Genomic DNA, 57,671 nt, shown 5'->3' on the forward strand with positions numbered 1-57,671 from the left:
GCTAGTAACAAGCATTTGAGCTAACGATATCCGAATGGGGAAACCCACTCACATAAGTGAGTATCACATACTGAATACATAGGTATGTGAGGCAAACCCGGGGAACTGAAACATCTAAGTACCCGGAGGAAAAGAAATCAACCGAGATTCCCCTAGTAGCGGCGAGCGAACGGGGATTAGCCCTTAAGTCTATAGGGTGTTAGTGGAATGAGTTGGAAAGCTCAGCGGCACAGGGTGATAGCCCCGTACATGAAAACTAACTATAGATGAAAACGAGTAGGACGGGACACGTGACATCTTGTCTGAACATGGGGGGACCATCCTCCAAGGCTAAATACTCCTGACTGACCGATAGTGAACCAGTACCGTGAGGGAAAGGCGAAAAGAACCCCTGTGAGGGGAGTGAAATAGAACCTGAAACCGTATACGTACAAGCAGTGGGAGCGGTCCTTGAGACCGTGACTGCGTACCTTTTGTATAATGGGTCAGCGACTTACATTTTGTAGCAAGGTTAAGCGAATAGCGGAGCCGTAGGGAAACCGAGTGTTAACTGCGCGTTTAGTTGCAAGGTGTAGACCCGAAACCGAGTGATCTAGCCATGGGCAGGTTGAAGGTTGAGTAACATCAACTGGAGGACCGAACACACGTATGTTGAAAAATGCGGTGATGACTTGTGGCTGGGGGTGAAAGGCCAATCAAACTCGGAGATATCTGGTTCTCCTCGAAAGCTATTTAGGTAGCGCCTCGTACGAATACCATTGGGGGTAGAGCACTGTTAAGGCTAGGGGGTCATCCCGACTTACCAACCCTTTGCAAACTCCGAATACCAATGAGTACTATACGGGAGACACACGGCGGGTGCTAACGTCCGTCGTGAAAAGGGAAACAACCCAGACCATCAGCTAAGGTCCCAAAGTTATTGCTAAGTGGGAAACGATGTGGGAAGGCTTAGACAGCTAGGATGTTGGCTTAGAAGCAGCCATCATTTAAAGAAAGCGTAATAGCTCACTAGTCGAGTCGGCCTGCGCGGAAGATTTAACGGGGCTAAGCAATACACCGAAGCTATGGGTTTGCTAGTTTACTAGCAAGCGGTAGAGGAGCGTTCTGTAAGCCGTTGAAGGCGAAGGGGTAACCCACGCTGGAGGTATCAGAAGTGCGAATGCTGACATGAGTAACGATAAAGGGAGTGAAAAACTCCCTCGCCGAAAGACCAAGGTTTCCTGTCCAATGTTAATCAGGGCAGGGTAAGTCGACCCCTAAGGTGAGGCCGAAAGGCGTAATCGATGGGAAACGGGTTAATATTCCCGTACTTCTACTAACTGCGATGGAGAGACGGAGAAGGCTAGGCTAGCGCGGCGTTGGTTGTCCGCGTTTAAGGCTGTAGGCTGTTCACTTAGGCAAATCCGGGTGAACGCATTAAATTGCAAAGCTGAGAGTTGATGACGAGTCCCCAAGGGGATGAAGTAGTTGATGCCATGCTTCCAGGAAAATCTTCTAAGCTTCAGGTTAGTAGGAATCGTACCCCAAACCGACACAGGTGGTTGGGTAGAGAATACCAAGGCGCTTGAGAGAACTCGGCTGAAGGAACTAGGCAAAATGGTACCGTAACTTCGGGAGAAGGTACGCTGCCGGCGGTGATGGGACTTGCTCCTTAAGCTGCTGGCAGTCGCAGATACCAGGTGGCTGCAACTGTTTATCAAAAACACAGTACTGTGCAAACTCGCAAGAGGAAGTATACGGTATGACGCCTGCCCGGTGCCGGAAGGTTAATTGATTGGGTTATCTTCGGAGAAGCTCATGATCGAAGCCCCGGTAAACGGCGGCCGTAACTATAACGGTCCTAAGGTAGCGAAATTCCTTGTCGGGTAAGTTCCGACCTGCACGAATGGCGTAATGACGGCCACGCTGTCTCCAGCCGAGACTCAGTGAAGTTGAAATTGCGGTGAAGATGCCGTATACCCGCGGCTAGACGGAAAGACCCCGTGCACCTTTACTATAGCTTGGCACTGAACATTGAACCTACATGTGTAGGATAGGTGGGAGACTTTGAAGCAGAGACGCTAGTTTTTGTGGAGTCAACCTTGAAATACCACCCTTGTAGTTTTGATGTTCTAACTCTGGCCCCTGAATCGGGGTTGAGGACAGTGCCTGGTGGGTAGTTTGACTGGGGCGGTCTCCTCCCAAAGAGTAACGGAGGAGCACGAAGGTTGGCTAAGTACGGTCGGACATCGTACGGTTAGTGCAATGGCATAAGCCAGCTTAACTGCGAGACATACACGTCGAGCAGGTACGAAAGTAGGTCATAGTGATCCGGTGGTTCTGAATGGAAGGGCCATCGCTCAACGGATAAAAGGTACGCCGGGGATAACAGGCTGATACCGCCCAAGAGTTCATATCGACGGCGGTGTTTGGCACCTCGATGTCGGCTCATCACATCCTGGGGCTGAAGTCGGTCCCAAGGGTATGGCTGTTCGCCATTTAAAGTGGTACGCGAGCTGGGTTCAGAACGTCGTGAGACAGTTCGGTCCCTATCTGCCGTGGGCGTTGGATGATTGAAGGAAGCTGCTCCTAGTACGAGAGGACCGGAGTGGACGAACCGCTGGTGTTCGGGTTGTTATGCCAATAGCATTGCCCGGTAGCTACGTTCGGAATCGATAACCGCTGAAAGCATCTAAGCGGGAAGCGAGTCCTAAGATGAGTCATCCCTAGGAATTTAATTCCTCTAAAGAGCCGTTCGAGACTAGGACGTTGATAGGCAGGGTGTGTAAGCGTTGTGAGGCGTTGAGCTAACCTGTACTAATGACTCGTGAGGCTTAACCATACAACCCAGATGGGTTTGTGTAGTTAATGTGTGTGTTACTTCATAAGCACAAAAGAATACGTATTTGATTTAAGTTAGACCAATTATTTTGCAATTTAGACGCGTTAATGCATCTGAATAGCCAGCTTTCGAAATTTTACCAAATTAGTCTGGAAACCATAGCATTGTGGCCCCACCTGATCCCATCCCGAACTCAGAAGTGAAACGCAATTGCGCCGATGGTAGTGTGGGGTCTCCCCATGTGAGAGTAGGTCATTTCCAGGCGCCTAATTAAGTAGAGAAGCCACCTGAATAAGGTGGCTTTTTTGCGTCTGGGTATTTTTAAATATAGATCCAATTTCCCATATCCAATGTCAATGTAGGCAGGTGGCTTATTCACTTAAGCACGTGCGTGCAATGCCTACTTCACATGCAGTCCAAAGCTGCTAACGCAGTGTGGCCCCCTCAGTTCGACGACTATGTCGCCTCTCGCTACAAAGTAGCTAAATGCTTCGCATCCAAAGCACGACTTCTCCGCCCCCATGTGTTCGGCCTTCGGCAAGTATCATGTCCATTCAAAGCTATGTCATTGGAAGGCGCCTTGGTTGCAGGCTACAAAACAAATTTATCCAACTTCACTGTAGGCAGGTGGCTTATCCACTTAAGCACGTACGTGTAATACCAATCTAAGGAAAATGTGATCTAATTGAATATCCTTACTAGGCGTATTTGAGCCAATGAATGATCTTAAAGATATTAATTTCAAGTATCTTGCTAGAAAACAGAAAACAGAAAACAATTCAAATGAAGGTTCCGTACTGGTAGGCCTGCATTTATTAATATTTACTTAGCCTATAGAGGCTTGTAAGTTGTTCTGCCAGATACGTGATATTTAGTTATCATTGCTAGCATACGGCATTGTCTGTAACATTTTTATCCATCAATACTGTATCTTTACTAGTACGTTGCTTGTTAACATCGGCATAGTTTAGGTATAAATGCCGCTATACATTTTATCAATTGGCATTTCTGTTTATTTCCGTCTATTTCAGTCATCATTTTTTTGGTTTACTCATTATTTAGGTGTTGTTAGATTTGTTGAATAAGTATCGACCATCTTTGGTTTTTATAGTGCCCTTAATCACTTTAGCTCTATATCTGTGTTTAATGTCCGCAGAGTACTTCTATGAGCGCAGTGAAAGTCAGCAAGAAGCTTTAACCAATAAAGAGTCTAATATTGAACAGCATCTACTCAGAATGCAGCATATCGTTGAATCAGCTCTTGAAATACAAGATGTTAGAAGGATAGAGCAAGAGATCTCACTTGCTGCAACTGATCTAGATATCATGGTTTACACTGTGTTGAATAAGAAAAGCCAGATTAGATTTGCTAATCACTTAGTATGGCGTGGAAGCCAGGCCAATTTGGTTATTGATGGATATGAGCGAAAAGTACATCATGCTATTTCAGAGAGTAATAAACCATTGATTAAGTTCAACTCTGAACGTCTTTCTATTCAGGCCTACTATCCACTTAATGCATCAGAAAGCGCAGATATTACCAAGGATGGCAGTATTATTTACTTAGAATACGATGTTTCCCCTCTATTATTAGAGGTTAGAAATGGTGTATTTCAAAGTGCTATGCGATCTTGGTTTGTCAGCCTTATTGGCTTATTCATTTTTCTTGTTTTTCTGCATATTTACTTAATTCGTCCACTGAGACTCATGGCAATAGCTGCCACCGAGGCGATAACACTTTCTGGTGCAGGCAATTCTAAATGGCAAATGAGCCCCGTAAAAGTAGTATTTAGTGAACTAGAAGCGATAAATAGTCAGCTTATCAACTTCACAGAAAAGTTAGAGCGCAGTGAAAAGCGCCTCAGTGATAGCCAGCAAAGGTGGTTATTCGCAATTGAAGTATCTAGAAATGGTATTTGGGATTGGAACTTCGTAACAGGTGAGGTATTCCTCTCAGATCGATGGAAAGAGATGCTTGGTTACAGCAATGCTGAGCTAGAAAATAGTTTATCTACTTGGAAAGCCCTCTTACACCCTGAAGATAAATCTGATGCACTAGAAACATTAAACCAATACCTAAATAATGAAGTGGATGAATTTGAAAGTGTTCATCGGCTCAAACATAAGCAAGGCCATTATATTTGGGTGTTAGATCGTGGAATGATTGTCGAGTGGGATGATACAGGTAAGGCGACTCGCATGATTGGTACTCATGCTGATGTTTCTAGTGAGATGCGAAATAAGCAAGTCATTCAGCATCAGGCTAAGCATGATTTACTGACAGATTTACCAAATCGTAGGAGCTTACTCGAGTCTCTGTATTCATTGAAAGAAAGCTCTCAAGAGACGGCTGCAGCGCTATTTCTTATCGATCTCGATAACTTTAAAATGATTAATGATGCGTTAGGGCATCATCATGGTGATCGCTTGTTAATTCAGGTTGCTGCACGCCTTACTAGCTATTTCTCTTCTAACTCATTGATCGCTAGGCTTGGTACCGATGAGTTTGTCGTTTTAATAAAGCAGCTTCCTGTAGAGCATCAGGCAGCAAAACGCCGTGTTCATGCATTAGCGAGCCAAGTTCGCCAAATTATTGGTCGCAGCTTCCATATAAATAACCAAACTATCAGTATTTCAGCCAGTGTTGGTGCGTGTTTTATTGAAGATCAAGTAGCCATTGAGCCTGAAAAAATTCTTAATCAGGCTGATTTAGCTATGCAACGTGTAAAAGAAAAAGGCAGAGATGGTTACCTTCTTTATAGTGAGGGAATGGAAGAATCTGCTCATCATAGTTTGCACATTAAAAGTGAACTTAGCGAAGCGATAGCATTGAATCAATTATCTCTTGTATATCAACCTATAGTGGATCGTAATGGCAAGGTGGTATGCGCTGAGGCACTTTTACGTTGGCAGCACCATGAAATGGGCAACATTCCTCCCTCTAAATTTATTCCGCTTGCTGAGGGGAGTAGTTTAATTGAAGAGCTTGGGGACTGGGTCTTACATGAGTCATGTAATTTCATTAATCAACTTAAGGCTAAACATGTTTCATTAGATGCAGTTGCCATCAATGTCAGTGCTAGACAGTTCAACCAAGGGGAATTTGCTAGTAGCTTATTGAAGGTTATTAGTGATCTAGGGATAAAGGCAAGTTCAATAGAGTTAGAGCTTACTGAATATGCTCTCCTTAGCAATCTTGATGTAGCTAAACAAGCGATGGAACAATTAAAAAGGGCGGGTATTTCTATTGCGGTTGATGACTTTGGTACGGGTTATAGTTCGCTCAGTTATCTACAAAGTATTCCGCTTTCAAGATTAAAGCTTGATGCAACATTCGTGAGCAAGATTGGTGAAAACAACTCATCAAATGCAATTGTAAAAGCGATCATTGATATGGCACATGGCTTGAATTTACAGATTGTTGCGGAGGGGGTGGAGACTCAAGAACAGTATGATTTCCTGCTAAAAAATCAATGTGATACATTTCAAGGGTATTTGTTTTCACGACCACTTAAAGAGGCTGACTTTATTGAATATATTGAACATTCTCAAATTGGCAGCCTAAAGTCTGTGAGTTAAAAGAAGAAGAAAAAAACCATCAAGATGAACGAGAAAAGTGCACCAGCAATCACAGGATAAAGAAGATAACTATCTCCAGAACGTCTTGCCCGTCGTAAGCACAAATTCACTAAGATGAGATTAAACACTGCCAGCATAAGGGAGGCTAATGCACCATGTCGAAAGGTCATATGTTTTATCTCAGTTGAGATATATAACAAGATAAACCAGTCTAGCAGTATGAGGTACAGAAAGAGCTTTTGTAGACCATCAGGGCCTTTTCTCCGATAGGTGTATGCCATGGAAACCTCTAAAAAGTCGCAGTTCAATCTTGGGTTGATTGAGTTAGATACCAGCTGGGGCGTTTACATTTTCTTGGTGATAAGGTTGATCATATTGATGATGTCATTTTCATCTTGAGTAACCCATTTTGCGCCAGCGAAGTGAAGTCTATTGTTAACAGGCCAGCTTCTCGCTACTTCAAGTTTGAGGCGATGGCCTTGAAACACTATGACTATCAATTGACCTATCTCTAGCTGTGTTGCGGATAATAGCCCGACTCCTCCGAGTCCTATATTTTTGATATTAGCGACCCCCAGCTTCTGCTTTCGCCACCAATTACCTACAAACAGCTCAACAGTCACACCATCGCAGGCAAGTGTTAGACACTCATCACTGCTCTCTCTTAGATTAATGCGTAAATATTGTCGATACTCATGGTTCGACTCAGGCTTTTCTTGTTTTTTCTCGGCTGGAATATACTCTTCAAATTGATTCATTCGTCTGTCCATAGCTCTGGGTAGCGAGTTCGTGGCTGGTTATCAGTAGCAGCCTCTTGTGCCTGGGTTAGCCTGGAGTCAACCTTTGCTGGCTTACTTGGTAGCCCAGCCATCTCTCTTATTTGAGTTTCAGCTGTGCTGGTTAGTACCAACATCTCAATACGTCTATTCGCTGCCGCAGCATGGTCATCTGTAATGTAGGGGACTTGATCCGCCATCCCTGTAACTTGAATGACTTGGTTACGTTTGACACCGCCATATTCCAAGACCCGTCTTGCAAGTAGTGCTCGTTGGCTAGACAGCTCCCAGTTGGTGAATGTCTTTCCTGCGTAAGGTGTTGAATCAGTGTGACCCGATATACTGATCTTATTCTCAACTTTTCCCAGAAGAGGACCTAAAGCTAGAAGGAGATCTTCGAAGTATGGCTTCATATCAGCGCTGCCTCGGGTAAACATGAACTGGTGAATATTATCGTGTACCAGAATTCTGATCCCTTGGGGCACTACTCTTATCTCAACATTGGCACTGAGGTTTACCTGGTCGATAACTTTATTAACTTCTCTGGCTAGAAACTCTAGTTGAGATTGAGTTTCAAACTGTCCTGGTACTAATGAGTTAAGTTCAGGCCCTTTGCCCGCCTTAGCGTTATCTTCTCCTGCTGGAATATGGTTATGCATTGCAGGCCCTGCTCTATCGACCCCGGTTCCAGTCGCTGGGATAATGGCTTGTTGCAACGCAACTGAGCCTTGAAAATCTATCATCGATGGCGATTGAGAAAGATCGAATGGATTAATTGAGCCTGAAGCAAACATATCGCCATTGAGATACTGAACAATCATGGTTCGCTCCTGTTGATCGGCAATTTGCAGGATCCATAGCACCATAAAGAGTGCCATCATGGCTAAAGTGAAGTCGGCAAAAGCAACCTTCCATGCGCCACCGTGGCTACCTTTTGACTTGTTCCGCCTGCGTCTCTTTATAACTATTGGCTCATTATTAATTGCCATTAGCTTTTCTGCTCCACCATCCAACGTTCAAGTTCGACAAAGCTAGGTCTGTTCTCACTCTGTATCTGCTTTCTTCCTGCATCTATGGCTAGCATAGGAGGTTTACCTTTCGCGAAGGATGTTAAAATTGCGGCAACACAGCGTAATTGGGCTGACTTTCTCTCGACCAAGTGCTCAAGCGCCTTAGAGATTGGCTCGAACAAGCAATAACAGGCGAAGATACCTATAAAAGTACCCACTAGAGCAGCAGCCACCTTTACGCCAATCATAGTGATGGGACCATCAATACTGGACATGGTGATAATAATCCCCATTACCGCAGCAAGAATACCAAATCCAGGCATAGCCTCTGCTACTCTTGCTAGTGCATGAGAGGGTCTCATACGGTCCTCTTCGATACGGTAGATCTCCTCTTCCAAGATATGTTCAAGGTCATGAGGAGATATTTTTCCAATAGATTGTAAACGCAGGTTATCGATTAAAAACTGCAGTACATTTGGGTGATCAAGCACGGTGGGGTACATCAAAAAGAGTGAACTTTCTCTAGGCTTCTCGACATGCTCATCGAGTACCTTTAGTCCTTGTGATTGGATCTGACTCATCAACATTCCCATTAAACCAAAAAGTTGTGGGTAGAGCTCAGGATCCTCTTTCTCGATAGAAATAAGTTCTTTTAGTTGGCTGGCCATCTCTTCAAGAACAGGCTTAGGGTTAGCGATGATTAAGGCGCCGGTACCTGCGCCAAAGATGATGAGGAACTCAGCAGGTTGCCATAGAGAGCTAAGGTTGCCACCTGCCCATACATAGCCTCCAAATACTGACAGTAGAATGATAACTAGCCCTAAAATCTTACTCATGTTTCCTTACCTATATTACCTTTCCCACTGTTGGTAGATCTCCTGAAGGTGTTTTACTGCCAGTTTATGTAGTTGGCAGATCCGCGTTTCAGTTAATCCTAGGGTTCCGGCAATCTCTTTTAAATTGAGTTCATGTTGATAATAAAGCGACAGGATCACCTGTTCTCTTTTGTTTAATTTTGATATTGCCTTCATTAATGTCTGTTTGGATGAAAATTGTTCAATAGCATTAACGTTATCGGAAAAGTGACTACCTGCACTGAGCATATCGTCCAGGCTTTTCATCGATTCAGATTGAGAGGCATAGAGGCGGTCTCTATATTGCTCTCTGTTAATCCCCATTGAGTCTGCTACTTCTATATCTGTTGGGTCCCGCCCCAGTTTACGGGTTAGCTTGCGTACCGAGTCATTAAGCTCATGGGCTTGTTGTCTAACGGGTCTAGGGCGCCAATCTTGTCGTCTTAACTCATCAAGAATAGCGCCTCGGATCCTCTGACCCGCAAATGAGATAAAGCCATTATCAAACTCGCCAGGATAGCGTCTTGATGACTCCAGCAGTGCCATCATGCCAATCTGTTCCATGTCTTCAATGGCCAATGCTGCTCCGCAATGACTACGTAGCTGAGATACTGAGCGCTTTACTAATGGAAGGTACTGCCTCATTAATTGACTCTCGCTGAGTCTGTTAGTTGCTTTCTCTTCGAATGATTCTTGATATGCGAGCTGGCCAGAGTTCATGTCGTTACTTCCTACTGTATAACCATGCGGGTAAATAGAACTTCATCGAGTTCTATTTCATACTTGTTCTCTTTGAGTACGTCAGAAAGTAGTGCTAACGCCTCCAGTTGTAGTCCTTCTAGTTGATTTGAATCATTCAGTTGATCAAAGTGTTTACGAGAAAACATCTTCATCAGTGAGTTCCTAACTAGGGGATCCGCCTCACTAAGGGTGCTGGTGACATTAGCTGAACGGCTCTTTAGCGCTAGCTCAAGTAATAAGTAGTGGGGGAATTTGTCACCAGGTACTGAGATAACAAAGCGATCTAACGGATAAAATTTCGCACTATTGTCCTGCTTTTCTTGCGCTATAAACGGACCGCCAATAATGCTTGGTGATTGCCAACCAATCCAAAATATTGAGACAGTCCAAAGGATAATCAATAGGGAAATTGTCATTTTTTTGCTGGTACTGGTGTTACCAAAAGCCATGTGAATACTCCTAGTTAGGCTAATAGATCAATGTGATTGTTTAGGTGGCTGTCTTGCTGGGGAAGTTCAGGCTCAAGCATCTCTATTTGATGTTCTGCTATCTTGGCTGTATGCCGCTCATCTTGCTGTTCGTGCTTCTCACCCTGACCGATATCCAATTCGATCTGCCCGCCATGATCCATGGCTAGCTCTTCTCTGAGGCGATCGAGCCCCATCAATAACGAATCTCTTACATTGGCATTGGCAGCGTGCATCTGAATATGTAGACGGTCGCCATCGAGGCGAATACTGAGCTCCACTTTTCCAAGTGATGGGGGGTCTAGCCTTAGCTCTGCTTGCTTAATTTTCTGGTCGATCTGAAACCTTAATTGCTCCCTTAGCGGAGTTAACATCTCCTGCGCTTGTTGGGCTAAAGGTGCTGCGGCAGAGACAGAAACAGGCCCCCACTGGCTCACTGCTGCTTGGGTTCTGTTGGCCACCGTTATCGCTAGCGTAGCAGGGTCACTTTCTGTAATTTGACTGTTTACATTAAGAATTTGACTCATCATCAAGTTAGCTTGAGGGTTTACTTCTCCTTTTAACGAATGACCCACAGAAGAGATTAATTGATTAGGCGCTGGCTGCGGCTGAGCTGTGAATTGACTTTGCTTAACTGGATGGAAAATACTTTTTTCACCTTGATTAACCAAAGCTTGTTCAGTGGTCGCATTTGACTGGTTAAGCCGTATGACTTCAGGTACTCCTCTATCGACTGATTTTGCTAGCCTAGCGTCGATGAACTCTGTTGTCTGACTGTAGCCAGAGGTAAAAGAACGTTCTGAAGTAAGCTGCAAGGGTAAATCTATATTGATAAATCTTTTGGAGTCATTAGCCTTAGATTCAACATCTATGCTCTGATACAGGGTGTTCGTTCTGCCTTCAAATCCAGCGTAATCTGGTAGTTTTTCCGCATGTGTCACAAGTGACTGCGGTGTAAAAGGGGAGTTAGCATTTAGCGCTTGTAACTGTGGCAGGCTTGCCGATGCATAAACAGAGAAGTCACCTTGTTCCGTCGATAACAGATCCTCTACGGCATCTGTAATATTTTTCTCAAGTTTGTCAGAGTTATTCGCTGTGGTACGTAGGTCTGCCATACTAGATATCATCACTTTCCCCACTGAGACTGGTTAGCTGATAAGCAGCAAGACCATCCTGCTGGTTTTGGAATTGCTTCATCTCGATTTCCAATTTATCTTTGTCCTGCTTAAGTTGTGCTAAGACCAAAGAATGGGTCTTTGCCAAAGCTTGCCTAGCATTGAACTGAGATTTACTCTTGGCTTTCCCTTCACGGGTTAGCGCGCTAATCATCAGTTCATTGACCTTGATAACCTTGTCCCAATCCTTTGATTGAGCGTGTTTTAACAGGGCATGTTCAAATTGCCCCCACTGCTCAATTGAGATTTGCCCAACCTGCTCTGACATTACTAATTACCTGTATAATGGGATCTAAACTATCTGGGTTATTCTCGACGCTAGCAGAGACAAGTTGTCTGCTACAGTAGTCATAAAGGCGGTTAAGGCTAGTTGCCACCTCACCGCCATTTTCAAGGTCTAGCATTGAGTCGAGCCCATGTACTATGTTGAGGCACTTATTGACACTCTTGCCCTTGTCCTCAAAGCTTTTACGCTCCATAAACCCTCGGGTTCGCTCTATCTCCTCAAGTAGGCCATCGAGTAACATGCGCACCATCTCATGAGGATTTGCCGCTGCTGCTCTGGCATCTAAGGTTGTCTGTTTATAAGCGCTAAAGGGATCATGCTCATTCAACATAGTGTTAGGTTTCCTTTGTTAAAACAGCCCGCTGGCTGCACTCATTTTCATAATATTGGCTTCCATAGCAGTGAATTGAGCCAGATAGATCTGATATCTCTGCTGCATCTGGTAGTCATGGCGATCCATATTGTCTTCAACACGAGAAACCTGTTTATCAAGGTTGCCCTGTTTAAGATCTAAGTAGCCGTTAGATTTTGTGAAAGGATCGATAATGCTATCGAGGCGGTCGACATAACCGCCATCATCGGTAAACATCGCTTTTACTGCAGATGGATCACTCTTGAGGGCTTCTGAGAGTTTGTCGTCATTGATCTCAAGCTTGCCGTCACGAGTCATCTCAATGCCGATATCTGATAGACGCATGCCATTAGGTGATGGGGCGAAAACTGTTTGTCTCATGCTGTTTTGTAGCATGCGAACGCTAGAGTCACCCTTTAGAACGCCTAGCTGCTCCTCGGTGACTGAACCACTGCCAGATGAAGAGTCATCATCGTCATCATCGTCATCTTTTTCATCATCGACCTCATCGGCAACTTCACTGCCCATGGAGCGGGTGAGTTTGTTGATCTGATCCATGAGCGTATTGAAAGCATCGACAAAATCGTTGACCGCTTGCTCGCTGGACTCAAAATCAGTACCTACGGTAATCGTGCTGCTTTCTCCGGCTTGATGAACCTTGTTGAGTTCGATATTCATGCCATCGACGACATTTTCGAGGTAGTTGCTACTACTCTGAATTGAAATACCGTTGAGTGTTGCCAGTGCATCTTGGGCGGCGCGGGTTGGCGTCATGCCAAAATCAGCACCGCTATCAAGCACGGTTATCTCACTTGCTGCACCTGTCTCTGTTGAGGTCAACATAAACTCAACGCTGCCACCAGTACGTACTAAGGAAGCCTGTACACCAGGGTTGTCAGAGTGATTATTGATATGATCTCTGAACTGGCTGATGGTGATACTGCCATCACTATTGATATCCCCCATATCTAGGGTGAGTACTTCGCCAGCAATCTCTATGGTGAAATCACCACTGGTAGGGAGGCCAGTGGCGTCTTCACTGGCAAAGGTTTTAGTTAGCTGGTGTGCCTGAGCAAGTTGTTTAACTTTGAGGTCATAACTACCTTCAGGCGCATCGGCACCTACTGTGACAGAGGCATTATCATCACTGACAGAAACCGTTTTATTATCGAAGGCATCGCCATCAATCTTTTCCAGTTTACTGATCATGTTGTTTAAGCTTTTCTCTAACACACCATAGGCATCAAGCTGGGCTTGATAGCGATCTATTTGGTTCTTGTAGAGCTGATCTTTACCCATTCGTTCAGCCATTATCAGCTGTTCGGCGAACTGGGCGGCACTCATACCAGATATCATTGTGACTCCTCCTGTTAAAGGGATATGGCAATCTCCATGCCAATGGTTAACTTGTTGTTTATTAGGTGTATTGTTTGTTTGTTGTTATTCTGTAGGCCTAAATCACTTCCGATTCTGGCTGGTGTATAGGAAGTGATGCTTCCGCTTAGTTTGTTGAGCGCAAAGCCGCTAGCCGACAACTTTTAAAGGCGACCTTTTGCAGAGGAGATGAAGTTGCTAGCGATAAATATTGAGGCGTAAGAAGTTATGAAGAGATAAAAGATATAAAAAAGGAGCCATATGGCTCCTTTGTGCAAGGTCCCGTTGGTGGGAGCTTTGATGCTTATAGCAGACCCATAACCAAACCAGTGTTCTGGTTGGCAGAAGACAGGATGCTAGTACCTGCTTGAACAAGTAGCTGGTTTTTAGTCATGTTTGCTGTTTCTACAGCAAAATCTGCATCCATGATACGGCCTGCAGCGGCTTTAGTATTTTCGGTGACATTGGCTAAGTTAGAAGAGGTATGACCTAGACGGTTGATATTTGCACCTAAGTTTGAGCGTTCAACACCGACAGCGTCGATAAAGTCGTCTATGGCGGTAATTGCCTTAGAAGCATCGCCTTTAACACTGATATCGGTACCATCACCCTTAAGGTTTGTCACAACATTTGTTTTTACATCTAATGTTTCAGTAGCACCGGCACCAATCTGGAACTTAACCCCACCATCTAACGTAGTAAACAGGTTATTACCCGCGTACTCAGTGCTGCCAACGATACGATCAATTTCAGCTGTCAGCTCTTTATATTCGGCATTAAGTGCTTTTAGATCTTCTCCTGAGTTCACGCCGTTAGCCGCTTGTGTGGCTAGTTCTTTCTGGCGGTTAGCGATAGTGTTTAGCTCATCAAGAGCACCATCGGCAGTCTGTAGCATAGAGGTTGCATCTGACACGTTACGGCTAGCGGTTTCCATACCAACGACGTTAGCGTTTAGACGTGAAGCGATCTGTAGGCCAGCTGCATCATCTGAAGCGCTGTTGATACGAAGGCCAGTAGATAGGCGCTCCATAGAAGTTGTAAGTAAGCTATTATTTTTACCGACCGCATTTTGGGCGACCATAGAAGCGTAGTTAGTATGAACTGATAACATGGCTGTTTCTCCAAATATTTTAAAAGTTATTCATCTGAGGCTCAGCTAATTCAACAATTTTCAATGAAGAACAGTAAGTCGCAGTTAAACAATTCGTTGTGTCTCATATTTGATAAAACGACACCCAAATTCGAAACTGAACTCTCGACTAAGAAATAGTTAAAAAAAAGAGAAAATAGATGAAAAATGAGAGACTAGTTTTAGCTGGCTTGTAACTGGTTGGCACAATGAAGGTAAAAAAAACCGGCACTGGGCCGGTTAAGTGAATCAATCAAATAGGAAGAGACATGGGAAGTGATTAAGAGAGGCGAATAAGGCTCGCATTTCGCTTAAAAGTTTATCAAGTCTAAGTGCTAATGCGACCGCTTTTGCTAAAACTGAAAAACATTATTAGTGCATAATGCACAAGCATTACTTTAGTAACGAAGATACATGAGAACGGGTGATATTAGCCTGAGCCATAATGGATGTAACCTTTTTATATAAGGGGTTAGCCTGCATTTGACTATCTAGCTGATAGAGTGTCTCCTCGATCACTTTACTGTCACTTTGGCTACGATTTAGTTTATCGATCTGCCGTTGTAATTTTAACTTAGCTTCACTGATCTCCCTGAGTTGCTGATCGACTTTATGCAGCGACTTATTGATCTTAGCGATAGCCTGTTTCAGCTCCTCATTACTGCTAAAGCGCCACTCTCTGGGATCTTGCCATGACAGTTGTTCATGAACTTTTATTGTTCTAGCCTCCCCAGCAGGGAGCCGCTGACCCTGTCCGGTCATCAAAATTCCTGATTTTAACGTTTGCCAGTGACTCTTATTGGCTGTGTATATTGTCTCTGTGCTAACTGCCAAACCCACTGATTTTAATACCCCGATCCCGAGACTATCCATCTGCTTTGCTATTTTAGTCTTAAGTTGTGGGGAGCTGTCGTTAGCGGGTAAAAAAAGGCTCGCCGTTTTTTGGGCTAACTGAACCACAATCATCTCATCTCTTGGCTTAGTGCTGGCAAGGTCTACAGACTTTAGTTTGAACTCATATAACGCAGCAGGTCGCTTGGGTGAGATGAGGTTGAGTTGATGATCAACCAGTGGGGTATTTTGATACTCAAGCTTAAGACTTGAGAGCTGGTTTTGCATCTTTTTAGCTAGGCTGATCTTTTCTGCTTGTGCTGCGCCTTCTGTGCTCAAGGCTTTTTGGCTCTGTTTTTTTAACTGCTTTAACAGATGACTGACCTGCCTTAGCCCTTGCTCAGCGACCTGAGAAGCTGAAATCTTGTGTTGGCCCTGAGTGACTTTGGCCCAACGGGAATAGCTTTCTAACCTGTGGGTGGGAATGTCTGATCTTTGCTTGGTTTCTGCTTGCTTGAGAGCCGGTTGCTCACCAACAGGGGCACTGACAGTTTGGCTACGGTGCTGAACACTCAGCGCATCAGAAACTCCACTAACCATAGCCATGCTGTGCTTCCTTGTTAAAGTTGGTTAAACAGAGTGAGTTGACTGATCTGTACAAAAGTCTGTTGGGTGATCTTCAATGTGGTGAGCTTAAGGTTAAACTCGGCGGTTGCTTGGGCATAGTCTAGCCCTTCAGTGTCACCAATGACCTCTTGGTTAAATAGGATCATCTCTTCATGAGACTCCTCCATCAGCATCAGACTCTTTTGCTTTCCACCTATATCAGTTATCGCGCCACTGACACTCGAAAGCGTGTCGTCAAGTGTAGCCATCATGGCATCTGCCACGTTATCAAACCCAGGTGCACCGGGTGCTAAGTTTGGATCTTTAAGCACATCGATAAAATCCTGAGTTTGATTCAGTATATCCGCGCTACCGTTGGAGAAGATAAACTGCTCTGCGGTGACATTGGCTGTCATCCAAGATGAACCTGAGGTTTGCACCTCTCTTTGGTTATTATCACCCTGATAGATGTAGTTGCCGCTAGCATCTTGGGCTATCGGTACAGTGCCAGTCTCGTTGCCTGAGAAGATATAGTTACCTGCATCATCTTGTGCATTTACGGCCCCAACGAATGCTTCTAACAGTTCTTCAAGCTCTGATGCGTAGGCGGCTCTGTCTTCTGCTGAGAGTGAACCGTTTCGAGTTGAAAGAGTGATTTCACGCATACGAGACTCTATCTCTACCATAGAGGATAGATAGGTCTCGGCGCGACCAAAGCTTGAGCTTAGTGAACCTATATTTTTTAGATATTGCTCCGTTGCAGCCACATCACGTTGGCTTGAGATCACTTTCACTGAGCCGATAGGATCATCTGACGGGCGCAGAATTGACTTGCCTGTTGCCATCATTTGATTTAATCGAGCAATATCGGCGGTAGAGTTTTGCAGGCTGTTAAGGTTACTGGCGTATAAATTGTAGGTACTGACTCTCATTGTTTATTCCTCTAATCTGTAAAGCTAGCTCATCTACTCAGGGACTCTTGCAGCAGGTTATTGGTTAGCAGTAGCCGCTATATGTTGAGTATGGTTTGAAAGAGTTGATCGGCGGTAGAGATCACCTTGGCATTAGCTTGGTAGCTTTGTTGATAGATGATTAAATTCACCGCTTCTTCATCCATGTTGACTCCGCTGGTGCTGGCCCATTGTGATTGAGCCTCTCTTTGTAGACTAAGTGCCGTATCTTCGCTGACTTGGGCTTGTCTTGATTCAGAACCGAGTTTACCCACTATGCTTGAGTAAGCATCGCCCATGGAGGCTGTTACTCCGATAGAGTCGAAGGTAAATTCGGTATTAGCCAGCTCAATCAGTTCTTTTAGGTTGCTGTTATCACCAGGGGCGCCACTTTGGCCAAAGGCGAGCATCTCAGCAGTAAAGCCATCGGTGACCTTGATGCTGCCGGCTGGGTTTGTTGGGTCGTAGATGAACAGGTCTTGGGTTGGCGTGTTGCCACCTAGGTCGGTACCGCCTGCTAGAATGGCATTAAATTCATCGGCAAAAGTCATCGCCATTTCATTGGTAAATGCCATCGATTCCATCAAGCTATTATCACGATAATCAAGCAATGCGCCTAAGCTGCCTCCAGCGGTTTCATCTAATGGAAAGCTTGAGTCGCCAAACTTTATGGTGATAGTACTCAGCGCTGGGTTACTAGGATCTGGCTTCACCTCTAATGTGGATGCAGTCGTACCTGAAAGTAGGGGTTGGCCTTGTGCGAGAGAGATATTAACCATGCCGTTAGCATCTTCGGTGACTCGAATATCGACCAGTTGAGATAGGTCATCGATGGCGGCATCTCTGGCATCTAGCAGTGAGGCGGGAACATCGGCTCCGGACCTCTGGATCTCCTCATTGAACTGAGCAATGGTTTCTAGCTGAGAGTTTATCTCTTTCGCAGAGGCGCCAATCTGTCCCTCTATTTGTGTCAGTTGGGAGTTAAGTGACTGGCTAATTGAGTTAAACCTTTGGCCCATCGCCTTAGCTTCACTTAGGACGCCTTGGCGATAGGCAATGTCACTCGGCTGCTCGAGTGCAGAGTTGAGTGAAGCGAACAGCTGATCGAGTCCGAAAGAGATGTTGTTGCCTTTCGAACCAAAAATTTGTTCAACCTGACCATAATAACTACTCTTAACTTTGGCATAGCCCACGCCGCTGGTGGTGTTCCATAGCTGAGCTACCTCGTACTGATCTGAGATGCGACGAACGCCATCGATCTGAACCCCAGCACCACTGCCATAGATCCCACCACCCACAGAGCTCAGCATCACTTGCTGACGAGAGTAGCCAGGTACCATGGCATTAGCGACATTATTTGAGGTTGCATTCAGGGCTGCCATACTCGATGTAAGTCCTGACATGCCGATATTGAGCATGCTCATAACGTTTCCTTATCTCTGTTATTCGTGTCGGTAGAGTTCGCAGCTCGTTGGAGTATTCACTCTGTGTTTGCTTGGTTAAATAGTGGCGCTATCAGGGCGGGTTGCATCGCCTTGGTCCCACTATTTATCCCGTTAGACTGGGGAGCGTTAACTGCATTACCCTGTTGGGTATGTTCAGTAGAAGCGACCGTGTCAGGCTGTGACTTAAGGGCGGCACTTAATTGTTTTGTCATTACACTCGCAAGCCCAGTGCTTTGCATCTGGCTTAGTCGACCCGCCAGTTCGGCATCATGCCAGTCGCGATACATGCCATCATTTTGTGAAGAGAGTGGACTGTCACTGTCAGCCATCACATCTGAAGCGCTGCGCATCTGTTTTAAGACCGTTTGTAGAAACAGGGCCTCAAACTGCTGACTGACTAATTTCAGTGCGCCATGTTCACCGTTAGCCTTAATAAGCTCGCCAGCACTCAGGTTATTAAGGTAGCCGTGGGAGTTTTCTAGTTTCATTAGATCACCACCAATTCAGCTTCCAGCGCTCCGGCCTCATCAAGCGCCTGTAAAATTGCCATCAGATCCATAGGCGAAGCGCCCAAGCTGTTGACTGCCCGAACGACCTCCTCTAGAGCGATCCCTTCTGGCCAAACGAACATATGGCCATCTCCGGTATCAATATCGACTTGGCTATCTGAAATAACCACGGTTTCTCCCTGCCCCTGACCCCACATGGGTGCATTGGGCTGGCTGACAAACTCTTGTTCAGTAATGGAAATCGTGAGGTTTCCATGACTAACAGCTGCTTTCCTAACGACCACATCACCGCCCATAACCACAGTGCCTGTGCGACTGTTGAATACGACTCGTGGGGATTTGCGGCCTTGCTCTATCTGCAACTCCTCAAGCATAGACATAAAGGTGACTCGCTCGCGGTTGCTTTTGGGGGCGCGAACTAGCACCTTGGCGCTGCTATCGGCCTGAGCGACATCCGGGCCGAAGAGGGCATTGACCTGACGCTCAATATTGCGAGCCGTCATAAAGCTGGGGTCTCTTAGGTTAAGTACAATCTCCTCATTGTCGTTGAAGTCACTTTCCATGGGAGCTTCGAGGAGGGCGCCGTTAGGAATGCTACCCACGGTAGGTACATTAATGGTGACTGATGTGCCGTTACGACCTTGAGCAGAGACGCCACCGACGACTAAGTTACCCTGAGCCACAGCATATATCTCACCATCAACGGCCCTTAAAGGGGTCATTAGCAGGGTACCGCCACGTAGACTCTTTGCATCACCTAGGGATGAGACGGTGATATCGAGTGTTTGACCCGGGCTGGCTAAAGGCGGCACGGTAGCGTGGACTGCGACTGCTGCAACATTTTTCAGTTTTGGATCGGTTCTGCCATCTAACTGAACGCCAAATTGCTTGAGCATGTTTACAACAGATTGGCTGGTAAATCTAACCTGGGTTCTATCACCAGTGCCATCGAGTCCGACAACCAGACCATAACCGACTAACTGATTATCACGGATCCCTTGAACATCGACGATATCCATCAAGTAGCGGCTCTGAACCTTGGCCTGAGCAGGAGTATGAGTGATAGAAAAAATGAGAATTGCACTCGCAATTAATAGACTGAACTGTCTCATTGACTGACCTTTGCTGTCGATGAAAGTGATAAGTAAGACATGGGTTTAAACTTTATCTTATTCGCTGACAAAAGCTGGATATCTATTAGCATCATAGTGGGAACCAAGGACTGTTGAAGTAACGTGCAGCCCAGCCCATAGCATTGCTGTCAGCGATTGCACCTTGGCCACCATAGATGATGCGCGCATCGGCAATTCGTTGTGAGGATATGGTGTTATCGTTACCGATGTCGTCGGTGCGAATGAGTCCTAATAGACGCAGGTACTCATCCCCCTGATTGAGTCTTAACCACTTTTCACCGCGAATAAGCAGGGCACCATTAGGCAGAACTTTAGCGACCGTGACAGTGATGGAACCTGAAAGCTGGTTCTGTTGTGTGCTAGAGCCTGACCCCTTAAACCCTCGCGATGCATTGCCGCTACCACTGCCACTAAAGCTGTCACTACCTGTGGAGGCCTGTCCACCAAGTGACATATCTTGGGCTTTATTGGCTTTAGTATCTGCGCGTTTGCTGGAGTAGGTTTTTTCATCCAGAGCAACGGTGAGAATATCTCCCTCCCTAAAGGCTCGCTTATCCTTAAACAGAGTTAACATGTAACCCTGCCGATATACGCTGCCATTTTTTGCATCAGGTAGGCTGTAGTCTATCTCTGGTGGTGCCCACTCAGGCTGCCCCGGCTTAGTTTCTGCCTCGGGGAAGTGAGAGATACATCCAGATAACAGTAATAGCATTCCTATCCATATGTGGCGCATCTGGTTTCCTTATCTGATTATCAAAGAGTAAAGGCTTAAAGTGCCTGGTTGAGGAACTTGAGCATGTCATCCGATGCTGATACCACCTTGGCATTCATCTCATAGGCACGCTGTGTCGAGATCATCTCAACCATCTCCTCAACCACGTTAACATTGGCGCCTTCGAGTGCACCTTGGCGAAGCTGACCGATGGCCATATCACCAGCGACTCCTTCCATGGCTGCCCCTGAAGCACCAGTCTCGCGATAAAGGTTGTCACCACGGGCCTCTAAACCTGCCGGATTGGTGAAGTTTGCTAAGGTGATCTGTCCCAGTTCTTGAGCTTCAGCCTGTCCGGAGATCTGTGCTGTAACCACACCATCAGTCGCGATAGTGATGGTTTGCGCATCTTCAGGGATCTCGATATTAGGCACTAAGGGGAGCCCTTGCGATGTCACCATCATGCCATCGCTATTGCGGTAGAACTGGCCATCACGAGTGAAGGCCAACTCGCCATTCGCCTCCTCTATCTGAAAGAAACCCTGGCCTTCAATAGCGAGATCGAGTTGCTGGTTAGTGGTGAGTAGATCGCCGGTGGTAAATACTTTCTGGGTACCCGCAACTCGTGTGCCTGTACCAAGTTGCAGGCCAGATGGTAGCTCATTGAGCTCATCGACCTGACCACCAGGTTGGCGCTGTGTCTGGTAGAAAAGGTCATTAAATGCAACGCGGTCACGTTTAAAGCCTGTGGTATTCACGTTTGCCAGGTTATTGGCAATGGTGGTCATCTTTATATCTTGAGCCGTGAGGCCAGTTTTACTTACCCATAACGAGGATTGCATCTCAACTCCATAATTCTGTTAACTGTTCTAGTGAATATGCCTATCAATTAGGCGTTGCGGATAAGCCTATTACCGGCTTCAGCCAGTTTTTCAGCACTTTTCATCAGCTTTACCTGGATCTCAAACTGTCGGCTAAGGTCCATGGAGGCGATAAGCTCATTGACCGCTTTGACGTTGCTTGATTCCAGAAAACCGCTATCGACACGTACCTCATTGTTTATCGGAAGTATCTCTCCGTCACGGCTATAGAGCAGTCCATCAAGCCCTTTATCTAAGGTGCTGAGATCAGGGTTGACCAGCTTAAGTCGGCCAACTTCTTCAATAATTCCACCTTCAGCAGCGATAACGCTGATCCTTCCATCATCACCGACAAAGAGCTCGCGGTACTCAGGCAGCACGATTGGACCATCAATACCTGAGACTGGGCGACCATCGATGGTGAGTTGCCCATTGGTGTCAGGCGTGATATTTCCTGAGCGGGTATAACCCTCTCCCTGCTCAGTCATCACGGTAAACAGTCCCTGCTCTTGAATGGCAAGATCTAAGCTTCTTCCTGTTGGATTTAGTGCCCCGCTTTGCTGACTAAAACCGCTGCTTTCGGTTTGTGCCATCACGCGTGTCTGTAGGCTATTACCTGTTGCTGCAACCACTCTGGCATTAACCCGCTCAAGATCGGCTTTAAAACCGGTCGTTTCAGCATTTGCCAGGTTATGCGCACGTATGGTTTGTGCCTCCATCACTCGAGCTGCTCCGCTTGCGGCGGTATAAAGCATCTTATCCATGACTCAATTCCTTAGATGGCGTTCAGCAGAGACTGCTGCATGCTGGCATTGGTTTGCAGTACCTTGGCATTAGATTGATAGTTGCGCTGGGCAGTCATCAAGTTGACCATCTCGGCAGTTTGGTCGACATTAGAGCCCTCAAGATAGCCCCCAGCGACAGCGCCAAATGTGCCCGTTCCAGGCGTTCCTACCACAGGCTGTCCAGCGGCATTGGTGGCTGTCCAGGCATTCTGGCTGACAGGGGTTAGACCATTAGGGTTGTTGAATGAAGCGAGTACGACTTGGCCTTGGACCTGCTCCTGACCATTCGTGTATGTTCCATAGAGCATGCCATCATCATCGATGCGGATGCCGTTAAGCTCACCTGAGGTGTAACCATTTTGAACTAAGCTAGAGTTGTTATAGGCAGAGGCATATTGGGTACTGTTCTTGTAGCTAAGATCTATGCTAAAAGCGGAAGCACCACCTTGTGCTACTATGTCTAACTTCAATGTTTCACCCTGAGTAAGATTACCATCAGAGTCAAACTCGAGTGAATGACCCCCAGCAGGACCCACATCATTACCATCCATTCTGTAATGAACCTGCCACTCATTATCTGCAGTTTTGACATAATATTGGGTCATAGCATGCTCTTTACCCAGCGAATCATAGACAGTGACTGTGCCAGAAGAGTGGTAAGTGGAAGAGTCATCAGGGTCAAAGGCGTCAGTTATCGGGTCAACACTGGCATCTAGGTTAGAGACCTGACCGACACTGGTGGTTGCCTTAGCGGGCAGAGAGCCTGATTGGATCTGTAAGTCGCTGACGTTACCGTTTTGCAGCTGACCATTTGGGCCAACAGTGTAACCCTGAACTCGGTTACCCGCGGGGTCTGTCACATAGCCATTAGCGTCTTGATTAAACATACCCGCTCGAGAGTAGAGGGTGCTGCCATCACTTGCTGAAAGCATAAAGAAGCCATCACCTTCGATACCCATATCTAGCTCTCGGCCGGTATAAGCCAAGCTGCCACCCATGGAGAAATTTTGGCTGGTGGACATCACGTTGACACCGCCAGCCTGACCGCCATTATAGATTGCAGAGAACTCACTGCGACCACCTCTGAATCCTACGGTTGATGAGTTGGCAATATTGTTACTGATGGTATTGAGATCTTGGGTGGTTGCTTGCAGTCCACTAAGGGCAATATTAAATGACATTGGTGTATCCTTTATTTGATGTTTTAAATCTTAAATAAGCTTATGAAACTTCGGAAATATCCAGCACAGATACTGTGCCAAGACCGTTACCCAGCTCTGCCATCATCACGCCGGATGCACTGATAAAGTGGACCTTTTCGATAGGCGCCTTGATAAAAGTATCGGCGGTCAGTGTCTCTTCCCCTGCAGATGCCTTAGCGGTGATCTCATACTCTCCAGGAGGCAGAGCTAAGTCTTCTGGGTCGATAGTAAAGGCTACATCCCCCGGCTCCTGCGCACCTAGATTGATGGTCGCGACAACTTCACCATTTTCATCGGTGATCTCAAGGCTTAGCTCCTCGGCTGCATTCTCCAGGTAAATTTTTCCATCAATCGCTTCAGCATCTAGCTCAAACTCTGAGGCGGGAACCATGGCACTCTTACCGATTAACTGCGCCGACTGCACGATGCCTAGATTCTCCATCATGATCATGCTCATCGTCTGATTGGCTCGCATCATCTCTAAACTTTCTACTTGAGAGATCTGTGCCATCTGAGTGACAAAGTCATTACTGTCGATGGGATTGGTGGGATCTTGATTCTGGATCGATGCCAACATCAAGGTCATAAAATCATTTTTTATGGTGCTAGCATTTCCTCCGGCAGAAGAGGTGGCTTCCGGTGAGCTTGCACTACTACCAGCTGATGCCATGATCTCCGGTGAGCTTGCTGGATTAGTTTCATTCTGATTGGAAACAGTATTCACACTCATTTATTTAGCTCCTAGCTGGAGTAAACCTTGCTGCATGGAGCGGGCGCGATTCATCACTTCGACATTAGTTTCAAAGGAGCGGCTTGCAGCCATCATGTCTGCCATCTCTTCAATGGTGTTAACATTGGAGTAAGCCACGTAGCCCTGTTCATCGGCGTAGGGATGATCGGGTTCATAGCGCATATCGAGTGGCGCATCTGCCTCAACAATAGCCGATACTTCAATCTGAGCACCTGAAAGTTGGCCATCTTGGGTTTGATTGTAGATAGTTGAGAACACTGGTTTTAATGCACGAAAAGCTGTTTCTGGGCTTTCGGCAGCCGCACCGGCATTGGCTAAGTTACTGGCTACTGTGTTGAGACGTATTGTTTGGGCATGCATTCCAGAACCTGCAATATCGTAGATCTCTCCAAAAGACATATTTGCTCCTACTGACCTTCGATTGCAGACTTGAGTCCGGCAATCTTCATATTGAGAAATGTGAGACTGGTTTGGTAGTCCATCGCATTTTGTGAGTATCTAGCCTGCTCTTTTCCTAGCTCAACGGTATTTTGATCGCTAGAGGTCTGGTATGGCACTCGATAGGCGGCTTGGTAGCTTCTGTCTTGGCCCATTCCTGCATTTATTTGGGTCATGACAGTTTTGAAATCGAGATCTCTCGCCTTATAGCCTGGTGTCTCAGCATTAGCGAGGTTGCCCGCCAGCATCTTGCTGCGCTCGACCCGAAAATCGAGCGTTTGTGGATGTATGCCAAGTGCGGCATCGAGGTTGATAGCCATCGCGACTCCTAGTAGTGTATGTTCGGTTTCAGTCTTACTGCGGCTACTAATTCAAGTTACGTGCCAATAAATAAAGTTGAGGTTTATTAATGAGTTGCTGTAAATGTTGGGCAGGGTACGGAACTGTTATTTCCTACTTGCTGATTCTGTTGTCCTCTCTGCTTCCGCTATCGGTTTCCTATGGCGAAAGCATATCGGTCAATAAACAAATTGAGACAGAGTTACGCCAGCTTATCTCGAAAGAGCTAAAGCAGTGGCAGCATCAATCAGGGGTTAAATCATTAAAATATGAGGCTAAGGTTAGAGTGCCATCAGGGGCTAAAAACTTGCAGGCTTGTTCTGAGCCATTAACCATAGATGCTGCATCAGGCTTAGTATTTGGCAATATTCAACGGCGAGTTCAATGTGAGTCTCAGGGCTGGTCTATGTTTGTACGCGCTAGAGTAAAGGTATCAGCCAGTATTCCTGTTGCTAACCGGGCGATGAAGCGGGGAGAGTTGGTGAGTCGGCAAGATATTGAGTGGCAATCCATCACGTTAACGTCATCAGATAGACATTTGATGACTAAAATTGATGAAATTGTCGGGCGACAGGTCATTCGCGGGCTGCGTCGTCATAAACCGATACAAGTTCAGCAGTTAAGTGCTCCTCAATGGGTCAATATTGGTGACAAGGTCATCATTGAGGCTCGCAGTAATGGGTTTTATGCCAACATGCAGGGTGAGGCACTTGAGTCAGGTGGTGAGGGGCAAGCTATTCGCGTGAAAAACCTAAGTTCTGGCAAGGTGATCACTGCTTACCCAACAGCAAAGGGACGAGTAGTAACTCAGTTTTAGTTGTTAGATTAACTCACTTATTTATGAGTCTTTCCTTTTTACTTTAGTCTTGTTCATTTTGGGTCGCTTTAAGAGAGTAACGGCAGATACTTTCGGTGAAGCAGATGGAAATCCAAAAGATAAATAGTGCGATTAGCACTGAAATAAGCACTAAGAAGGAGCAGACTCAAACGCCGATTCAAGCAGATAAAAATGAGAGAACTGAGATCCCTACACAAAAAACAGTCAGTGATGACTGGCAGCTAATGTCTCGGTCTCAGCCTGAACTTCAGCAGCTTGATGAGGTGGATCAAACAAAGATTGATGAATTACGTCAATCACTGAAAACAGGTACATTTAAGCTAGATTTGGATGCCATCTCAGAGGCAATGTTGCAGCAACACGGCTAAAGAGAGCAATATGATGACTTCTAAAAAAGAGATAGTTCAAACTTTAGTTCGCGGCATTCGTCAAGATATCGAAAGCTACAAACAGCTAAAAAGCCTGCTAAAACGCCAGCGAGAATTGATGCAGCGACGAGATAATGCTGGTTTACAATATCATAATGATCACCAGACTTGCCTGTGTGATGAGTTGATGATAAAGGCTAAAAAACGCAGTGATAGTTTACAGCAACTAGGTTTCTCTGGTGATGCAAAAGGCATGGAGAGGCTTATTTCAAAATTGCCAAAACAGAGTGGGATCCAAGTGAGCTTACTGTGGGACAACCTCCTCGCAGTGGTTAGGGAGAGCCAACAAGCCAATGAAGCCAATGGCAACCTGCTTGTTTCTCAACAGACAGTGATCAACAGTTTACTCAATAGCGGATCCGACACCGTGACTGACTATGGAGAGAAAAGAGGGATATAGACCTTATTTTCTGCCTTGGTACCGTGAAGAGAGATCGTCTAATTGTTTTTGTTCCAATCTATCTAGAGCCCTAAGTTGCTCAGATTTTCGTTGTTCATAGAGCCAGCTTAGCCCCTGTTGTCGCCCCAACTGTTTGCGCCATAACCCATCCATTCTTTGATGTTCATGTTGTAGGAGTACCTCCTGCTTCTTGAGCTTTTTTTGTAGCGGTTTTAACGTACTCAGTATGTTGGCGTTATTTTGCAGCAGCAATGGACTCGTCGTATGGCTACTGGTTTGATGGTATTCATTAAGCATCTGAGTCAGCGCTTCTTTCTGCTTTAGGTTTGCTAAGACTCGACGTTGAGCATCGGCTCGCTGTTTGCTTAACTGAGAGAGTTTTTTCTCCTCCTGCTGACAGAGAATTAATAGTTGCTTCATCGCTCTCCTTTAACGCGAAATTGAATCAATGAGCTGCTCGAGTTCATCAAGGCTTTGGTTTAGATCAGATTTTATCTTTGTATTTTGCTGAAGAAACTTGGCCATTTTGGGGTAGGTTTGAACGGCGAGATCCATTTGGGGATCGTGACCAGCCTGATATCCTCCAAGCGGTAGTAAGTCTCGGACTTCGTTGTAGCGACTGTTTAGCTGTTTAAAAAAGTGACCGCGTGCTATGACTTCTGCTGAGCTTACTTGTGTCGCTAAGCGGCTGACTGAGCAGGCGATATCAATGGCGGGAAAGTGCCCCTGCTCTGCAAGCTTACGGCTCAGTACGATATGACCATCTAAGATCGCTCGAGCGGAGTCGGCGATAGGATCTTGTTGATCATCACCTTCAGTCAACACGGTATAAAAGGCGGTTAGCGTTCCGTCTGGGTGTTTACCATTACCTGCGAGCTCAACGAGGCTAGGCAATTGAGCAAATGCCGATGGTGGATAGCCTTTGGTCGCTGGTGGCTCACCTAAACTAAGCGCTATTTCACGTTGTGCCTGGGCAAAACGTGTCAATGAGTCAACTAAAAGTAGCACCTGTTTACCCTGATCACGAAAGGCGGCGGCAATATGGTGGCTTAACCGCATAGCTCTTAATCGCATTAGTGGGGTCGTGTCGGCAGGCGCTGCAATAACAACGGCTCTACGGCGACCCTCTTCGCCTAATGACTCTTCAATAAACTCTCTGACCTCACGGCCACGCTCACCAATAAGCGCAACTACAACAACATCGGCCTCGGTAAATCGAGTCATCATGCCTAGTAGTACACTTTTACCTACGCCGGAGCCTGCAAATAAGCCTAAGCGTTGTCCGCGCCCTATGGGGAGCAGGGCATTGATGGCTCTGATACCTACATCGAGTGGTTCGCGGATGGGTTGACGCTGAAGTGGGTTGATCGTATCTGTAGAGGGGGTCACTTTCTCGGCGCTAGTCAGCTTGCCTAAGCTATCTAGCGGCTGGCCAGTCCCATCTAATACTCTGCCTAGAAGACTAGGGCCTATCGGGATCTGTGATTGTCCGGCAACCGGCATAACCCTAGAGCCAGGCATAAGACCTGAGGTGTGTTCGATAGGCATCAAGCATAGGGTTTCTTTGTTGAAACCGACAACTTCTGCCTCAACTAGGCGTCCATTGCGGCACTCTATATTACAACGATCGCCCATGCCTAACTGACAGCCTACGGCTTCGAGTAATAAACCATTGACCCGAGTTAATCGGCCATAGACTTGTGCGACTGGCACCGTTGGCCAGTCAAAGATCTCGGCACTATTTAATTGAGGATCAGGCATTACAAGGCTCAATCTCAGCTTGTGATTGCTCAACCGAGTTGCCTTTTGATGGGCTACTTGAGTAGAGTTTAGCCTCAACTTGGTCCATGCAGGCGTTAAGTCTGGTTTCAACCGATGCATCGGCATCTGAGTTATCGCTGACTATGCGACAACCGCCGGGCGAAATACTGCTATCTTCGACCAGTGTCCAATTTTGTATCTTGTCTGCGGCTAGCTCCCTTAATCGTTCGACCGCTGTCGGTTCCAGATGGATCTTAATTTCCGAGCGGGTATCAGGTAAGGATGCCACTGTTTCTTCCACTAAAGATAATATCTGTTGAGGTTGAAGAGTCAGTTCACAGCGAATAACCTGCTGCGCAACGCGGCGAACGAGATCTAAGATAAGTTGCTGTTGCTCATTGATCTGACTTAGGTGTCCATCTTCGAGCAGAGACTTTAGAGCACCAAGGGGGGCAAGTAAGTTGTTGAACTGCTCATCTATTCCCTCTTTGCCTTTTAGTTGGCCTTCGATACGCCCCTGGTTAAATCCACTGGCATGCCCACTGCGTCGTCCCTCTTCTGCGCCTGATTCAAATCCCTCTTGATGCCCTTTGACAACACCTTCATCATAGCCTTTGTCAAAAGCCTCCTGGTAGTCTTGCCAGCCAGGCTCTGCGCTATTTTCGGTTGCATTAACTGGGATGAGCGGGCTAAATCTGTGTCGTCTGGCAAGGTCGCCTTTCAAGCGCCACTTAGGGTCAAAATTGTTCTGTGTAGATTTCATTATTCGAACACCTGCTTTGCGAATCGTTGCAGTTTAATGGCACCGTTATTCATCATCGGCTTTATTAGCTCTATATATCTAATGGAATAGTCAATTAACTTCATTACTCTACGACTTGCTCTTCAAATAGTTGTAGCTCAATGTCACCGTCATCCATCATCTGTTTGGCAAGCTCCATGATCTCTTTGCGCGCAGCGATTGCTTGGCTGAGAGGCACTGCACCAATGGCATCCACTTGAGTTTCGATGGCTGAAGACATGCGTTTTGGCAGAGCGTCGAGTAGGGTGCCCTTAAGATCTTGATCTATGCCTTTGAGCGCAAGTGCCAGCATCTCTGGCGGAACGATTGCCATAATTTCTTGCAGGGTCTCGGGCTTTTGGCGACCCAAAATAATGAAGTCGAACATGTTATCGGCTACATTGCTGGCGAGTTGTCGGTCGTGGAGTTTGATCATCTCCATTAACTGCTCTCGATCGCCTTCGTATCGATTGAGAATATCCGCAACTTGACGGATACCTGCCACCTGAGTGTGACTCTTTTCCATGGCAATTAACATGCAGCGCTCGACGAGTTGCCTTAGCTCATCAACCACATCGCGATCTAACTCACCTAGCTGAGCGATGCGCACTAAGACTTCATCTTGTCCGTCTTCTGGAAGACTGTGGAGCACCTGGGCTGCGCTTTCAGGAGGAAGCAAACCTAGAAGTACGGCTTGAAGCTGGCTATGTTCGTTAGTGATCTCTCTAGCCAACAGTTGTGGCTCAACCCATTCAAGGCGCTTGACTAAGGTTTTGATCTCATCACCATAGATACTGTCGATCAGGCTTTTTGCTACCTGATCACCCAGTGCCATATCTAAGGTTTTTTGCAGATAGGAACGTGACGCTCTAGCGATGCCGGATTGCTCTTGATATCGCATAAAGAAGCGACCAAGTACCGCTTCAGCTTCTTGCTGAGTAATACTCGATAGGCGAGCCATCTTATGACTTAAGTGTTGGACATCATTTCTATCAAGGTGAGCCATCACCTGCGCAGCACCTTTTTCTCCCATGCTAAGCAGTAGCATGGCTGCCTGATCTAGGTTATCCATTTTTATTCCGAGTTCACTCATATTCACAACGTCTATCCTGTCAATTTATCTATTGGCTTAGCTTTTTCAGATTCTTGCTTAGTCATACCAATCGGTATAAGAAGATGGTTAGCTCAGTTACTTTTCATTTTCGTTATCACCAATCCAGTGAGCGATGACTTCAGCTACGCGAGCTGGTTCCTGGTTGGCTAATAAACTCAGGTGTTCCATCTTCACAGTGAGCGGTGATTCTGGTGCCGGTAAACCTTGATTACTGAGCCAATCACTGTTGGAAGTTTCATTACCTAGCCCCATTAGCTGATCGGCTAGAGCTTGTGAATTGCCTGATTGGACAGTGTTAGTTAGCTGTTCAGCCATAGGGGCGTCCAGTTCAGCAACTGGTGACTCCTCATTACTGCTGTGCTCTGTTGTTCGGGTGAGATGTGATACTAGTGGTCTTAATACAAAAAGGATTAAGCCAAACCCGAGTAACCCGCCGATAAAGTACCTAAGGTATGCTTGGTAGCCTTCGGTTTGCCACCATGGCATAGGTTCAAATACAGCGGTATGAACAGGCACAAAGTCGAAGCTGTTGATACTGAATTGATCACCACGGGCAGCGGTAAAGCCGATAGCATCTTTTACCATAATACCGAGTTGTGATACTTGAGTTTCACTCCAGCCAGTTTCACCGGCAGCTTGATTATTGAGTAGCACCGAGACAGACAGGTTTTCGAGCTGCATCTGCTGATAACGGGTATGCCTGACCGAACGGCCAATTTCAAACTGCCGACTTTCCTGCTGGTTCAGATTACGGCGAGCGTTGTCGTTATCCTCAGCATTTGCGGTAGGTGGCTGATTGCTTAGCGCACCAGGAATGCCCATTGCCATACTTGAATTGGTCTCATTAGAGCTTTGTTTCTCTTGAGACATAACAGTTTGGGGATCGAGAGACTCTCGGGTCTCTTCGACCTGATTAAAATTAACTTGAGCGGCAATTTGTACCTGAAAGTTATCCTGTCCAAGTACTGGAGATAGCATGCTGGAGGCTCTATTAATTAAGCTTTGCTCTAGCTCTTGCGTATATTTGAGTTGCCTGTCTCTGGCTTGAGTGATGTCTTGATTCATCGCAATACCAGAGCTGAGGTGGTTACCCTCCTGGTCGACAATCTGTACACGCTCAGGTGTCATACCTGTTACGCTGCTGGCAACAAGATTTGCTATAGCTTCTATCTGATTTGCTTGAATGTTACTGCCTGCATAAAGGTCCAGCATGACAGAGGCTGAAGGAAGCTCTGGTTGTTGACGAATAAATAGCGTCCGCTTAGGAATGGCAAGATGTACTCTGGCTGTTCGTACAGTATTTAGCGCCATAATGGTTCTTGATAACTCCCCCTCAAGGCTATGGCGATACTTTGCTTGTTCCATAAACTGGCTGGTGCCGATGGTTGAGTTATCGAGTGATTCCATTCCAGATGGTACGCGCGCTTTCACGCCCCGGGCTGCGAGTACCATACGTGCTTTACCTAGTTTATCCTCTTGAACTAAAACCAGTCCCGTGTTGGCCTCTAAGCGATACTTTATTCCTTCTGCTTCTAGCACTTCGATGATCTGAGAGGTTTCAACTTTTTCCTGATGACCATAGAGTGGGCGATATCCTTGGCTAGCCGTCCAGAGTAGAAGTACGATGACACAGGCTACGGCACTGGCAAGAATTGCCAAAATTAGCACTTGCTTATCGCCCTGATTAAACTGCTTCCACTTAGCCTTCAGGTCTGAAAGTATGTCATTTTTTTCGCTGACATCTGTGATAGCTGGGCTCGGTTGAGCAAGAGTTGTAGACATTATTTCATCCTTATTGAAAGCATGTCACATTATGCTTTCTCGATCTTATTAACTGGTTAGTGATTTTTGTTATGTTAATGTCTGCGATTAAACGGGCATCTTCATGACCTCATCGAAGGCTTGAACCAGTCGATTTCTTATCTGAATCATGGTGGAAAAAGAGAGGCTAGCTTTTTGTGAAGCAACCATAGCACCCACCAGATCGTCACTTTCCCCTCCATCGACGGCACGCATTAGCGCAGAGGAATGATTTTGATCTGTATTCACTGCCGCGACCTTGCTCTCCATTAGTTCTGTGAAGGAGGGAGAGTGCACACCAAGATCTCTGGGATTTTGAGGGATCTTAATGGCACCTTTGGCCATTTCAGTATGAATACTTAAGGTACTCATCATCGACTGAGGGCTAATCATGGTCGAGTTCGACATCTGGTTTTCCTATCTAAGATAAATGTTGATTGGAATATTTATGCTGCTTTGCCTAGTGCCTGCTCTATATCAATTCCCTCTTCTCTCATTTGAGCTAGCTTGTATCTCAAGGCTCTGGTTGTCATACCAAGTGCTTGGGCACTTTGACTACGATGACCATTGAACTTTCTCAGGGTATCTAAGATATATTGGAACTCTGCGTGTTTCTTTGAGGCTTTTAAGCCATGTTCACTCTGAACTCGAGTCTCATCGATAAGGCTGGGCTCTCCCTCAATACCGAGCTCACAAGCTTGAAGTGCTTGCCCTCTTCTCATGACTAATGCTCTTTGAATGGTATTTTCAAGCTCTCGAACGTTACCCGGCCAGCAGTGAGAGGTCAGTCGTAGCTTAGCTTGATCACTGAAATAGCAAGATTGCCCGGCTGCCAGATGTTGGTATCTCAGTAAGAAATGAGCAGCTAAGGGCAGAATATCTTCGCGCCGCTCTCTAAGTGGCAATATTTTCAGTGGGAGCACATCGAGTCGATAGAAAAGGTCTTCTCGGAAATTACCGGATTGAACCGCTTTCCTCAGATCTCGATTGGTTGAGGCTATAATACGAATATCCAGAGGAATAGACTTGTGACCCCCTAAACGTTCAACTTCTCTCTCCTGTAAGACCCTTAGCAGTTTCGCTTGTACCTGTACTGGCATCTCGCCAATCTCATCGAGTAGTAGTGTGCCGCCATTAGCGAGTTCAAACTTTCCAGGTTGATCGCTAGTGGCTCCGGTAAATGCGCCCTTGTTATGGCCAAATAAAATTGACTCAAGAATACTCTCAGGAATTGCCGCGCAGTTGACTGCGATAAACGGCTTGGTTGCGCGTGTAGAGTGGCGGTGAATATAGCGAGCTAAAGGCTCTTTCCCTGTGCCGCTTTCGCCAGTTAGCAATACGGTAGCTTCTGTTGATGCTGCTCTGTGGGCAAGCATCATGAGTTGGCGACTGACAGGAGAGACAACGACCAGCTCGGCATCGGGCTGCTCTAAGCGCCTAAGTCTTTGAACAAGTGAACAGATCTGTTCGTTTTCAAGAGGGAGCAGCAAATAGTCTTGTACACCTAACTGCATCGCTGTGGTTGCTAGCTCAGTCTGTTCCGGTGCTAACAAAGCAACCTGATTTTTCCCGGGAAATTGAGACAACCTAGCTGCAACCTCTGAGTTTTTACAATCAGATAGATTAATCATGGTAAGCCAGGGAGTGGTGGCACCTGAGTGCCAAGTCTCAAAACCCAGAAGTGTTAATTGAGAGAGACTGTTGTCAGGTAGGCTTGCATCGATCAGCCTGATGTCATTAGAAGTCATGCTTAACCTCTTTCTTGGACTCTGCCACTCTGTTTGGGGATGACTTGATCAGGCGTACTGTGACACGTCGATTTTTGTCTCTACCTGCTAGGGTATTATTTGACACATTTGGAGAGCGAGCACCATGGTGACGAGGCTGGACCATTTTCACTGAGAGCCCCATCTCTACAAGTCGAGAAGCAACTTCATCGGCCCTGTCCTTACTTAACACTAGGTTAGCTAACCGCTCACCTGTGTTATCGGAGTGGGCATCAACCAGTATTTGGGTAATTGATGGATCGGCATGAACGTATCTCACTATCGCATTGAGATCGGCTTCATGGTTAACCGTTACCTGGCTGGAACCCGATGGAAAATAGAGGTCAACACGACGTACATATGAAAACGGTTTAGGTAAGAGTTGGTATCTGCATTGTTTAAATTTATTAGCGACCTGTTTGGTGTTAACTGGGCTGCTATTCACTTGATAACTATGTCCGTGTTCTGTGTTGATCTCTGTTTGCCAAGCTAACCCTTGTTCAAGGGCTTCTAAAAATGGATCTATATTTAGCTGGCTGGTGGCTTTGTTCCCATGCCAGAGCAACTTAGCTTCAGCAAAAATAGTATCACCTGTGCTCTTCCACGAAGGTGATACTACGTGAAAATCTGTGGTGATCCCGTCGGCGTCTAGCCAGTCTGCGTTAAGCTCAATGCTCAGCTTTTCGCCTGGAAGCGCTTTCAATTTTATGTTCCCGAATCCATCGATATTATGTTCTATCTGACAAGAGAATAGATCCCCTTCAAAGCTCCAATGGGCTTGCTCAAATGGTGTTTGATAGCGAGTAGTATTTGCTATTGCACTATTAGAAATGACAAGGCTAATCAACAGTGAAAAGATTAATATATGAGCTGGTGATTTCAATGAATGTACTTCCCTTAATTTACATAACTTAACGTTATTAAATATTTGAGCTTTTGTTTTTGTGTATTGTTTGAGTGAGTTTTTTTTGGAGTTCGATTGCGGGCTATAATTAAACATTAATAAAAGGATATGTAAAATGTTTTTTGATATTTATTTATTTTGTGATAACTGGCTAATTGAAATAATAATGTTTTAAGTGATACGTTTTAAATATATTTTTCAATGTTTGATATATTGGCTGGATTGAGGTTATATTATCTAGCTTGATTTGAAAGCAATTGAAACATATTGATGCAATAACCATCACCTGCATAACTAGTTGAATTTAATTGTTATTTTTAGATGGTAATTGTCTTTTTGTTTTTTCTTAAATTTAAATTAAAAATTAATTAAAGAAATTTGAATTCCGGTCGCTTTATATGTTTTTTTGCTCATTAAAATTCGTCGACACACTTTAATATACAGTTGTCTTGATGGTTTTATTTCTTTATTTAAGTTAAGCGCTATTAAGCGTCATATTTATGGCGATAGTCATTTTTCTAAATTTATAATGTTAAATATATTGTATTTCACTATTTTTATATTGGTTGGTCAAAATGAAAACAACTTCGAAGGCAAGGTTACTTAAGTTTAGTCAGTGTAAAAAAGTGAGACCTGTTGCTTTAATTCAGGAGAAACTTGCGAGAAGCCGCTTATTGATACAAGTTGAATCTTGTCAGAGAACAGTTTTAGATGCGGTTAATTGTGTGCTTAACCCAATAATTCGCCAAGGTCACCATGCTTTAACCTGCATTTCACAGCAAGAAGCCAGCGTGCCCATTGAGCCTGATGGAAATCATGCTTGGTTTAGACTTAGTTACCATGGAACTATGTTGGCTTGGTGGCGAATTGACCGCTGTACATTAGATCAATTAGCGAGTGGTTACTACGGCAGTTTAGCCACCCCACTCAAGTCGCCACTGCGTTCACCTAGTCAGTCAGAGTTTAGATTAGCTAGAAAGCTGATGCTTGCAGCCCTCAAGGTGCTACCAATTACCGAATTGGATGAGGAGGCGATAGAATTAGAACTCGTTTTCAATAACACGCCCATTGATGCACCTATTAATTGGTCTCTCAGTTTTGCCAAAGGGCAGATGACTTCGCCAATTCTATTCTGCATGACTGAGTATCTGCTTGGACTCATGTCTGAGCAGCCTAGCCTCTATCTGGCTACCCCCGAACTCTCTGAACAATTGGCGCAAAGGCTAAAACAGATCCCACTGAAAATTTCACTCGAGCTTGGACGGCAAAACACGCCTGTCAACTCACTTAATGGATTGAAAGTAGGAGATGTTCTGCCAATGAATCTTCATTCTAGATGCCCGGTGACCGTTGGGAAAAGGCCACTTTTTTATGCTGCAGTGCATACCCATGAGGGGCAGATGGTGGCTAAGTTAACCCAAGATATTTTCGTGCAAGATGATGGCGGTAGCTGCTGAGAGCACGGTGAGGAGACTCCTGACGGAGCACTCTCCAGTTTAATAATAAATTGAAATTTAATGATTTTTAAGGAATGGCGACATGTCAGAACAAACACTGCTTCAAGATGAAGATTTTTTATTGGATGACAACCTGTTTGATGAGGGGTTTAAGGAAGAGGAGATTGTAAAGGCTAAGCCAATTAAAGATATCTCGTTTTTTCATCAGTTGCCTGTTCAAGTTACCTTGGAACTAGCTAGCGCTGAGATGTCATTAGGCGAGCTGTCGCGAATGGGAGAGGGAGATGTTGTTGCACTCGATCGTATGGTCGGAGAGCCTTTAGATATTCGGGTGAATGGTGCGCTGCTTGGAAGGGGGGAGGTCGTTGAAGTTAATGGCCGTTATGGTGTCCGCCTGCTAGAGGTCGAAGCGATCAGTCTTACCGGAGCGAATGACTGATATGTTCCGTGCCTTGCTGCTTATTGCATTACTTTTTGTCCCAGCGGCTTTTGCCAATGATGGGCTTACACTGTTCACCCTTAATGATGGCGATCAGAGTCAGACTGTCAATATCAAGCTAGAGATACTGGCGCTAATGACAGTGCTCAGTTTCTTACCTGCTTTACTGATGATGCTAACCAGCTTTACTCGAATTATTATCGTGTTGGGTATTTTACGTCAGGCGCTTGGTTTGCAGCAGAGCCCGCCAAATAAGGTGCTAGTGGGACTCACCTTAGTGCTCACCATTTTCATCATGAGACCGGTTGGTCAAGACATCTATGACCAGGCTTATCTTCCTTACGACCAAGGAGTGATAGAGCTCAATGAGGCAGTTGCCATTGGCGAGAAGCCACTGAGAAAGTTCATGCTGGCACAAACTCGTGAGACAGATCTTGAGCAGATGCTAAAAATAGCCGATGAGCCAGTGACCTTAACTGCCGATGAGGTGCCCTTCTTTGTACTTATGCCAGCGTTTGTTTTAAGCGAGCTTAAAACGGCATTCCAGATTGGCTTTTTACTCTTCTTACCATTCTTGGTGATCGACTTAGTGGTAGCCAGTGTGTTGATGTCTATGGGAATGATGATGTTATCGCCCTTGATTATCTCTTTGCCGTTCAAATTGATGGTATTTGTGCTTGTTGATGGCTGGTCTATGACGGTAGGCACTTTAGTGTCTAGCTTTGGTTAGCTGGCGTTCTTGCTGCCTCTTTAACGTGTTAGGTGAAATGATGGAAATATTAAGAAAGCTAGGGAATGAGTTCAGTGTGAGTGACATCATCTATTTGATCTTTTGTCTGCTGAGTTGCGTGATCGTTGCCTTCAATGGCTGGGAGTTTATCATCAGCTCAGTGACTGGGATTTTAAGGTAGAGATATGGATGTCAATGAACTGACCTCTCTGTTTGCCGATGCGATATTTTTAGTGGTCTCTATGGTGGCGGTACTTGTGGTGCCAAGCTTGTTAGTGGGTTTATTGATTGCTGTCTTTCAAGCGGCGACTCAGGTCAATGAACAGACGTTAAGTTTCTTGCCTAGATTAGTGCTTACATTATTGATGGTGCTGTTTGCAGGTCCCTGGATTTTGCAGCAGATTTCCGATCTGTTTAACCGACTGTTTATGAACATTCCCCATATTATTGGTTAGCCATGCTCTCTCTTACTTCCGTCCAGATAAGTAGTTTTATCGGTACCTTTTGGTGGCCATTCTGCCGCATTATGGGGGCATTTATTGTGATGCCTTTTTTGAGTAGCTCCTATATTCCTGCCATGGTGAGAATATTACTCGCGGTATTAATCTCTGCTCTGATCGCGCCTATGTTACCCGCGGTTCCCTCTGTGGACGCCATCTCTATTGCAGCGCTTTTCATTGCCATAGAGCAGTTACTAATTGGTTTTATGCTAGCCATGTTTCTCTACATCTTAATTCATGTGATGACCCTGTTCGGTGCCATGATGTCGATGCAGATGGGGCTAGCAATGGCGATTATGAATGATCCTGCAAATGGTAGCTCTAACCCTATTCTAAGTCAGTGGTTTCTACTTTATGGGACGCTGTTATTTTTATCTTTGGATGGTCATCTGGTTGCGCTGGGGATCATAGTAGATAGCTTCAGATTATGGCCGATAGGTACGGGGGTTTTTGATCTGCCTCTTATGGGCTTAGTGGCTCGTTATGCCTGGTTGTTTGCGTCGGCATTTATGCTAGCAATACCTGCAATTCTTGCCATGTTAATGGTCAATATTACCTTTGGTGTATTGAGCCGGGCTGCACCCTCCTTAAACGTATTTGCCTTAGGTTTTCCTATGTCTATGCTGATGGGGTTGCTGTGCGTATTCTTCTCATTTAGTGGCTTACCGACCCGCTATAGCGATCTGTGTTTGGATGCGCTTTCTGCCATGTATCAGTTTATTGGCGGGATCACATGAGTAATAAAGACTCTGGGCAGAGTAAGACCGAGAAGGCGACGCCACAAAAGTTAAAAAAAGCGAGAGATGAGGGACAGGTTCCTCGCTCAAAAGATCTGGCTTCTACTGCGCTTATTATTGGTTGTTCTCTGATGCTGTTCTTGAGTGCCGATTGGTTTGCTGCGCGAGTCGCTCAGTTGACGCGATTCAATATGTCTATTACCAAAGAGGAGTTAGATCGTCCCGGTATGATGCTAGAGCACCTTGGCACCTCGCTGGTTGAGATGCTCAATATTCTAGGCCCCTTGTTCATCATGGTTGCCATCATTGCCATGATAGCGGGTGCAATGCCGGGTGGACCGGTATTTAGTTTCAAAAATGCTCAGTTTAAATATAGCCGTATCGATCCAATTGCTGGAATAGGGCGTATGTTCTCGGTTAAGTCACTGGTTGAACTGATTAAGTCTATTCTTAAAATCACTTTACTTATCAGCATCATGTTTGTTTTTCTAGAAACTAACTTGCAGACATTACTCACCTACAACCAGCTGCCTATTGATGAGGCGGTCAGTAATGGAATTAATATGCTCGCAGAAGGTGTGCTTTACCTAGGTCTGGGTTTATTGGTGATCACATTTATCGATGTGCCATACCAATACTGGCATCACCATAAAGAGCTTAGAATGTCGCGGCAGGATGTTAAAGATGAACATAAACAACAAGATGGTAAGCCAGAGGTTAAAGCTAAAATCCGTCAGTTACAGCAACGTATGGGCCGTTCTAGAGCTGAAATTGCAGTGCCGCAGGCAGACGTTTTAATCGTTAATCCAACACATTATGCGGTAGCACTTAAATATGATGTTGAAAAGGCGGACGCTCCCTATGTGTTGACCAAGGGGGCTGATGATGTTGCCCTTTATATGCGCCAAATAGCTCAGCGAAATGACATTGAAGTCATAGAGTTGCCACCTCTTACCCGAGCTATCTACTATTCAACCAAAGTTGAACAGCAGATCCCTGCGGCGCTATTTATCGCTATCGCCCATGTATTGAGTTATGTGTTGCAGATAAAGGCTGCTAGAGAGGGTAAGAAGAAAAGACCTGATCCATTACCAAACTTTTTTATTCCGAAACATTTGAGACACGATTAAAGGTACTTCCCATGAACTGGTTATCTCGTACGTTTGCTGGAAATCGTAGCTATATAGGTATACCTATCATGCTACTGACTATTCTTGCCATGATCATACTTCCACTGCCACCTTGGCTGTTGGATATTTTATTTACTTTCAATATTGTTTTAGCTGTGATGGTTTTGCTGGTGGCGGTTTCTATCAGGCGGCCTTTAGAGTTCTCAGTGTTTCCAACTGTGCTGCTATTGGCAACGCTGATGCGGTTAACCCTAAACGTCGCCTCAACCCGAGTTGTTCTGATTGAGGGACATCAGGGAGGAGATGCTGCAGGTCGTGTGATCCAAGCGTTTGGTGAAGTGGTTATCGATGGCAATTATGTGGTCGGTGCGGTGATATTTCTCATCTTGATGATCATTAACTTTGTGGTTATCACTAAAGGGGGTGAGCGCATCTCCGAGGTATCGGCTCGCTTTACACTCGATGCTTTACCCGGTAAGCAGATGGCTATCGATGCAGATCTTAATGCTGGGGTGCTAAGCCAAGATCAGGCCAGGCTTCGCCGTCAGGAAGTGGCTAGAGAAGCTGATTTCTATGGCTCGATGGATGGCGCCTCTAAGTTTGTTCGTGGTGATGCCATTGCTGGCATATTGATCTTGGCGATCAATATTCTCGGTGGTATTGCCATTGGCGTGTTTATGCATGATTTAAGCGCAGGGGAGGCCTTTAAGACCTATGCATTGTTGACGATTGGTGATGGCTTAGTTGCCCAGATCCCCTCTTTGTTACTCGCAACTGCTGCCGCAATTATTGTCACCCGTGTCTCCGATGCGGAGGAGATGCCGGCTCAACTTAGTAAGCAGTTATTAGCAAACCCAAGAACCTTAGCCACAGCCTCTGTGATCATGATGATCCTTGGTATAGTCCCAGGGATGCCAGCCTTGGTATTTCTCTCCTTTGCTGCGGTTTTGGGCTTTTCTGCCTGGAAGTTGAGCCAACGAGTAGAGGTGCTACCGGAAGACAAGGTTGAAGATAAACTTGAAAAAAGTCTCTCCGAGACATCGGCACCCAGCTGGGAAGCGTTGCCATTTACTGACCTTATCGAAGTAAGGCTCGGCTATCGCCTCGTTCACTTAGTGGAGCGTAGCAAAGGGGCTGAGCTACAGAAGCGACTAACAGGTATTAGGCGGACCTTATCTGAACAAGCGGGTTTTCTGTTATCTGAGGTGCGAGTGCGCGACAACTTAGCCTTGGCGCCGAATGCTTATCAGATAAACTTAATGGGTAACCCAGTTGTAACGGCTGAACTTGAGCCTGAAAAGTTGATGGCGATTAAGAGTGGGCCCGTTTTTGGTGACATTGATGGCATTATCACTAAGGAACCAGCCTATCAGATGGACGCACTGTGGATTGAACCTGACTCAAAGGCTAAAGCACTAAATTTAGGTTATTCAGTTGTCGATAATGCGACTGTAATAGCAACTCATGTGAGCAAGCTTATTCGAGAGTCATTGCCGGATATGTTACAGCACGATGATGTGATGGCGCTGAGTGACCGCTTAGCGAAACAGTCGCCCAAGCTAGCTGAGTCTCTATCGACAGCCTTAACGCCAATTCAACAGCTCAAGGTCTATCGATTATTGCTGAAGGAGCAGGTGTCTCTTAAAGACATTCGTACCATAGCGACGACTTTACTTGATTGCAGTGAAAATAGTAAAGATCCAGTATTGTTAGCAGCAGATGTGCGTTGTGCGCTGCGGAGCAGTATTTTGCACACCATAGCGGGTCAGTCGCAACAGTTGAATGTATTGACCTTAGCGCCAGAGCTTGAACAGACCTTGATGACGGCGCTTAATCAGTCTCAACAACAGGGTAAGGTGTCACTGGATAGCTTTCCTGTTGAACCTCAGCTGCTTGCTCAGCTACAGCAGAAGATGCCACTGTTATTAGCTCAGGCAAAAGAGCAAGGCCATAGCCCTATGTTGTTAGTTTCGCCTCAATTAAGACCCATTCTAGCTAGATATGCCTTGGCTTTCGCAAGAGGCTTACATGTACTTTCCTATAATGAGATCCCTGAAAGTCGAGAGCTAATGGTGGCAGGACAGTTAGGCTAGTTCTTCGGTAGGCCAGAGGCTGTAAAAATAGGGAGCTAAGCTCCCTTTTTCATGCCATTAATATCAATTGTGGCTTAATCTGAATGGTATGAGGCAAGGAACTTAAGCATTGCCTTAAGTGCAAAATTACGACTCTCATCTTGCTCCATAAAGATTTCGTGGCGAGCATCAGGGATATTGAGCAGTTCGCAAAAGCCACCCACAGCGTGGTATTGGGCAAAATTGTCAACGATAGTATCTTCATCAGCTTGAAGGATTAGAATGGGTGTTTTAGTGGTTTTAGCTGCGCCAATTGTTCTTTCTCCCACATCAATAGACTCGACGAGCCAATGATTGGTAGGAGAGCCGAGCTGTAGCTCTGGACGCTGCTGGTAAAGCTGACGATAATCCTCGTAACGTGCCTGGCTTTTCGTGAGATCATTCTTAGCAAAGTCATCACCGTGGTAGTCTTTGCCACCGAGAATATAGTTGGGTTTTTTAGCATTCTTATTATCTAGCAAATTTGCCAGCCAACGAATAAAGCGCTTACTTATGGGGAGCTTGATACCGTACATAGGGGCAGAGAAAACAGCAGCCTTGAAAGTGTCAGGGTACTTGTCCATGTAAAGAGTACCGATAGCCCCGCCCATTGAATGGCCTACAAGAAACAGATCTTGATATTGCTTAGGCTTTACCGCTGCATCGATAAAACACGCGAAATCTTCGATATAGGTATCAAACTTATCTATATGCCCATTATGTGGGTTGGTTGTGGTGCGGGATGAAAGGCCTTGGCCACGATGGTCTAAGGCGTAAATACTGTAGCCTTGATGATAGAGATCGAAGATAAGTTCTTTGTATTTAAAGTAAGATTCGACTCTGCCATTGCTGATCACAATCGCTTTTTGACTGTTTGGGTGCTCGAAATAGCAATAAGCTAAGCGATAACCATCTCTCTCTATGACAGATTCAGTGATGTTTTGCCAAAAAGTATTTTGTTCATCTGTATTAAGGTTTAACTCAGATGAGAGGGGCTTTATTGGGGTGCTATCTGGAGTATCTAGCTGAGGTTCGACCGCTAATGACATAATGTCTACTGAATTTATGTATGCTGTTTGCCAGTGTAGCACAGTCTAAAACTGGGCTTATACCAGTTGGTATTAGATTAGCCTTATAGCCATAGGGAAGTAGTCGTGAGTTTCGAGAGCTTGATTACCAAGGCCAGAAACTCACGGTATAGACGTTAATTCAGTTGTTTTTGTGCACTAATAAAGTCGGCTATCTGTTGCTCGAGGATCAGCATTGGGACTGAACCATTTTCTAAAATGGCATCATGAAACGCCCTGATATCGAATTTTTCTCCTAACTCACGTTCCGCCTGAGCGCGCAGACGTTTTATGGTGAGTTCTCCGATTTTGTACGACAGAGCTTGGCCCGGCCATGAGATATAGCGGTCGATTTCTGTGGTGACGTTATGCATTGAAAGAGCGGTATTGCTAGCCATAAAATCCATGGCTTGCTGTCTACTCCAGCCCTTCGCGTGCATGCCCGTATCGACAACTAGGCGAGCCGCCCGCCACATCTCATAGGTTAATCGGCCAAAGTTACTGTATGGGTCTTGATAGAAACCAGCCTCTAAACCTAGATACTCAGAGTAAAGTCCCCATCCCTCACCAAAGGCGGAGATATAACTGTAACGGCGAAAGTTAGGTAGCTTGGTAAGCTCTTTATTGAGTGAAATCTGCAGATGATGCCCAGGTACTGCTTCATGTAGGGTCAGAGCTTCCATCTCATAGAAGGGACGCTTATCCAGTGCATAGGTATTTACCCAGTAATAGCCAGGCTCATCGTCTCGATTGGATCCTGAGTAGCGTCCAGTGGTGTACTTCGGCGCGATTTCAGCTGGTACGGGCTGAATACCGTATGGGGTTCTAGGTAGCTTGCCGAAGTATTTAGGTAACATGGCATCGGCTTTCTTAGCGATAAACGCCGCTTCTTTCAATAGTTCTTCGGCCGTCTTAGGGTAGAACTGAGGATCGGTACGCAAAAAATGCAAGAAGTCGGCGAAACTGCCTTGGAAACCGAGATCGTTAATAATGATCTGCATCTCGGCGCGGATACGCTTTACTTCTTTAAGGCCAAGCTGGTGTACTTCATCGGATGTCATATCGAGCGTGGTGTAATAACGGACTCGGTTTTCATAGAAGGCGACGCCGTTGGGGAGGCTAGCACTGGCGATCTCTACTCGAGCCCCAGGAATGTACTCCTTAGTCATAAAGTCATAGAAGGCTTGATAAAGTGGCAGAACTTTTTGTTCGACTAATGCTTTTCCCTGCGCAGTCAGTTTGTCTTGCTGCGCTTGAGTAAAATGCTTGGGGTAATGTGTGAAGGGCTTAAAGTAGCCACTATCTTCTACCGGTACCATAAAGGCGCTAATGCTGTCTTCAAAGCCCTTAAGCGTGACCTTTGGAGGGGTTATTCCTGCCGATAGTCCCTGTTTTAACCAATGGGTCTGTTGTGCGAAATAATGAGGCAGGGCATTAAGCTTAGCTATGTATTGCTGGTAATCAGCTTGGGTAGCAAATTTAGCCTTAGCAATAGATGAGATATAGGCGTGAAATCCACTCTCGGCTGTGATGGGGAGGTAGTGATCCTTGTATTGATATAAATCGACACTATTCTGTAGCTGCCCCTGGAGGATCTGCGCGTTAATCTTATCTTCTTTAGAGAGTGAGGCTATATCTAACGCCTTAAGCGTGCTGAGCAGAGCTTGCTGGCGCTTATTTAGTGCATTTAGGTTCTCGGGTGATAAGTCGGCTAGTTTACCCGCTGCGTTAGTATCACCTTCGGAAAACGCTTGTGAAGGATTGCTATCGAGTTGAATCTGCCAGTCAGCTTCTATAATGGATTTGAGCCTAAAATCACTGACTCCAATGGTGAGTGGGTCTTCTGCGGCTGGCGTTGGTTGAGTCTGTGGTGTCGATATGGGGTTTAGTTGGCAAGCGCTGAGGGATACAGCGAGTAAACCGGGTAGCAAGAGCTTATGCATTACAGAGGACCTTTTTATTAATTATTATGCCTCGATTATGCCTCAGTCTGACTAAAGATAAAAAGTGTATGCAAAAAGAATGGTGAAAAAGGGAGACAAAAAAGCCGACATAAGGTCGGCTTTGGGATTATCTATCTAGTGATAGAGTTTAGATCACACGAGAGAACTGCTGTTGACGAGCCTTCTCACGATAATAAACATCGAAACAGATACAGATATTACGGATCAATAATCGGCCTGTAGGGCTGATGGTGATCTTTCTATCTGTAATATTAACCAACTCGTCATCGATGAATGTCTGTAGAAGTTTAAGGTCTTCAACAAAGTACTCTTCGAAGTTAATACCAAGCTTCTCATCAATTTGTGCCATATCTAATTCAAAATGACAGATAAGCTGCTTGATCACTACGCGGCGGATTTCATCGTCACGATTTAGGCCACAACCTTTCCATAACGCATGACCATTAGCATCGATAGACTCGAAGTAGGGGCGGATATCTTTTTGATTCTGAGCATAGCAGTCGCCAATCTGGCTGATTGATGATACGCCTAAACCTAATAGATCACATTCTTCTTGAGTGGTGTAACCCTGGAAGTTTCTATGGAGTCTGCCTTCGTTTTGCAAAATAGACAGTTCATCATCAGGCTTTGCGAAGTGATCCATGCCGATATATTGATAACCAGCTCCCGTTAGGGTTTCGATGGTCTGATGTAACATATCCAGTTTTTGTTGAGGCGATGCTAAATCTTCATCTTTAATTTTACGCTGAGCCGCAAAACGTGAAGGCAGGTGAGCATAGTTGAATACTGATAAACGATCAGGATCTAAATCTAATACGCGCTGCATTGTCTCGGCGAAGGTTTCTGGGGTCTGGTGAGGCAGACCATAGATAAGATCTATGTTGGTTGAGACAAAGCCCAACTCTTTAGCCTTGGCCATAAGATCGAAGATGAACTGCTCATCTTGCTCACGGTTAACGGCAATCTGCACCTTCTTGTTGAAGTCCTGAACGCCGATAGAGATGCGGTTAAAGCCAGCCTCTTTTAGCGTATCGAGCATGGTGAGTTCGATTTCACGGGGATCGACTTCAATGGAGTATTCACCGACTTCGGCAACATTGAAATTAGCTCTGATCAGCTCAGATAGTTTAAGGATCTGATCTGGACGCAAGAAGGTCGGCGTTCCGCCACCCCAATGAATTTGGGTGACGAGGTAGTTCTTAAACAGAGGTGAACGTTTGATTATTTCTGCGGCTAGATACTCTAAGTACTGATCGGCTTTATGCTGATGGCGAGTGATGACCTTATTACAGCCACAGTAGTAACACAGCTTGGCGCAGTATGGTATATGGATATAGAGTGAAAGCTTATCACTCTTGCTGTTCTTAATCGAAGTCAGCAGTTGGTCTTCGGTGAATGAGTCATCGAACTCAAGCGCCGTTGGGTAAGAGGTATAACGGGGACCGCTGTAATTGTATTTTTCGATCATTGACTGATCCCAACTAATTTGGGTGGGCTGCTTCAAGGCGTGTCCTCCGAGGTATTAGATTAGCAACTTGTAAAGTATGCATGGTAATTGGTTAAATAACCTTGATCCATGTTGTAAAAATACAAGCCGAATCATTAAAGTGATAATTTTAGCTGGGCAATATCCATGAAAATTGAGTGATTGTCTGTGTCTTTATGGAGAATTTGTGCACAGACTCACGTGATATAGCAATAATCGCTAAACTAATGTTAGCTAGCGCTTATATCTTCCCGTTTAAATATCTGGCTAGTGAAGAGGGTTTGGTGCAAAGCTGGTTAGCTTCTTGGCTTCTTCAAGAATTTTTGCTTCAAGTTCTGCTTCTGAACGCATACGAGCGAAATCGAATCTCATGCGTTGCTTTTTCTCAAGACTTTTACGTTGTTCCATGATTGGGTGATCTTGGATAACGTTAAAGTGTTTGAATATAGCTGGGTATTCAGGTTCTACTTGCTCAGACATAGATAAGATACTGAATAATTTGGCTATTCTCATTACACCCTCAGAAATTTCACAACGGTCCTCCAGCATCGCAGTCGCAATATAACGTATGCTGCTTAAGTGTTCATCAAGACGGGCTTGATTAATATCTTGGAGTTCCTGCTGATGCTTTGCTTTTTGACTGGCTTGTTTACGCAGCTTGAGTAACAAAAACGTTGCATAGCTGGCTAGAAGGCTAATGATGATAAAACCAGAAAGTAGAAGCACTGTTGTCATGATCTGTCCTGTCTGAATATATGACTAGTCGATGGCACTCATTAACGTGCCATCGACTAGAGTATTAAGCATTAATCTTTATTCTGATAATCTTTTAACAGGTCAGCACCAGATTCAAATTTGTCGAACAGGTCATCATCGCTAGTTGCAGTCGTTTGTACTACATGATCTAGATCGTCTTCCTCGCTTATCCCTAAACGCTCCATCAGGGCTTCAATTTGGCTAAGCATCTTTTCGAGCCACTTTTGATCGTTTGGACCAAGTTCTTTGCCTTCTTCAAGCATATCTAGAAGTTGGTTGAGTCTTGGATCTTCCTCGAGCTTAAGTAATTTCTGCTCTTCGGTTAATTTCGGGCCCTGCTCTTTCTTAGGCGCTATAACCTTATTGGGTAGGTCGAGAGCAATGGCTTTCTTGCTGCCATGTCGTGGATCTTTTTTAGTGGCTGCAGATCCGCTTTTTCCACCAACAAGGTTGGTATTGTGACGGCTACCAGCTTTATTGCCTGTGTTTTGCTTCTTTCCTTCAAGAACACGATCACTCTTCTTTGTTCTTGGAGCTAGCTTAGGCGCATTTTCATTGCTTTTACGGGACTTCTTAGAGTGTGACATGGCTTTTCTCAATAACTGTAATACGAACAATATCTATAAAATGCGCTGACTAAACTTCAATTAGCGAACTTTGGGCGCGTTTTATACCAGATCCTGATGGTTTTTGCACCAAAATGAGATCATTAGTTGCGAATAATAGCTTAAAACCTGCCTGTTCTGCTAGAAACTCGAACGTTGCTCTCTGGTAAAAGCTCACATGGCTAAGGTTATTCTTGTGGTGCCACTTACCAAAACCATTCAGATCCGTGAGTAATTTGGTATTTATTGCCAGCCAGGCTCCAGGTTTTAGCAGCTGACACAAGAGTGACCACTCTCTCGAAGGAAAGCGAAAGTGCTCAAAGACTCGATAGCAGCTGATGAAATCATATTCTTGTTTTAGCAGGCTATGGTCAGGAGCGAAGAAAGGATCATATTGGTTCAATTTATGGCCATAGATATTAATAGCCTCTAAAGTGTCAGCATTTGCTAAGCGACCAAAATTTAGCCCCGTTAAAGGCTGCTCTTTTTGCTGGGCACATTCTTGTATCAAGCTGAGTAAGAATTGGTATAGAGGCTTTTGGTATTTATCCGGTTTTTGTCGGTATCTTTGTTTTTCTATGTGAGGTGGCAGGTGGCTGTTAGCATCAGAAAACACCAGATGACAGCGTGAACAAGTATATAAGGTGCGTTTTTTGTCTTGGTAAAATAGTGAAGTGTGTTCATCGTGACAAAGAGGGCATCTAAGCATTTTTACATCAGATCTCACAAATGAATGACAGTATATTGTGACATAAAAAAAGGCGACAGTATTACTGTCGCCTTACAAAAAGTGCCAAAGGCACCAATTCTTATTTCAAGTATCCATACTTGCTATGCGACTTTCCCGGTCAATATCCATCTTTTTTTAGTCTGCTTTCCATGCATGTTTTTTAGTTGTCGGTCTTCCAGACACTTTCTTAATATTCCTGAGTCATCCTGACCACAGCTTCCGTAGATGGTCTCCATGACACATCACTATCCTATCGTCATCTTTGACGCCTAATATAACCATCCATGTTAAGGTTTTTCATTTGTTCAGTGATTGAGTGTTCGAAAACTGATACTGAGTATCGGCGGAACAACTGTCTCTGAACTTGTAAGGGAGTGCTATTACAGCTAAATGGCCTTCCTAACCAAGTTCCTTACAAATATTGTTCTGACCTGGACTTCAATTGAAATCACGACTCTTTATTATTTTTAGAGAGTGGTCTTAATTATATTATTGTTATTGAGTCTATTTATTCTTATATCTTAAATGTAATGAATACCGAAAACTGTACGTTATTATTAAATATTTTATACGAACAGATGGGTTCATCTCGGTACGGGGCTAATTAAACCTAAAACTGTGATCACTGTCAAGTATGTTTTTGGTGTTAGTTTACGTAAAGGTAAAGCTTGGTGTGTAAAAAAAGGTGGCATTGCCACCTTTTTTTATAAGCTAAAGTATTACTTAAGGCTTGATATATATTTAGATAATGCCTCTATGTCATCACTATTAAGCTTGTTAGCAATGTCTTGCATCATACCGTTCAAGTCGTTGTTACGATTTGTATCGCTAAACTTGTTCAGTTGAATTTTGAGGTAGTTTGCATGTTGGCCAGCAATTGCTGGGAAGCCTGCAAGCTCCATCCCTTTACCTTCAGGGCCGTGACATGCGATACAGGCAGTGATGCCGCGAGTCATGTCTCCGCCTTTGTAGAGTTGCTCTCCTAAGGCTGGAATATCTTTTACTTCAGCTACAGTTTGAGCTTGTGAAGAGTAGTAAGCAGCAACATTTTCAATATCTTGGTCGCTAAGCATTACTGCCATACCGCCCATAATTGGATCGTTACGACCTTCTTTACCACCTGTTTTAGCCGCGCTACGAAAATCATGTAGCTGCTTGATTAGGTAAGTTGCTTGCTGACCCGCAAGCTTTGGGTACATGTCTATCATGCTGTTACCATCAACACCGTGACAGGCAGAACAAACAATTGCTTTAGTTTTTCCCGCTTCAGCATCACCTTCAGCCATTGCTGGAGAAGAGATTGAGGCTAATACTGATAGCGCAAGAGCTAACTTTTTCATGGCGTTCCAACTTATTGTTAAATTTTTTTGTCCTGAGCTTACTAGCTGAGCCCGCAAGCGTGATAAAATGTAACTTATGTGATCGGGGTAATATTTTACACGAAATTGTGAAAATGTAAGCAACTCTTCGATATTTATAGTGCAAAACCTAATATTTTTGGAGTGAGTAGTGACTGAATCTCGTATTGATTTTCGTAAAGCTAAGTTTTTAATCAGTGCCCCGGATATCGCGCATCTAGATGAATACCTACCTGGTGATGCTGGTATCGAAATCGCCTTTGCCGGTCGTTCAAATGCAGGTAAGTCGAGTGCGTTGAACGTACTTACTGATCAGAAAAGCCTAGCTAGGACAAGTAAAACCCCAGGAAGAACGCAATTAATTAACGTTTTTGAACTCGATGAGCATCGTCGCTTAGTCGATTTACCGGGTTATGGTTTTGCCCAAGTGCCGTTAGCCTTGAAGAAAAAATGGCAACAGGCAATCGGCGAGTACTTCCAGGAACGTAAGTGTTTAGGCGGTATGGTTGTTCTAATGGATATTAGACATCCACTGAAAGATCTTGATATGCAGATGATCGAATGGGCTATAGATAGTGACATTCCGGTACTAGCGTTACTCACTAAAGCTGACAAGATGAAGCAAAGTGAGCGCATGAAGATGGTCAACGAAGTCAGAAAACACCTTGGTGAGTTTGATGGTCGAGTCAAAGTCGAGCCATTTTCATCACTTAAAGGTATTGGTAAGGCAAAGGTGTTGGGTATTTTAAATGATTGGTGCCATCCGCAATGGTTAGTTGATGCGTTAGCTGAAGAAGCCGCTAGTGAGGAAGGAGATTTAAGCCAAACCTGAATAGCTTAAGCCACGCACAAAAATGACGTCTTCCATATCTAATATGTGAGGCGTTTTTTTTGAGTTATTCTCGAAGATGTATGGAATAGCTTGTTGAAATTAAGATAAAAAAATAGCCGACGGAATAACCATCGGCCCAATTAGCTCTTTTGGGGAGAAGCTAAATTCAACAAGACTCAAGTGCCATCCAGTTAGACTCGATGACTCTCAATAACGACAGCATACCGTGAATTTTAATTTAATTAAAGTAAATACTCTAAAATAAATTTTAGACGAAAAAAAGCCCCAGCAACTTACATTGCTGAGGCGCCATAATTTGGCTATTCACTTAAACAGTGAATTTAAAAAGGTTTGAAAGATAGAACATCTTAACCTCTGTACCCTACGCCGAGAATAATACGCCATTGACCGTAATTTGGGAAACTGTTTTTTATAAAAGACGGCAATATTGTGATGTAGATCTAAAGATTTAGTGTTCTAAATGTTGATTTATGATCGTAAACCAACATTTATTTGACTGTAAAAGAATCACTTAGGTGTTAAAGAGTACAAAGTCAGCATTTAGTGATCTTTTATCTACATTTAGAGTATTTACTTGAGTGAGCTGGGTGGTTTCACTGCTTTCTTAGTTGGGCTCTCATCTCATATTATTGATCTTGGAGTTTCGGTTGCCTACTTCTGTATTGAATGAGGCCGCCAAAAATAACTCTGAACTGACCATTTTCTTTTACTGATTGATATAAAAAAGCCTTCGATTATCTCGAAGGCTTTTAGTGAAATTTAATGACTGGCAAAGGTCCTAATGGGCTTGTTCCCAGTTATCTCCAATACCGCCTTCTGCAAGTAAATTGACATCTAAGCTGACGGCATCGGCCATGAGTTGGCAAACCTTCTCTTGCATCATTTCAGCCTTATCGATATCGACCTCGAATACCAGTTCATCGTGAACTTGCATGATCATGATTATTTCGCCATTTGTTTCAGCTTCAATCCAATTGGCTATGTTAATCATGGCCTTCTTGATGATGTCAGCGGCAGTGCCTTGCATTGGCGCGTTAATCGCCGCCCGTTCAGCTGCCTGACGTCTCATGGCATTCCTGTCTTTAATGGCTGGTAGATAGAGTCGGCGGCCGTAAAGGGTTGTCACATAGCCAAGATCGGCTGCTTCGGCGCGGGTCTCTTCCATGTACTTAAGCACACCGGGATAGCGCTTAAAGTAAGTGTCTATATACTTTTGAGCCTCTGCACGAGGGATATCTAACTGCTTAGCAAGCCCAAATGCCGACATGCCATAAATTAGGCCAAAGTTTACAGCCTTAGCGCGACGTCTCTGCTCTGTGGTGACTTCGCTGAAATCAACACCAAAGACTTCTGCTGCGGTCGCTTTATGAATATCCTTGCCTTGGGCAAACGCCGTCAGTAAGCCTTTATCTTGAGAAAGGTGGGCCATGATACGAAGCTCAATTTGTGAGTAATCCGCTGCTAATACCTTTTTGCCTTCTTGGGCAATAAAGGCGTGGCGAATTCTGCGACCTTCCTCTGTACGGATCGGAATATTTTGTAAGTTTGGTTCACTCGATGACAGTCTTCCGGTTGCCGTATTCGCCTGATGATAGCTAGTATGAACTCGACCACTCTGGGCATTGACCATTAACGGAAGCTTATCGGTATAGGTACTCTTTAGCTTAGCTAAGCTTCTGTGCTGGAGTATAATCTTAGGCAGTGGGTAGTCTAACGCTAATTCAACTAATACTTCTTCTGCAGTTGAAGGTGCACCTTTAGGCGTCTTCTTGATGATAGGGTAGCCTAACTTTTCAAAAAACAGTGCCTGCAGCTGTTTAGGTGAGCTTAAGTTAAATTTTTCACCTGCTATTTCGTAAGCTTTTTGCTCTAACTCATCTATGGTTCGGGCGAGTTCTTCACTCTGCTGCCCTAGCATCATGCTATCGATCAATACACCTTGTCGTTCAATATCAGACAGTACTTGAATGAGTGGCAGCTCAATTTCGGTAAACACAGAGGCTAGCTCTGGTTCCTTTTCGAGTCTTGCCCATAAGTGTTGATGTAATCTTAGTGTTATATCGGCATCTTCTGCGGCGTAGGGAGCCGCTGTTTCCAGATCAATTTGATTGAAAGTGAGCTGTTTGACACCTTTCCCGGCAATTTCTTCGAAGCTAATATTCTTATGGCCGAGATACTTAAGAGCTAAGTCATCCATATTGTGCTTAGTGGCCACAGAGTTGAATACATAGGACTCGAGCATAGTATCGAACGCAATACCTTGGAGCTTTATGCCGACATTGGCAAAGATACTGATATCGTACTTTAGATTCTGGCCGACCTTTTTAAGTTCTGCATCTTCCAGTAAGGGTTTGAGTTTCGCTAAGGCTTCAGCCTGATCAAGCTGCTCTGGCGCATCTAGATAGTCGTGTCCTAATGGAAGGTAGGCAGCTTTTCCTGCTTCTACTGCGAAGGAGATACCAACCAACTTTGCATCCATGTAATTGAGGCTCGTTGTCTCGGTATCTATGGCTATAAGCTCGGCACTTTTAAGTATATCTATCCAGGCATCTAACTCTTCATGAGTTAATATCGTGGCGTATTCAGTTTGAATATCTTGCTTGATGACTTCTTCGTCAGTGTCAGCGTTCTTGCTTGAGCCTGTTTTGTTGTCGAGGATTTCGGCTAACCAACGTTTAAACTCCATTTCACCGAAGCATTTAATTAATTCATCTTTATCTGCAGGAGTAATATTGAGGTCTTGCCAGTTTTGTTCTAGCTCAACGTCCAATTTAATGGTTGCTAACTCATACGAAAGTTTGAGTAATTCACCATGTTCGGCAAGCTTAGCCGGCATGGTTTTAGAGCCTCTAAAGCCGAGTTCGGGCATTTTTTCAGGATTAGCCAGAATCTTCTCTACGCTACCGGCCCCCGTCAGCATTGCTACTGCAGTTTTTTCTCCGACCCCAGGAAGGCCTGGAATATTATCGGATTTATCTCCCTGCAATGCTAAGAAATCAATGATAAGTTCAGGGCCAACACCAAACTTCACTTTGACCTCTTCAGGCCCCATTATGGTATTGGTCATTGTGTTGATAAGGGTGACATTTTCATCGACTAGCTGTGCCATATCTTTATCGCCAGTGCTGATAAGAACGGCTCTGCCTTCTTTGCTCGCTTGGGTTGATATGGTGCCGATGACATCATCGGCTTCAACACCAGGGATACAAACTAGTGGTAACCCCATAGCCCGGATAATCTGATGCAGTGGCGCTATCTGAGTGCGAAGGTCATCAGGCATTGGCGGTCGATTAGCCTTATAATCTTCGTACATGTCGTTACGGAAGGTTTTGCCTTTTGCATCGAAAACAACCGCCATTTGGCTAGGCTCATATTGGTTAAGCAAGCTACGTAGCATATTAATGACGCCATAGACTGCACCCGTGGCTTCGCCTTTAGAGTTAGTGAGATGAGGAGGAGAATAATAGGCACGATAAAGGTATGAGGAACCATCTACTAGAACTAAAGGGTTTTCGGCAATTTTTGGCATAATATTAGTATTCGATGTCGGTTTAGAGGGTGATTTTGAGTGTGTTTTCGAGCTTGATGCTAGGATGCCACATAAGCAAGATTTCAGCCACGCATAATAACTCTCAGCCTGTGGATAAGTCTGTGAGTTAAAAGATTACTTCTAAGGGGGTAATAGCAATGCGTTTAGAACTCCATGTCCATAACGTACTGATTTAAAGCTGAAATATAAAAAAGTGTGAACTAGATATAAGTTTCTTGAAATTCATTCAAAATTGTGGACTTAATTATTTTCTTATTGTTACCGACTTAGCTCTTGGCTAAATAATAAGCGCCTGATAAAGTCGATGCACTAACTTAGCACGAAAAATAATCGAATCAAGCTGTTTGTTGGTATCTTGTTAAAACAAAATAATATATGGAGACCGTTTTTAATGAAAAAAATTGCAGTTTTGCTGAGCGGATCGGGTGTATTTGACGGTAGTGAGATCCACGAGTCGGTTTTAACACTACTGGCGCTTTCAAAATTGGAAGTGGAATATCAGTGTTTCGCGCCCAATATTGAGCAGATGCATGTGGTTAATCACTTAACTGGTGAGGTTGAGTCGGGTGAGAGTAGGAATGTTTTAGTGGAGTCTGCTCGTATTGCCCGTGGGGAAATTTTACCAACTGACGCCTTATTGATAGAGGAGTTTGATGCCTTAATCATTCCTGGTGGTTTTGGTGCAGCCAAGAATTTATGCAATTTTGCTACTAATGGTAGCGATTGCGAGATCTCACCATTGGTTTCTGAATTTGTGGCAGAGTTTGCAACAACGAATAAGCCTGTAGGTTTCATCTGTATCGCACCGATAATGATCCCACGTCTGTATGGTGAGGGAGTTATAGCGACGATAGGTAATGATAGTGAAACTGCCCAAGCATTTAATCTAATGGGTGGCTGTCATCAAGATGCCATAGTGGAGGACATTGTGGTGGATGAAAAAAATAAGATTGTGAGCACACCTGCGTACATGCTGGCCGGGAATATTGCCGAAGCGAGTATTGGGATAGAGAAGTTGGTGAAGAAAGTGGTGGAGATGGTATAAGGCTCTAGATCCTAGGAACTAGAACCTAGGATCTGCTAACGGTTTATTCTTTTACTGTCAATCATGCCTTGTGCCAGCCCAACGAGTAAGCCACCGACATGAGCACCATTGGCTATCGATAGCCCAAACATATCGGTAAAACCAAATACTAGCCAAAGTAACATGAAGCCCATATAAGCAGGCGGTAAACCTATTCCGAGCTCGGGGCGCTTAGTGCCTATGATCCAAGTGTAACCAACAACAGCATAGACGACACCGGATAAGCCGCCGAACTGAGGGCCGGCGACAAAGTACTGTAAGATATTAGGTAAGGTTCCTGCTACTAGTAATAGAGTCAGTAAGGGGGTTAAACCTATTTTATTTTCAATTTTTCCGCCCAGATACCACCACCATAACAAGTTAAAAATAATATGCATTGCGGAAAAATGAAGTAGGCTGGGGGTGAAAAGACGCCAAAAATCGCTGAGTCCTGAGCCTGGAACTGCATTGAAAAACGATAGGTATTGGTAAATAGGATCGGCAAAGCCTAAGTTAAAGCCAGCAAAAATAGCGATACATAGAGCCATAATGCCTAAGGTTAAAGGGCCAGCACCTGTGATAAATTGACTAAAGAGTTGCAGTACTGGTGCGCCGTAGTCGAGCTTTAGATTACTATCACCATTATCCCATGAGGCTTGTAGGTATTTAGGATCATGAGGGTTTTGAATAAAGTGCTCAAACTCTTGGCTGGCCTTTAGACTATTATAATCATGCATTACAACAATACTGACACCTTGTTCTGCAGGCATGATCTTACAATCTATGTTCTGACCTTTTAGATAATCGATCAATGCCTGAGCGGCACGGTTATTGGGTAATTTACCTATTTCAATCATCGAGCATCCTCAATAACTTATCTAATTTTTATAGAGGCTCAGGCGTGGGCTTCACGCCAAGCTTGATAGCCGCCATCTAGGCTATACACATCATCGAAACCTTGTTCGACTAAATACTGTGCAGCGCCTTGGCTGCTTATGCCGTGATAGCAAACAACAATAAGTGGTTTATCCATATCAGCATCAGCAATGAAATCAGCGAGATTTTCATTGTTAATATTGATTGAAGCTTTGATATGACCCGCTTGGAAGCTGGCAGCATCGCGTATATCTGCGATCTGAATATCAGGATCACTTTCTACTAATTGGATGAGTTGATTAACACTAAAGTGTTGGAAGTTAGACATAGAAGCTTACTGCTAAAAATTGGGTACTCAATAGATTGTGCGATAAGGGGCTACAATAGTACAGCCCCTTAGAACACAATCATCACGCAGAGGGTAAATTAATCCCAGTTTAAGATCACTTTACCTGACTGACCTGAGCGCATGGCATCGAAGCCTTGCTGGAAGTCATCGATCTTATAATGGTGAGTGATGATAGGGGAAATATCTAATCCTGATTGAATCAAGCTTGCCATCTTGTACCAGGTCTCGAACATCTCACGACCATAGATACCTTTAATGATCAGCCCTTTAAAGATTATTTTGCTCCAGTCGATGGCCATATTGTCACCAGGAATACCTAGCATGGCAATTTTTCCACCATGATTCATGGTATCTAGCATAGAGTGGAAGGCGCTAGGAACGCCTGACATCTCAAGACCTACATCAAACCCTTCGGTCATGCCGAGTTCATTCATGACATCTTCAAGGCTTTCTTTTGCGACATTGACTGCGCGTGTAGCCCCCATCTTCTCAGCAAGTTCGAGTCTATATTCGTTGACGTCGGTGATCACTACATGGCGAGCACCCACATGACGACATACAGCAGCAGCCATAATTCCAATTGGACCCGCACCTGTGATTAGTACATCTTCACCGACTAGGTCAAAAGAAAGTGCAGTGTGCACTGCATTGCCGAACGGGTCGAAGATAGAAGCTAGATCATCAGAAATATCATCAGGGATCTTAAAAGCATTAAATGCCGGGATGACAAGATACTCTGCAAATGCACCATCTCGGTTAACGCCCACACCTGAAGTATTACGACAAAGATGCGTGCGACCACCACGACAGTTACGACAGTGACCACAGGTAATATGGCCTTCACCAGATACACGGTCGCCTATAGTAAAGCCACGGACTTCCTGACCCATATCGACGACTTCACCGACATATTCATGCCCTACAACCATAGGAACTGGAATGGTATTTTGCGACCAGGTATCCCAGTTATAAATATGGACATCGGTGCCACAA

Annotated in this window: 56 protein-coding genes and 2 rRNA genes (2 of these 58 cut by a window edge); 16 read left to right on the forward strand and 42 right to left on the reverse strand. The window is 44.9% G+C overall.

The genetic code is table 11. The annotated features are described in order from the left end of the window. The 3 genes from FM038_RS00255 to FM038_RS00265 all read left to right on the forward strand — a co-directional run. A 23S ribosomal RNA gene (locus FM038_RS00255) occupies positions 1-2,821 on the forward strand; it begins 84 nt to the left of the window's first position. Positions 2,822-2,969: 148 nt separating this feature from the next. After that, positions 2,970-3,085: ribosomal RNA gene (rrf, locus tag FM038_RS00260) — 5S ribosomal RNA — on the forward strand. 846 nt (positions 3,086-3,931) lie between these two features. Further along, positions 3,932-6,400: a putative bifunctional diguanylate cyclase/phosphodiesterase gene (locus FM038_RS00265; protein ID WP_223292968.1), complete on the forward strand. Its 2,469-nt coding sequence runs from the start codon at positions 3,932-3,934 to the stop codon at positions 6,398-6,400. On the opposite strand, the gene FM038_RS00270 is transcribed toward FM038_RS00265, so the two are convergent. The 23 genes from FM038_RS00270 to FM038_RS00380 all read right to left on the reverse strand — a co-directional run bounded on the left by FM038_RS00270 (position 6,397) and on the right by FM038_RS00380 (position 25,106). After that, on the reverse strand, positions 6,397-6,681 hold the full coding sequence (locus tag FM038_RS00270; RefSeq protein ID WP_142873212.1) for a hypothetical protein: 285 nt from the start codon (positions 6,679-6,681) through the stop codon (positions 6,397-6,399). The two genes, FM038_RS00265 and FM038_RS00270, sit on opposite strands and share 4 nt — an antisense overlap. Before the next feature lie 63 nt (positions 6,682-6,744). Next, complete coding sequence (locus FM038_RS00275) at positions 6,745-7,158, reverse strand: hypothetical protein (protein ID WP_142873211.1); 414 nt, start codon at positions 7,156-7,158, stop codon at positions 6,745-6,747. After that, positions 7,155-8,165, reverse strand: coding sequence for a flagellar motor protein MotB (locus tag FM038_RS00280; RefSeq protein WP_142873210.1), 1,011 nt, complete (start codon positions 8,163-8,165; stop codon positions 7,155-7,157). The genes FM038_RS00275 and FM038_RS00280 overlap by 4 nt, the downstream gene beginning before the upstream one ends. Beyond that, the gene (gene motA, locus FM038_RS00285) at positions 8,165-9,022 is read right to left on the reverse strand and encodes a flagellar motor stator protein MotA (RefSeq protein WP_142873209.1); all 858 of its coding nucleotides are present in this window, start codon (positions 9,020-9,022) and stop codon (positions 8,165-8,167) included. The genes FM038_RS00280 and motA overlap by 1 nt, the downstream gene beginning before the upstream one ends. 15 nt (positions 9,023-9,037) lie before the next feature. Beyond that, positions 9,038-9,760, reverse strand: coding sequence for an RNA polymerase sigma factor FliA (locus tag FM038_RS00290; RefSeq protein ID WP_142873208.1), 723 nt, complete (start codon positions 9,758-9,760; stop codon positions 9,038-9,040). An 11-nt stretch (positions 9,761-9,771) separates the two neighbouring features. Further along, the gene (locus FM038_RS00295; RefSeq protein ID WP_142873207.1) at positions 9,772-10,230 is read right to left on the reverse strand and encodes a flagellar basal body-associated FliL family protein; all 459 of its coding nucleotides are present in this window, start codon (positions 10,228-10,230) and stop codon (positions 9,772-9,774) included. Positions 10,231-10,244: 14 nt separating this feature from the next. Next, positions 10,245-11,375 (reverse strand): flagellar hook-length control protein FliK, encoded by a 1,131-nt coding sequence (locus FM038_RS00300; RefSeq protein ID WP_195873174.1) that lies wholly within the window; start codon positions 11,373-11,375, stop codon positions 10,245-10,247. Then, complete coding sequence (locus FM038_RS00305) at positions 11,365-11,691, reverse strand: hypothetical protein (RefSeq protein ID WP_142873206.1); 327 nt, start codon at positions 11,689-11,691, stop codon at positions 11,365-11,367. Before FM038_RS00305 ends, FM038_RS00300 begins: the two co-directional genes overlap by 11 nt. Next, entirely contained in the window at positions 11,660-12,040 is a 381-nt protein-coding gene (fliS, locus tag FM038_RS00310; protein WP_142873205.1) for a flagellar export chaperone FliS, read from the reverse strand. Before fliS ends, FM038_RS00305 begins: the two co-directional genes overlap by 32 nt. Before the next feature lie 18 nt (positions 12,041-12,058). Then, entirely contained in the window at positions 12,059-13,417 is a 1,359-nt protein-coding gene (gene fliD, locus FM038_RS00315; protein WP_142873204.1) for a flagellar filament capping protein FliD, read from the reverse strand. A gap of 322 nt (positions 13,418-13,739) precedes the next feature. Beyond that, positions 13,740-14,546 (reverse strand): flagellin N-terminal helical domain-containing protein, encoded by an 807-nt coding sequence (locus tag FM038_RS00320; RefSeq protein WP_142873203.1) that lies wholly within the window; start codon positions 14,544-14,546, stop codon positions 13,740-13,742. Positions 14,547-14,957: 411 nt separating this feature from the next. Beyond that, complete coding sequence (locus FM038_RS00325) at positions 14,958-16,001, reverse strand: hypothetical protein (RefSeq protein WP_223292969.1); 1,044 nt, start codon at positions 15,999-16,001, stop codon at positions 14,958-14,960. A gap of 14 nt (positions 16,002-16,015) precedes the next feature. Further along, the gene (gene flgL, locus FM038_RS00330; RefSeq protein WP_142873202.1) at positions 16,016-16,933 is read right to left on the reverse strand and encodes a flagellar hook-associated protein FlgL; all 918 of its coding nucleotides are present in this window, start codon (positions 16,931-16,933) and stop codon (positions 16,016-16,018) included. 77 nt (positions 16,934-17,010) lie between these two features. Next, a complete protein-coding gene (gene flgK / locus FM038_RS00335; protein WP_142873201.1) occupies positions 17,011-18,375 on the reverse strand; it encodes a flagellar hook-associated protein FlgK in 1,365 nt (454 codons plus the stop codon). 56 nt (positions 18,376-18,431) lie between these two features. After that, entirely contained in the window at positions 18,432-18,884 is a 453-nt protein-coding gene (locus FM038_RS00340) for a rod-binding protein (protein ID WP_142873200.1), read from the reverse strand. Further along, positions 18,884-20,017 (reverse strand): flagellar basal body P-ring protein FlgI, encoded by a 1,134-nt coding sequence (locus tag FM038_RS00345; RefSeq protein WP_142873199.1) that lies wholly within the window; start codon positions 20,015-20,017, stop codon positions 18,884-18,886. The genes FM038_RS00340 and FM038_RS00345 overlap by 1 nt, the downstream gene beginning before the upstream one ends. A gap of 91 nt (positions 20,018-20,108) precedes the next feature. Continuing rightward, entirely contained in the window at positions 20,109-20,771 is a 663-nt protein-coding gene (flgH, locus tag FM038_RS00350) for a flagellar basal body L-ring protein FlgH (protein WP_142873198.1), read from the reverse strand. A 35-nt stretch (positions 20,772-20,806) separates the two neighbouring features. Then, positions 20,807-21,592, reverse strand: a complete 786-nt coding sequence (gene flgG, locus FM038_RS00355; protein WP_142873197.1) for a flagellar basal-body rod protein FlgG — start codon at positions 21,590-21,592, stop codon at positions 20,807-20,809. A 47-nt stretch (positions 21,593-21,639) separates the two neighbouring features. Then, positions 21,640-22,374 carry a flagellar basal body rod protein FlgF gene (locus FM038_RS00360; protein ID WP_142873196.1) on the reverse strand — a complete coding sequence of 245 codons (735 nt, stop codon included), beginning with the start codon at positions 22,372-22,374 and terminating at the stop codon, positions 21,640-21,642. Between the two features lie 11 nt (positions 22,375-22,385). Further along, positions 22,386-23,576, reverse strand: a complete 1,191-nt coding sequence (flgE, locus tag FM038_RS00365) for a flagellar hook protein FlgE (protein ID WP_142873195.1) — start codon at positions 23,574-23,576, stop codon at positions 22,386-22,388. 40 nt (positions 23,577-23,616) lie between these two features. Further along, complete coding sequence (locus FM038_RS00370; protein ID WP_223293070.1) at positions 23,617-24,267, reverse strand: flagellar hook assembly protein FlgD; 651 nt, start codon at positions 24,265-24,267, stop codon at positions 23,617-23,619. Positions 24,268-24,327: 60 nt separating this feature from the next. Further along, entirely contained in the window at positions 24,328-24,747 is a 420-nt protein-coding gene (gene flgC, locus FM038_RS00375; protein ID WP_142873193.1) for a flagellar basal body rod protein FlgC, read from the reverse strand. 8 nt (positions 24,748-24,755) lie between these two features. Then, complete coding sequence (locus FM038_RS00380; protein ID WP_142873192.1) at positions 24,756-25,106, reverse strand: flagellar basal body rod protein FlgB; 351 nt, start codon at positions 25,104-25,106, stop codon at positions 24,756-24,758. Between the two features lie 89 nt (positions 25,107-25,195). On the opposite strand from FM038_RS00380, the gene flgA reads away from it, so the two are divergent. The 3 genes from flgA (at position 25,196) to FM038_RS00395 (ending at position 26,791) form a co-directional block, all read left to right on the forward strand. Continuing rightward, positions 25,196-25,942: a flagellar basal body P-ring formation chaperone FlgA gene (flgA, locus tag FM038_RS00385; RefSeq protein ID WP_142873191.1), complete on the forward strand. Its 747-nt coding sequence runs from the start codon at positions 25,196-25,198 to the stop codon at positions 25,940-25,942. A 104-nt stretch (positions 25,943-26,046) separates the two neighbouring features. Next, on the forward strand, positions 26,047-26,331 hold the full coding sequence (flgM, locus tag FM038_RS00390) for a flagellar biosynthesis anti-sigma factor FlgM (RefSeq protein WP_142873190.1): 285 nt from the start codon (positions 26,047-26,049) through the stop codon (positions 26,329-26,331). A 10-nt stretch (positions 26,332-26,341) separates the two neighbouring features. Next, positions 26,342-26,791 (forward strand): flagellar protein FlgN, encoded by a 450-nt coding sequence (locus tag FM038_RS00395; protein WP_336512789.1) that lies wholly within the window; start codon positions 26,342-26,344, stop codon positions 26,789-26,791. Positions 26,792-26,794: 3 nt separating this feature from the next. On the opposite strand, the gene FM038_RS00400 is transcribed toward FM038_RS00395, so the two are convergent. The 8 genes from FM038_RS00400 to FM038_RS00435 form a co-directional block, all read right to left on the reverse strand. After that, a complete protein-coding gene (locus FM038_RS00400) occupies positions 26,795-27,211 on the reverse strand; it encodes a flagellar FliJ family protein (protein WP_142873189.1) in 417 nt (138 codons plus the stop codon). A gap of 9 nt (positions 27,212-27,220) precedes the next feature. Next, complete coding sequence (fliI, locus tag FM038_RS00405) at positions 27,221-28,552, reverse strand: flagellar protein export ATPase FliI (RefSeq protein WP_142873188.1); 1,332 nt, start codon at positions 28,550-28,552, stop codon at positions 27,221-27,223. After that, the gene (fliH, locus tag FM038_RS00410) at positions 28,545-29,315 is read right to left on the reverse strand and encodes a flagellar assembly protein FliH (RefSeq protein WP_142873187.1); all 771 of its coding nucleotides are present in this window, start codon (positions 29,313-29,315) and stop codon (positions 28,545-28,547) included. The genes fliI and fliH overlap by 8 nt, the downstream gene beginning before the upstream one ends. Positions 29,316-29,418: 103 nt before the next feature. Continuing rightward, positions 29,419-30,405, reverse strand: a complete 987-nt coding sequence (locus FM038_RS00415; protein ID WP_142873186.1) for a flagellar motor switch protein FliG — start codon at positions 30,403-30,405, stop codon at positions 29,419-29,421. Between the two features lie 117 nt (positions 30,406-30,522). Beyond that, positions 30,523-32,229: a flagellar basal-body MS-ring/collar protein FliF gene (gene fliF, locus FM038_RS00420; protein WP_142873185.1), complete on the reverse strand. Its 1,707-nt coding sequence runs from the start codon at positions 32,227-32,229 to the stop codon at positions 30,523-30,525. 87 nt (positions 32,230-32,316) lie between these two features. Then, positions 32,317-32,655, reverse strand: a complete 339-nt coding sequence (gene fliE / locus FM038_RS00425; RefSeq protein WP_142873184.1) for a flagellar hook-basal body complex protein FliE — start codon at positions 32,653-32,655, stop codon at positions 32,317-32,319. A gap of 38 nt (positions 32,656-32,693) precedes the next feature. Next, positions 32,694-33,995 carry a sigma-54 interaction domain-containing protein gene (locus FM038_RS00430; RefSeq protein ID WP_142873183.1) on the reverse strand — a complete coding sequence of 434 codons (1,302 nt, stop codon included), beginning with the start codon at positions 33,993-33,995 and terminating at the stop codon, positions 32,694-32,696. Next, positions 33,985-34,896 carry a MotY family protein gene (locus tag FM038_RS00435; RefSeq protein ID WP_142873182.1) on the reverse strand — a complete coding sequence of 304 codons (912 nt, stop codon included), beginning with the start codon at positions 34,894-34,896 and terminating at the stop codon, positions 33,985-33,987. The genes FM038_RS00430 and FM038_RS00435 overlap by 11 nt, the downstream gene beginning before the upstream one ends. 596 nt (positions 34,897-35,492) lie before the next feature. Here FM038_RS00435 and FM038_RS00440 point away from each other — a divergent pair. From FM038_RS00440 to flhA, 8 genes are all read left to right on the forward strand, one after another. Beyond that, positions 35,493-36,374 carry a FliM/FliN family flagellar motor switch protein gene (locus tag FM038_RS00440; RefSeq protein WP_142873181.1) on the forward strand — a complete coding sequence of 294 codons (882 nt, stop codon included), beginning with the start codon at positions 35,493-35,495 and terminating at the stop codon, positions 36,372-36,374. A gap of 82 nt (positions 36,375-36,456) precedes the next feature. Further along, entirely contained in the window at positions 36,457-36,813 is a 357-nt protein-coding gene (gene fliN / locus FM038_RS00445; RefSeq protein WP_142873180.1) for a flagellar motor switch protein FliN, read from the forward strand. Position 36,814: 1 nt separating this feature from the next. Continuing rightward, the gene (gene fliP / locus FM038_RS00450) at positions 36,815-37,543 is read left to right on the forward strand and encodes a flagellar type III secretion system pore protein FliP (RefSeq protein WP_142873560.1); all 729 of its coding nucleotides are present in this window, start codon (positions 36,815-36,817) and stop codon (positions 37,541-37,543) included. Between the two features lie 40 nt (positions 37,544-37,583). Next, positions 37,584-37,724: a hypothetical protein gene (locus FM038_RS00455; RefSeq protein ID WP_223292970.1), complete on the forward strand. Its 141-nt coding sequence runs from the start codon at positions 37,584-37,586 to the stop codon at positions 37,722-37,724. Between the two features lie 4 nt (positions 37,725-37,728). Further along, positions 37,729-37,998: a flagellar biosynthesis protein FliQ gene (gene fliQ / locus FM038_RS00460; RefSeq protein WP_142873179.1), complete on the forward strand. Its 270-nt coding sequence runs from the start codon at positions 37,729-37,731 to the stop codon at positions 37,996-37,998. Positions 37,999-38,000: 2 nt separating this feature from the next. Next, positions 38,001-38,780, forward strand: coding sequence for a flagellar biosynthetic protein FliR (gene fliR / locus FM038_RS00465; protein WP_142873178.1), 780 nt, complete (start codon positions 38,001-38,003; stop codon positions 38,778-38,780). Further along, positions 38,777-39,910 (forward strand): flagellar biosynthesis protein FlhB, encoded by a 1,134-nt coding sequence (gene flhB, locus FM038_RS00470; RefSeq protein ID WP_142873177.1) that lies wholly within the window; start codon positions 38,777-38,779, stop codon positions 39,908-39,910. Before fliR ends, flhB begins: the two co-directional genes overlap by 4 nt. Positions 39,911-39,921: 11 nt before the next feature. Then, on the forward strand, positions 39,922-42,003 hold the full coding sequence (gene flhA, locus FM038_RS00475) for a flagellar biosynthesis protein FlhA (RefSeq protein WP_142873176.1): 2,082 nt from the start codon (positions 39,922-39,924) through the stop codon (positions 42,001-42,003). Positions 42,004-42,077: 74 nt separating this feature from the next. On the opposite strand, the gene FM038_RS00480 is transcribed toward flhA, so the two are convergent. The 7 genes from FM038_RS00480 to FM038_RS00510 form a co-directional block, all read right to left on the reverse strand. Next, a complete protein-coding gene (locus FM038_RS00480) occupies positions 42,078-43,070 on the reverse strand; it encodes an alpha/beta fold hydrolase (protein WP_142873175.1) in 993 nt (330 codons plus the stop codon). Positions 43,071-43,225: 155 nt separating this feature from the next. Next, positions 43,226-45,031 (reverse strand): DUF885 domain-containing protein, encoded by a 1,806-nt coding sequence (locus tag FM038_RS00485; protein ID WP_142873174.1) that lies wholly within the window; start codon positions 45,029-45,031, stop codon positions 43,226-43,228. Between the two features lie 148 nt (positions 45,032-45,179). Beyond that, entirely contained in the window at positions 45,180-46,556 is a 1,377-nt protein-coding gene (hemN, locus tag FM038_RS00490) for an oxygen-independent coproporphyrinogen III oxidase (protein ID WP_142873173.1), read from the reverse strand. Positions 46,557-46,805: 249 nt separating this feature from the next. Next, on the reverse strand, positions 46,806-47,273 hold the full coding sequence (locus tag FM038_RS00495) for a DUF2489 domain-containing protein (protein WP_142873172.1): 468 nt from the start codon (positions 47,271-47,273) through the stop codon (positions 46,806-46,808). A gap of 71 nt (positions 47,274-47,344) precedes the next feature. Continuing rightward, positions 47,345-47,881 carry a Der GTPase-activating protein YihI gene (yihI, locus tag FM038_RS00500; protein WP_142873171.1) on the reverse strand — a complete coding sequence of 179 codons (537 nt, stop codon included), beginning with the start codon at positions 47,879-47,881 and terminating at the stop codon, positions 47,345-47,347. Positions 47,882-47,930: 49 nt separating this feature from the next. Further along, positions 47,931-48,608, reverse strand: a complete 678-nt coding sequence (locus FM038_RS00505; protein ID WP_142873170.1) for a methyltransferase domain-containing protein — start codon at positions 48,606-48,608, stop codon at positions 47,931-47,933. Between the two features lie 740 nt (positions 48,609-49,348). Beyond that, positions 49,349-49,969, reverse strand: a complete 621-nt coding sequence (locus FM038_RS00510; protein WP_142873169.1) for a c-type cytochrome — start codon at positions 49,967-49,969, stop codon at positions 49,349-49,351. 169 nt (positions 49,970-50,138) lie between these two features. On the opposite strand from FM038_RS00510, the gene yihA reads away from it, so the two are divergent. Continuing rightward, on the forward strand, positions 50,139-50,819 hold the full coding sequence (yihA, locus tag FM038_RS00515) for a ribosome biogenesis GTP-binding protein YihA/YsxC (protein WP_142873168.1): 681 nt from the start codon (positions 50,139-50,141) through the stop codon (positions 50,817-50,819). Between the two features lie 799 nt (positions 50,820-51,618). Here yihA and polA read toward each other — a convergent pair. Next, complete coding sequence (gene polA / locus FM038_RS00520; RefSeq protein ID WP_142873167.1) at positions 51,619-54,369, reverse strand: DNA polymerase I; 2,751 nt, start codon at positions 54,367-54,369, stop codon at positions 51,619-51,621. Between the two features lie 412 nt (positions 54,370-54,781). Between polA and elbB the strand changes: the two genes are divergently transcribed. Beyond that, entirely contained in the window at positions 54,782-55,435 is a 654-nt protein-coding gene (elbB, locus tag FM038_RS00525) for an isoprenoid biosynthesis glyoxalase ElbB (RefSeq protein ID WP_142873166.1), read from the forward strand. A gap of 35 nt (positions 55,436-55,470) precedes the next feature. Here the strand turns inward: elbB and glpG are convergent, their stop codons facing one another. From glpG to tdh, 3 genes are all read right to left on the reverse strand, one after another. Further along, positions 55,471-56,310 carry a rhomboid family intramembrane serine protease GlpG gene (glpG, locus tag FM038_RS00530; protein WP_142873165.1) on the reverse strand — a complete coding sequence of 280 codons (840 nt, stop codon included), beginning with the start codon at positions 56,308-56,310 and terminating at the stop codon, positions 55,471-55,473. Between the two features lie 38 nt (positions 56,311-56,348). Beyond that, positions 56,349-56,657, reverse strand: coding sequence for a thiosulfate sulfurtransferase GlpE (gene glpE / locus FM038_RS00535; protein ID WP_142873164.1), 309 nt, complete (start codon positions 56,655-56,657; stop codon positions 56,349-56,351). 98 nt (positions 56,658-56,755) lie between these two features. Further along, positions 56,756-57,671 carry the 3' portion of an L-threonine 3-dehydrogenase gene (gene tdh / locus FM038_RS00540; RefSeq protein WP_142873163.1) on the reverse strand. 110 nt of this gene lie beyond the right edge of the window, so the window shows 916 of its 1,026 coding nt (coding positions 111-1,026); the start codon falls outside the window, past its right edge; its stop codon occupies positions 56,756-56,758.

It is taken from the genome of Shewanella eurypsychrophilus (genome assembly GCF_007004545.3).
GTDB lineage: Bacteria > Pseudomonadota > Gammaproteobacteria > Enterobacterales > Shewanellaceae > Shewanella > Shewanella eurypsychrophilus.

Excerpts from the sequence above, each read along its gene's own strand:
- FM038_RS00270 (WP_142873212.1), bottom strand. The coding sequence starts at position 6,681 with ATGGCATACACCTATCGGAGAAAAGGCCCTGATGGTCTACAAAAGCTC.
- FM038_RS00275 (WP_142873211.1), bottom strand. The coding sequence starts at position 7,158 with ATGAATCAATTTGAAGAGTATATTCCAGCCGAGAAAAAACAAGAAAAG.
- FM038_RS00280 (WP_142873210.1), bottom strand. The coding sequence starts at position 8,165 with ATGGCAATTAATAATGAGCCAATAGTTATAAAGAGACGCAGGCGGAAC.
- motA (WP_142873209.1), bottom strand. The coding sequence starts at position 9,022 with ATGAGTAAGATTTTAGGGCTAGTTATCATTCTACTGTCAGTATTTGGA.
- FM038_RS00290 (WP_142873208.1), bottom strand. The coding sequence starts at position 9,760 with ATGAACTCTGGCCAGCTCGCATATCAAGAATCATTCGAAGAGAAAGCA.
- FM038_RS00295 (WP_142873207.1), bottom strand. The coding sequence starts at position 10,230 with ATGGCTTTTGGTAACACCAGTACCAGCAAAAAAATGACAATTTCCCTA.
- FM038_RS00300 (WP_195873174.1), bottom strand. The coding sequence starts at position 11,375 with ATGATATCTAGTATGGCAGACCTACGTACCACAGCGAATAACTCTGAC.
- FM038_RS00305 (WP_142873206.1), bottom strand. The coding sequence starts at position 11,691 with ATGTCAGAGCAGGTTGGGCAAATCTCAATTGAGCAGTGGGGGCAATTT.
- fliS (WP_142873205.1), bottom strand. The coding sequence starts at position 12,040 with ATGTTGAATGAGCATGATCCCTTTAGCGCTTATAAACAGACAACCTTA.
- fliD (WP_142873204.1), bottom strand. The coding sequence starts at position 13,417 with ATGATATCTGGTATGAGTGCCGCCCAGTTCGCCGAACAGCTGATAATG.
- FM038_RS00320 (WP_142873203.1), bottom strand. The coding sequence starts at position 14,546 with ATGTTATCAGTTCATACTAACTACGCTTCTATGGTCGCCCAAAATGCG.
- FM038_RS00325 (WP_223292969.1), bottom strand. The coding sequence starts at position 16,001 with ATGGCTATGGTTAGTGGAGTTTCTGATGCGCTGAGTGTTCAGCACCGT.
- flgL (WP_142873202.1), bottom strand. The coding sequence starts at position 16,933 with ATGAGAGTCAGTACCTACAATTTATACGCCAGTAACCTTAACAGCCTG.
- flgK (WP_142873201.1), bottom strand. The coding sequence starts at position 18,375 with ATGAGCATGCTCAATATCGGCATGTCAGGACTTACATCGAGTATGGCA.
- FM038_RS00340 (WP_142873200.1), bottom strand. The coding sequence starts at position 18,884 with ATGAAACTAGAAAACTCCCACGGCTACCTTAATAACCTGAGTGCTGGC.
- FM038_RS00345 (WP_142873199.1), bottom strand. The coding sequence starts at position 20,017 with ATGAGACAGTTCAGTCTATTAATTGCGAGTGCAATTCTCATTTTTTCT.
- flgH (WP_142873198.1), bottom strand. The coding sequence starts at position 20,771 with ATGCGCCACATATGGATAGGAATGCTATTACTGTTATCTGGATGTATC.
- flgG (WP_142873197.1), bottom strand. The coding sequence starts at position 21,592 with ATGCAATCCTCGTTATGGGTAAGTAAAACTGGCCTCACGGCTCAAGAT.
- FM038_RS00360 (WP_142873196.1), bottom strand. The coding sequence starts at position 22,374 with ATGGATAAGATGCTTTATACCGCCGCAAGCGGAGCAGCTCGAGTGATG.
- flgE (WP_142873195.1), bottom strand. The coding sequence starts at position 23,576 with ATGTCATTTAATATTGCCCTTAGTGGACTGCAAGCAACCACCCAAGAT.
- FM038_RS00370 (WP_223293070.1), bottom strand. The coding sequence starts at position 24,267 with ATGGCATCAGCTGGTAGTAGTGCAAGCTCACCGGAAGCCACCTCTTCT.
- flgC (WP_142873193.1), bottom strand. The coding sequence starts at position 24,747 with ATGTCTTTTGGAGAGATCTACGATATTGCAGGTTCTGGAATGCATGCC.
- FM038_RS00380 (WP_142873192.1), bottom strand. The coding sequence starts at position 25,106 with ATGGCTATCAACCTCGATGCCGCACTTGGCATACATCCACAAACGCTC.
- flgA (WP_142873191.1), top strand. The coding sequence starts at position 25,196 with ATGAGTTGCTGTAAATGTTGGGCAGGGTACGGAACTGTTATTTCCTAC.
- flgM (WP_142873190.1), top strand. The coding sequence starts at position 26,047 with ATGGAAATCCAAAAGATAAATAGTGCGATTAGCACTGAAATAAGCACT.
- FM038_RS00395 (WP_336512789.1), top strand. The coding sequence starts at position 26,342 with ATGATGACTTCTAAAAAAGAGATAGTTCAAACTTTAGTTCGCGGCATT.
- FM038_RS00400 (WP_142873189.1), bottom strand. The coding sequence starts at position 27,211 with ATGAAGCAACTATTAATTCTCTGTCAGCAGGAGGAGAAAAAACTCTCT.
- fliI (WP_142873188.1), bottom strand. The coding sequence starts at position 28,552 with ATGCCTGATCCTCAATTAAATAGTGCCGAGATCTTTGACTGGCCAACG.
- fliH (WP_142873187.1), bottom strand. The coding sequence starts at position 29,315 with ATGAAATCTACACAGAACAATTTTGACCCTAAGTGGCGCTTGAAAGGC.
- FM038_RS00415 (WP_142873186.1), bottom strand. The coding sequence starts at position 30,405 with ATGGATAACCTAGATCAGGCAGCCATGCTACTGCTTAGCATGGGAGAA.
- fliF (WP_142873185.1), bottom strand. The coding sequence starts at position 32,229 with ATGTCTACAACTCTTGCTCAACCGAGCCCAGCTATCACAGATGTCAGC.
- fliE (WP_142873184.1), bottom strand. The coding sequence starts at position 32,655 with ATGTCGAACTCGACCATGATTAGCCCTCAGTCGATGATGAGTACCTTA.
- FM038_RS00430 (WP_142873183.1), bottom strand. The coding sequence starts at position 33,995 with ATGACTTCTAATGACATCAGGCTGATCGATGCAAGCCTACCTGACAAC.
- FM038_RS00440 (WP_142873181.1), top strand. The coding sequence starts at position 35,493 with ATGAAAACAACTTCGAAGGCAAGGTTACTTAAGTTTAGTCAGTGTAAA.
- fliN (WP_142873180.1), top strand. The coding sequence starts at position 36,457 with ATGTCAGAACAAACACTGCTTCAAGATGAAGATTTTTTATTGGATGAC.
- fliP (WP_142873560.1), top strand. The coding sequence starts at position 36,815 with ATGTTCCGTGCCTTGCTGCTTATTGCATTACTTTTTGTCCCAGCGGCT.
- FM038_RS00455 (WP_223292970.1), top strand. The coding sequence starts at position 37,584 with ATGGAAATATTAAGAAAGCTAGGGAATGAGTTCAGTGTGAGTGACATC.
- fliQ (WP_142873179.1), top strand. The coding sequence starts at position 37,729 with ATGGATGTCAATGAACTGACCTCTCTGTTTGCCGATGCGATATTTTTA.
- fliR (WP_142873178.1), top strand. The coding sequence starts at position 38,001 with ATGCTCTCTCTTACTTCCGTCCAGATAAGTAGTTTTATCGGTACCTTT.
- flhB (WP_142873177.1), top strand. The coding sequence starts at position 38,777 with ATGAGTAATAAAGACTCTGGGCAGAGTAAGACCGAGAAGGCGACGCCA.
- flhA (WP_142873176.1), top strand. The coding sequence starts at position 39,922 with ATGAACTGGTTATCTCGTACGTTTGCTGGAAATCGTAGCTATATAGGT.
- FM038_RS00480 (WP_142873175.1), bottom strand. The coding sequence starts at position 43,070 with ATGTCATTAGCGGTCGAACCTCAGCTAGATACTCCAGATAGCACCCCA.
- FM038_RS00485 (WP_142873174.1), bottom strand. The coding sequence starts at position 45,031 with ATGCATAAGCTCTTGCTACCCGGTTTACTCGCTGTATCCCTCAGCGCT.
- FM038_RS00495 (WP_142873172.1), bottom strand. The coding sequence starts at position 47,273 with ATGACAACAGTGCTTCTACTTTCTGGTTTTATCATCATTAGCCTTCTA.
- yihI (WP_142873171.1), bottom strand. The coding sequence starts at position 47,881 with ATGTCACACTCTAAGAAGTCCCGTAAAAGCAATGAAAATGCGCCTAAG.
- FM038_RS00505 (WP_142873170.1), bottom strand. The coding sequence starts at position 48,608 with ATGCTTAGATGCCCTCTTTGTCACGATGAACACACTTCACTATTTTAC.
- FM038_RS00510 (WP_142873169.1), bottom strand. The coding sequence starts at position 49,969 with ATGAAAAAGTTAGCTCTTGCGCTATCAGTATTAGCCTCAATCTCTTCT.
- polA (WP_142873167.1), bottom strand. The coding sequence starts at position 54,369 with ATGCCAAAAATTGCCGAAAACCCTTTAGTTCTAGTAGATGGTTCCTCA.
- elbB (WP_142873166.1), top strand. The coding sequence starts at position 54,782 with ATGAAAAAAATTGCAGTTTTGCTGAGCGGATCGGGTGTATTTGACGGT.
- glpG (WP_142873165.1), bottom strand. The coding sequence starts at position 56,310 with ATGATTGAAATAGGTAAATTACCCAATAACCGTGCCGCTCAGGCATTG.
- glpE (WP_142873164.1), bottom strand. The coding sequence starts at position 56,657 with ATGTCTAACTTCCAACACTTTAGTGTTAATCAACTCATCCAATTAGTA.